Here is a 54999-nt window from a genome sequence, read left to right on the forward strand (position 1 = left end):
TATTGGACGGCCTCGATGCGGAAGCCGAAGCGCGGGAAATGCACGTGGACCGTCCCCGCGCGCTCGTCCTCGCGGCGCAGGATGATCGACTCATCCGTCACGCCGGCCAGCTCGCCCGCCACCGGGTCGACGCCGTAGTCGATGGCCGCGACCTTCACCGACTGGCCCAGCGCCAGCCCCAGCGACGCGCTGACATCCCCTTCCGGCAACGCCGCCGGCGTCGCTTCGCGAGCGATGGCGATGGCCTCCTCGGCGCTCAGGGCGCTGGACGCGCCATGGCCGAAGCCGAGCACCCGGCCCAGCCAGGCGGCCACCGCCGGGTAGTCGTCGACCAGCGGCGCGGTGACGTGGGTGGCCTTGAGGAACCACAGCGAATGGGCCAGGGCGAAGTCCGCCACCGAGGGCTCGCCGAACAGGAAGTCGCCCTCCTCGCGGGACAACTGCTGCTCCAGACGCGCCATCAGCGCCGGCCATTGCAGCTTGGCCTGTTCCAGCGGCAGGCGGCTGGCGGTGCCGCCGGAGAACAGCGCGGCGCGGTCGGCGGCGAACGCCTGCTGGGCGGCCGGCGGCAGCTTGCCCATGCGCACGGCGATGGAGGCCGGCTGGAACACCAGCGCCACGGCGTGCTGGAACACCACCGCATCGGCCCACAGGGCGAAGCTCGCCACGGTGAATTCCTGGCCTTCCGGGAACAGCGCCGGGGTGGTCTTCTCCGCCTCCAGGCGGCGGGCGATCAGCGCAGTGTCGCAGTAGATGTCGGCGCCGACCTGCAGCACCGGGGTCTTGCGATAGCCGCCGGTGAGCGCGGTCAGGTCCGGCTTGGGCATGACCCGCGGGATGTCCACCGAGCGCCACGACAGCTGCTTGAAGCCCAGCATCAGGCGGGCCTTCTCGGCGAAGGGCGAGGCATCGTAGTGGTGCAGGATCAGTTCGGACATGGCGGGACTCCGCTGATTGTTGGAATTGGAGGCCGCAGCTTAGCCGCAGCCGGTGCCGGGGCCTACCCCGGCGAGACGACTATCAGCGCTTCCTTGGCCGCCTTCTTCAGGCGCTTGATGGCGATCTCCCGGCGCAGCGCAGCGCCCTTGTCGGCGCACGCCTCGACGTAGACCAGCGCCCGCGCCGGGCTGGCGTGGAAGAAGCGTGCGCCCTTGCCGCTGCAGTGCTGCTCGAAGCGCCGCTGCGGGTCGTCGCTGATGCCGCAGTAGAGCGCCCCGCTCTCGGCACGGACCAGGTAGACGAACCAGGGTTTGGCGGGAATGGCGGTCATGACTCGGTGGCTCGCGATGGGACTGCCGAGCTTACGTCGTCAGCGGCTGGCCTGCCAGGCGCGCAGCCCGGCCATCGCCTGCTTGCGGATGGCGCCCTGCACCGGGGCCAGCCAGCCCAGCAACAGGCCCTTGGTGCCGAGCGCCTGGCGCGACCAGCGCCACAGGTCGAAGCGGTCGCGGTGCTCGACGATCCTGCCACCCTGGAAACGGAAGCTGGCCTCGATATGGTTTTCCACCATGCGCCCGGTCTGGCTGAACAGATAGGTCGCCACCCAGCGCGCGCGGCCTTGCCGGTCGTCGGCCTCCAGCACCTCGTAGGTCAGCGAGAAATCCTTGGCGCGGGCACAGAGCATGCGCCACATGTCGCCGGCGTCGCGGCCCTTGAGGTCGCGGAACACCGGGTCGGAAAACACCACGTCGTCCGCGTAGCAGGCGGCCATGGCCTCGGCGTCCTGGCGCCGGAAGGCCTGGTAGAAGCGGTCGATCAGTTCGGCGTTGGGGTGGGCCATGGGGATGCTGCTCCGGGTTGTGATGGGCAGAGTATGGCCGTGCCGGCGACAACCGGCGATTGGCGATAAAGACAACTTTGTGTCAATAATCGCCACATGATGCGCATTGCCCTCTATACCTGCCCGCAGACCGTGCTCTCCAGCCTGAGCATGGCCGACGACGCCTTCCGCCTGGCCAACCAGCTGGCCGGCGAGACGCTGTTCGAGGTGCTGCGGGTCAGCGCCGACGGCGCGCCGGTGCGCAGCGGCTACGCCGAGCTGCGGGTGGACGGTGACCTGGGCCTGGCCGAAGGTGCCGACCTGCTGCTGATCCCCGCCACCGGCAGCGCCCTGCAGCGCACTCTCGACGGCAACGCCGTCCTGCTCGCCTGGCTGGCCCGCCGCCCCACTGAGCAGGGCCTGGCCAGCCTGTGCAGCAGCGCCTGCCTGCTGGCCGCCGCCGGCGTGCTCGATGGGCGCCGCGCCACCACCCACTGGGCGCTGGCCGAGACCTTCCGCCGCCATTTCCCGCGGGTCGACCTGCGCATCGACGAGCTGTTCACCGAGGACGCCAACCGCTACTGCTCCGGCGGCGCCCAGGCCGGGCTGGACCTGTGCCTGCACCTGATCGCCCGCCACGGCGGCGACTGGCTGGCCGAGCGGGTGGCCGCCACCCTGGTGGTCGAGCGCGAGCGTGGCAGCCAGGCGCGCTTCGCCCCGCTGCTGCCGGCCGCCGGCCAGGACGACCCGCTGATCGCCCCGCTGCTGCGCTGGCTGCAACGGCACCACGCCGAGCCCATCGATCTGCCGGCCCTGGCCGCGCGCGCCCACTGCTCCACCCGCACCCTGCTGCGGCGCTTTCGCGCCGCCACCGGGCTGACCCCGCACGACTACCTGCAGCGCGTGCGCATCAGCGCCGCGCAGACCGCTCTGCGCCACCCCGGCCGCTCGCTGGAACAGGTCGCCGCCCAGGTCGGCTACGCCGACCGCGCCAGCTTCGCCAAACGCTTCAAGCAGCTCTGCGGGGAAACCCCGGGCGCCTGGCGCAAGCGCCTGCGCCAGGGTTGAAGGCACGGGCGATCCGTAGGGCGGGTGAAACCCGCGCCGTCCCTCACAACGCGGGTTGCACCCGCCCTACATGAAAAAAGGGAGCCCGTAGGCTAATGCCTGTCAGTTAAGAGAAACGCCGCGATTCCCCTGCTGGATCACGGCGTTTTTCCTTGGCTATGCCTGAGTCAGCTGTGGCGAACAGACTCGGCCTTTGTGGGAGCGGCCTTGGCCGCGATGCTTTGCTGTCAACCCCATTCGCGGACAAGTCCGCTCCCACAGGGTCAATGACGCTCGCCAACCATGGAAAATGCCTTAACTGCCAGGCATTAGCCCGTAGGCTCCCTCTGTGTACACCGGATCGCGCGCCGGGTCGGTGCGCATGGCGCACCCTACCGGGGCCCGATGCGACGCTTAATGCAGGATCTGGCCGAGGAACAGCTTGGTCCGTTCGTTCTGCGGGTTGTCGAAGAACGTGTTGGGCTCGTTCTGTTCGACGATCTCGCCCTTGTCCATGAAGATCACCCGGTTGGCCACGGTGCGGGCGAAGCCCATCTCGTGAGTCACGCAGAGCATGGTCATGCCGTCCTGGGCCAGGCCGATCATGGTGTCCAGCACCTCCTTGACCATTTCCGGGTCGAGCGCCGAGGTCGGCTCGTCGAACAGCATGATCTTCGGCTTCATGCACAGCGCGCGGGCGATCGCCACGCGCTGCTGCTGGCCGCCGGAGAGCTGGCCCGGGTACTTGTGCGCCTGCTCGGGGATGCGCACGCGCTCGAGGAAGTGCATGGCGATCTCCTCGGCCTTGCGCTTGGGCAGCTTGCGCACCCAGATCGGCGCCAGGGTGCAGTTCTCCAGCACGGTCAGGTGCGGGAACAGGTTGAAGTGCTGGAACACCATGCCCACTTCGCTGCGGATCGCCTCGATGTGCTTGAGGTCGTTGGTCAGCTCGGTGCCGTCGACGACGATGCGCCCCTGCTGGTGTTCCTCCAGGCGGTTGATGCAGCGGATGGTGGTGGACTTGCCCGAGCCGGACGGCCCGCAGAGCACGATGCGCTCGCCGGGCTGCACGTCCAGGTTGATGTCCTTGAGCACGTGGAACTGGCCGTACCACTTGTTCACGCCCTGCAGGCGGATGATCGGCTCGGCCGCGGCTTCTTTCTTAACTTCGGTCATGGTCGATGACTCCTAACGCTTGTGGCCGGTGTCCAGCTTGCGCTCCAGGTGCATGGAGTAGCGGGACATGCCGAAACAGAAGATCCAGAACACCAGGGCGGCGAACACGTAGCCCTCGGTGGCCATGCCCAGCCAGGCCGGGTCGTTGGTGGCGCGCTTGATGCTGTTGAGCAGGTCGAACAGGCCGATGATGATCACCAGGCTGGTGTCCTTGAACAGCGCGATGAAGGTGTTGACGATGCCCGGGATCACCAGCTTGAGCGCCTGCGGCAGGATCACCAGGCCCATCATCCGCCAGTAGCCCAGGCCCATGGCCGCGGCCGCCTCGTACTGCCCCTTGGGAATGGCCTGCAGGCCGCCGCGCACCACCTCGGCGATGTAGGCGGACTGGAACAGGATCACCCCGATCAGCGCGCGCAGCAGCTTGTCGAAGCTCATGCCCTCGGGCAGGAACAGCGGCAGCATCACCGAGGACATGAACAGCACGGTGATCAGCGGCACGCCGCGCCAGAACTCGATGAAGGTCACGCAGATCACCCGGATCGCCGGCATCTTCGAGCGCCGGCCCAGGGCCAGCACGATGCCCAGCGGCAGCGCGCCGGCGATGCCCACGGCGGCGATCACCAGGGTCAGCATCAGGCCGCCCCACTGGCTGGTCTGCACCTCGGACAGGCCGAAGAAGCCGCCGTGCAGCAGCCAGAAGGCGAGCAGCGGGTAGACCACCAGGAACGCCAGGCCGTAGGCCGACTTGCGCGGCATCATCGGCACGAACAGCGGCGCCGCGCCGATCACCGCCAGCCATACGGTGAGGTCGACGCGCCAGCGCAGCTCTTCCGGGTAGAAGCCGTACATGAACTGGCTGAAGCGCTCCTTGACGAACACCCAGCAGGCGCCCTCGCCCGTGCAGTCGGCACGGGTGGTGCCGGCCCAGTCGGCGCTGAAGATGGCCCAGTCGAGCACCGGCGGCACGATCTTCCAGACCAAGTAGATGGCCAGCAGGGTCAACAGGGTGTTGAACCAGCCGGAGAACAGGTTGCCCCGCAGCCAGCCCAGCACGCCCACGCTCATGCGCGGCGGCGGCAGGCTCGGACGGAATTGATGGATTTCCATGCGCCTCTCCTTACCGCTCGATCAGCGCGATGCGCTTGTTGTACCAGTTCATCAGCAGGGAAATGCTGATGCTGATCGCCAGATACACGCTCATGGTGATGGCGATGGTCTCGATGGCCTGGCCGGTCTGGTTGAGCACCGTGCCGGCGAACAGCGAGACCATGTCCGGGTAGCCGATGCCGGCCGCCAGGGACGAGTTCTTCACCAGGTTCAGGTACTGGCTGGTCAGCGGCGGGATGATCACGCGCAGGGCCTGCGGCACGATCACCAGGCGCAGGGTCTTGCCGGCCGGCAGGCCGAGCGAGCGGGCCGCCTCGGTCTGGCCGTGGTTGACCGCCTTGATGCCGGCGCGCACGGTCTCGGCGATGAACGCCGCGGTGTAGATGCTCAGCGCCATGGTCAGCGCGACCAGCTCGGGGATCACCACCCAGCCGCCGCGGAAGTTGAAGCCCTTGAGTTCCGGCACTTCCCAGTGGAACGGGCTGCCGAACACCAGCATCGCCAGCCCCGGCAGCGCCACCAGCAGCGCCAGCACGCTGAGCAGCACGGGGAAGCTCTGGCCGGTGGCCATGCGCCGCTTGTTGGCCCAGCGCGCCAGCACGACGCCGGCGACGATGGCCAGCGCCAGCGCCACCGCGAATGGCCAGAAGCCGGCGTCCATGGTGGGCGACGGCATGTTCAGGCCGCGGTTGCTGAGGAAGAAGGTATCGCCCAGGTTCAGGCTCTGCCGCGGACCGGGCAGCGGCTGGAGGATGGCGAAGTACCAGAAGAAGATCTGCAGCAGCGGCGGGATGTTGCGGAACAGCTCGATGTACACGGTGGCCAGCTTGCTGATCAGCCAGTTGGGCGACAGCCGCGCCACGCCGAGGGTGAAGCCGAGGATGGTGGCCAGGATGATGCCGATCACCGACACCAGCAGGGTGTTGAGCAGGCCGATGACGAACACCCGGCCGTAGCTGTCGCTCTCGGTGTAGTCGATCAGGTGCTGAGAGATGCCGAAGCCGGCGCTCTGCTCGAGGAAGCCGAAGCCGGAGAGAATCCCGCGTTGCTGCAGGTTGGTCTGAGTGTTGTGGAACAGGTACCAGCCGATCGCCACCACGGCGACGACGGCGATGATCTGGAAGACCCAGCCACGCACCTGCGGATCGGTCCAGACCGATGTGCGCGGGCGTGGGATGGAGGCAGGATTTTGCATGTCAGCCCTCTAGGGACCCGTCCGGGCGCCGGCCAGCCGGAACGCGAACAGTCCTAATGGAAACTCCGCGCCCGGTATGCGCGGCGCGGAGTTTGCGGAATCAGAAGCGCCATCGCCCCGCGAGGGGGCGATGGCATGGCGGTCAGCGCACCGGCGGTGCGTATTGCAGACCACCCTTGTTCCACAGGGCGTTGAGGCCACGTTCGATCTTCAGCTCGCTGCCGGCGCCGACGTTGCGGTCGAAGATTTCACCGTAGTTGCCGACTTGCTTGACGATCTTCACGGCCCAGTCCTTCGGCAGCTTCAGATCCTTGCCGAAGTCACCCTCGGCGCCCAGCAGGCGGGCGATGTCCGGGTTCTTGGTGGACTTGGCCATTTCTTCCACGTTGGCGGAAGTCACGCCCAGTTCCTCGGCGTTGAGCTGCGCGAACAGGCTCCAGCGCACGATGTCGAACCACTCCTCGTCACCCTGGCGCACGGCCGGGCCGAGGGGCTCCTTGGAGATCACTTCCGGCAGCACCACGTACTCGTCCGGCGCGGCCAGCTTGATGCGCTGGGCGTAGAGCTGGGACTGGTCGGAGGTCAGCACGTCGCAGCGGCCGGACTCCAGAGACTTGGCGCTCTCGTCGGAGGTATCGTAGGTGATCGGGGTGTACTTCAGGCCGTTGGCACGGAAGTAGTCGGACAGGTTCAGCTCGGTGGTGGTGCCGGCCTGGATGCACACGGTGGCACCGTCCAGTTCCTTGGCGCTGGAAACGCCGAGCTTCTTGTTCACCAGGAAGCCCTGACCGTCGTAGTAGGTCACGCCGGTGAAGTTCAGGCCCATGGCCGCGTCGCGGGAGCTGGTCCAGGTGGTGTTGCGCGACAGCATGTCGACTTCGCCGGACTGCAGCGCGGTGAAGCGCTCCTTGGCGGTCAGCGGGCTGTACTTGACCTTGGAGGCGTCGCCGAACACGGCGGCAGCGACGGCACGGCAGATATCCACATCGATCCCCAGGTAGTTACCCTTGGCGTCGGCGTAGGAGAAACCGGGCAAGCCATCGCTGATACCGCACTGCACGAAGCCTTTCTTCTTCACCGCATCCAGGGTCGCACCGGCATGAGCGAAACCGCTCACTCCGAGCACCGCAGCCGTGGTCAGTACTGCCAGGGTGGATTTCACCATCTTCATCAAAACCTCCAAGTGTTCTTGTTTGGTCATATCTCGGTCCTGCCGCCGTACCCTTGTGAGGCACGTTCGATCCCGCCAACATGGCGCAATCGACCGGGGTTCGAACCTGAAAGAGTCTAGATGCCGTTCCGCGGACCGGCGAATGAGCCTTTCATCTCCGTAGGTCTTACGGGAAAGAGATACAGCTTGTCCGGTTTTCCGCCTGCGGGCGGCCCCCACCGGACCGGTTTTACAAAGCAAAGCTCGTACCATCCCATTAACCGGAAGCCATCCGGCCCCGGTCAATAGAAGAAGTTCTAACCGTGCGACATCTTCTTACGTGATTCACCCACGGCAGGAAGACGTCCGAATTCCACGAACGACCTTGCGCACCAAATTGGAGCAGACATGCAAGCACCCCTGATACTCGATCCGTCACTCGCGGCAGATTCCTGCGTCATCTGGTTACACGGCCTCGGCGCCGACCGCTACGATTTCGAGCCGGTGGCCAAGATGCTGCAGCAGCACCTGACGACCACCCGCTTCGTGCTGCCCCAGGCACCGACGCGGCCGGTGACCATCAACGGCGGCTGGTCCATGCCGAGCTGGTACGACATCCTGGCGATGAACCCGGCCCGCGCGATCAGCATGGACGAGATGGAAACCTCGGCGCAGACCGTGATCGAGCTGATCGAGGCGCAGCGCGACGACGGCATCGACCCGGCGCGCATCGTGCTGGCGGGCTTTTCCCAGGGCGGTGCGGTGGTCTACCACACCGCCTTCCTGCGCTGGCAGGGGCCGCTGGGCGGGCTGATGGCGCTGTCCACCTACGCGCCGACCTTCGCCGACGACCTGCAACTGGACGAATCCCGGCGCAGCCTGCCGGTGCTGTGCCTGCACGGCACCCAGGACCAAGTGGTGCCGCTGCAGATGGGCCGCGCCGCCCACGATGCCCTCGAACGCCTGGACGTGCCGGTCACCTGGCGCGAATACCCCATGGGCCACGAAGTGATGCTCGAGGAAATCCAGGACATCGGCGCCTGGCTCAAGCAGTTGCTGAAGGCCTGACGAGCGCGTCAAAACTCCGTCCGAAGGCGCAATTCAGAGCCTGCCGAGTCAACCGACTGACGGGCCTCCAGGGCCCGTCCATCGCTTGCGACCGCTGGTCGGCGGCGCTCCGCGCCAGCATTGCGCCAGCCTCGGGGCGGGGCTTATGGTCGCATTCAGGTGTTCGCCCTATACAGGGAGTATTTTCGCGATATGCCCCTCCGCCGCCAGCCACATTCATTACCGCGATGAAAAACGCGCCCTGGCCGCAGGATCTCCGGCAGATTCGTCAGCTGCGGCTGTTCCAGAACGTCGCGGCCAACAACCTGCAGCAGCTCCTGAGCGAATTCTGCGCCTGCGACCTCGACAGCAGCGAAATCCTGCTGTCTCCCTTCAACCGCAACCAGCACCTCTACCTGTTGCTGGAAGGCGAACTCAAGGTCTACCTCGGCTCGCTGGACAACCAGCCGGTCAGCACCCTGCGCCCGGGCGACTGCGCCGGCGAGATCAGCTTCATCGACAACGAGCGGCCCTCGGCCTACGTGGTGGCTACCCAACCCTCGCGGGTCCTGCGCCTGCACCGCGAATCGCTGGTCAGCCTGTTCGGACAGTCGCCGGAGCTGATGCAGAATCTGCTGCAACTGCTCTGCGAGCGGGTGCGCCAGGGCAACCGGCTGATCCTCGACAGCGAGCAGAACGCCAACATCGACATCCTCACCGGCTGCTTCAACCGCCGCTGGCTGGAACACGTCTACGAGCGCGAGAGCACCCGCTGCGCCTTCAACGGCCAGCCGCTGTGCATGCTCATGCTCGACGTCGACCACTTCAAGGCCTACAACGACCAGCACGGCCACCTGGCCGGCGACTACGCCCTGTGCCTGGTGGCCCATACCCTGCGCAACCAGCTGCGGCCGAAGGACAGCATGGTGCGCTACGGCGGCGAGGAGTTCGTCATCCTCCTGCCCGAGCTGGACGCCGCCGACGCGCGCACCATCGGCGAGCGGCTGCGCCAGAGCCTGGAGCAGGTCGGCTCCTTCTATTCGCCGGTGGGCGTGCTGCCGGGCGTCACCATCTCCATCGGCATGGCGCAGATGCAGGAGAGGGACGGCCTGGAAACCCTCATCGCCCGCGCCGACGCGGCCCTGTACAAGGCCAAGCAGCAGGGCCGCAACTGCCTGTTCGGCTGACACGGCCCCAGCGCCGAACCACCCGGCAAAACCGCCATCCCGTCGCCTTGTCGGCAAGCGTCCTGCTAGAGTCCGGCGCATAACAACAACGATCGGATGCCCCACATGCGCAAGCTGCTGCTCATCCTGCTGATCCTCGTGCTCGTCGGCGCGGGCATCTTCTTCACCCTGCCCACCCTGCTCGACCGCCAGATGAACGGCGTGGCGACACCGGCCCCCTACCCCGCCAGCGACAAGGCCGAGAAGCTGCACCAGACCCTGTTCGTCGCCGACCTGCACGACGACGCCCTGCTCTGGCAGCGTGACCTGCTGGAACGCCACGGCTACGGCCATTCCGACCTGCCGCGGCTGCTGGAAGGGCGCGTCGGCCTGCAGGTGTTCTCCACCGTCACCAAGACGCCCCGCGGCATCAACTACGAACGCAACGGCGCCGACAGCGACAACATCACCCTGCTCGCCATGGCCCAGCGCTGGCCCCGGGCGACCTGGGACAGCCTGCTCCAGCGTGCCCTGTACCAGGCCGACAAGCTGAAGCAGGCGGCTGATGCCAGCGACGGCCAACTGGTGCTGATCAAAAGTCGCGGCGAACTGGACCGCTACCTGGAGGACTGGCGACGCGACCCGCAGAGGGTGGCCGCCATCCTGGCCACCGAGGGCCTGCACCCGATCGAGGGCAAGCTGGAAAACGTCGACCGCCTGTACGATGCCGGCTTCCGCATCGCCGGGCTGACCCACTTCTTCGATAACGAGGTGGGCGGCTCGGCCCACGGTCTGGAAAAGGGCGGGCTGACCCCGCTGGGCCGCCAGGTGATCGCCCGCCTGGAAGAGAAGCGCATGCTGGTCGACCTGGCCCATGCCTCCAAACCGCTGATCGACGATGTGCTCGCCGTCGCCACCCGGCCGGTGCTGGTCTCCCACACCGGCGTGGCCGGCACCTGCCCCGGGCCGCGCAACCTCACCGACGACCATCTGCGGCGCATCGCCGCCGGCGGTGGGGTGATCGGCATCGGCTACTGGGACGCGGCGGTCTGCGAGACCAACGTCGGCGCCATCGTCCGCGCCATCCGCTACGCCGTGGACAAGGTCGGCGTCGCCCACGTGGCCCTGGGCTCGGACTTCAACGGCACCATCCGCGCGCCGTTCGACACCACCGGCCTGGCGCAGATCACCGAGGGCCTGCAGCGCGCCGGCTTCGGCGACGCCGACATCGCCGCGATCATGGGCGGCAACGTGCGCGACCTGCTGCTGGCCAACCTGCCCGATTGAACGACGGCCCGCCCGCGCGGCACTTCGCCGTGCGGGCATCTTGCTTTACACTGGCGGCCGTTCATTCCTTGACCAATACGAGACGGCCGTGCTCAAAGCACTCAAGAAAATCTTCAGCAAGGGCGATGCCGAACAGCCCGCCAGCAGCATCCCCGCCAGCACTCCCAGCGCCCCTGCCCCCCAGGCCGGCCCGCGCCAAAACCAACCGAAGCAGGCCAGCGAGGCCAGGCCGGCCAAGGACACCAGGAAGCCCCGCGCCGACAAGCCGCGCCGCGAGCGCCCGGCCAAGCCGGTGGACACCTGGAAGCTGGAAGACTTCGTGGTCGAGCCGCAGGAAGGCAAGACCCGCTTCCACGACTTCCGCCTGGCGCCGGAGCTGATGCACGCCATCCACGACCTGGGCTTCCCCTACTGCACGCCGATCCAGGCCCAGGTGCTCGGTCACACCCTCAAGGGCAAGGACGCCATCGGCCGCGCCCAGACCGGCACCGGCAAGACCGCCGCCTTCCTGGTCTCGACCATCACCCAGCTGCTGCAGACCACACCGCCGAAAGAGCGCTACATGGGCGAGCCGCGCGCGCTGGTGATCGCGCCGACCCGTGAGCTGGTGGTGCAGATCGCCAAGGACGCCGAGGCCCTGACCAAGTACACCGGCCTCAACGTGATGAGCTTCGTCGGCGGCATGGACTTCGACAAGCAGCTCAAGCAGCTGGAGTCGCGCTACTGCGACATCCTGGTCGCCACCCCCGGCCGCCTGCTGGACTTCAACCAGCGCGGCGAGGTGCACCTGGACATGGTCGAAGTGATGGTGCTGGACGAGGCCGACCGCATGCTCGACATGGGCTTCATCCCCCAGGTGCGCCAGATCATCCGCCAGACCCCGATGAAGGGCGACCGCCAGACCCTGCTGTTCTCCGCGACCTTCACCGAGGACGTGATGAACCTGGCGCGGCAGTGGACGGTGAACCCGGCCATCGTCGAGATCGAGCCGGAAAACGTCGCCAGCGATACTGTCGAGCAGCACGTCTACGCCGTGTCCAGCAAGGACAAGTACAAGCTGCTGTACAACCTGGTGACGCAGAACGACTGGCAGCGGGTAATGGTGTTCGCCAACCGCCGCGACGAAGTGCGGCGCATCGAGGAGAAGCTGATCCGCGACGGCGTCAGCGCCGCGCAGATGTCCGGCGACGTGCCGCAGCACAAGCGGATCAAGACCCTTGAAGGCTTCCGCGAAGGCAAGATCCGCGTGATGGTCGCCACCGACGTGGCCGGCCGCGGCATCCACGTCGACGGCATCAGCCACGTGATCAACTTCACCCTGCCGGAAGTGCCGGACGACTACGTGCATCGCATCGGCCGCACCGGCCGCGCCGGCGCCAGCGGCACCTCGATCAGCTTCGCCGGCGAGGACGATGCCTTTGCCCTGCCGCCGATCGAAGAACTGCTGGGCCGCAAGATCAACTGCGAGATGCCGCCGGAAGAACTGCTCAAGCCGGTGCCGCGCAAGCACTGACGCCCTACCGTAGGGTGCGCCGCGCGCACCGATGATGCTATGCGCGCTCGGTGCGCACAGCGCACCCTACGTCGAACGCCGGACAAACCCTTCTAGCTAGCGCGATTGCACCAGACTGAGCACCTCGGCGCTCTGCAGCGGTCGCTGCGCCAGGAAGCGGGTACAGCTGACCCGCAGGAAGGAGGCGAAGTTGACCACCTCGCCACGGTACTCCATGACCTCGTCGTACAGCTTGGTGATCAACTGGTTGGTGGTCATGCCGTCGACCTCGGCGATCTCCCGCAGGATGTCCCAGAACTGGTTCTCCAGGCGCAGGGTGGTGACCACCCCGCGGATGCGCAGGGAGCGCGAGCGCGATTCGTAGAGGATCGGGTCGGCCTTCACATACAACTCGCACATCGCATTGCTCCCGAATCTGCTGCGCGTCGGCCAGGCTGTGTTGAGAAGGGGCTTGGGCTGCTCATTTACCTTTCGTAAACTCCGCGCCCTCGCCCCTTCTCGCCTTGCCTGGCCCTAGCTCGCGAGATTCTCTCTTGTTTATTTAGCCCAGGACTTTCAGGAACGCCGCCAGCCACGCCGGATGCGCCGGCCAGGCCGGGGCGGTGACCAGGTTGCCGTCCACGTGCACGCCGTCCATCGGCACTTCCACGTATTCGCCGCCAGCCAGCCGCACTTCCGGCGCACAGGCCGGGTAGGCGCTGCAGCCACGGCCCTTGAGCACGTCGGCGGCGGCCAGCAGCTGGGCGCCGTGGCAGACGGCGGCGATCGGCTTGCCGGCCTTGGCGAAGGCCTGCACCAGGGCGATCACCTCGGCGTTCAGGCGCAGGTACTCGGGGGAGCGACCGCCGGGGATCAGCAGGCCGTCGTAGTCCTCGGCGCGGGCCTTGGCAAAATCGAAGTTGAGGGCGAAGTTATGCCCCGGCTTCTCGCTGTAGGTCTGGTCGCCCTCGAAATCGTGGATGGCGGTGCGCACGGTCTGCCCGGCGCTCTTGCCGGGGCACACCGCATGCACCGTATGGCCAACCATCTGCAGGGCCTGGAACGGCACCATGGTCTCGTAGTCTTCGACGTAATCGCCGACCAGCATCAGAATCTTCTTCGCCGTCATGGCAGGGCCTCCTCGGTGGATGTGACGGCAGTCTGCGCCACTTCGCCGACCTGAGGGTAACAGCTGGCTACTACACGGGGCGCTACAAATCCCTCCATCACCCTGGAAATAGAAGCCCAGCCCGCGCAGCGGCAGGAAAAACCATCAGGCAGCTCGGAGCCCAAGCCCCCGTCAGGAGGCCGAGTGGAGGTGTCGCGCAGGGGGACGAGCCGCAGGGATGCGGCGAGAGGCTTGAAGGGCCATGGATGGCCCTTGCAAGCCGGCCCCCGGAGCGGCACCGGAGGGAGGGAAGTCCGGGCGTAGCCCGGGCCCGGATGCCGGGGGGCGCTTTCTTTTGCTTACTTTTCTTTGCGCAAACAAAGAAAAGTGAGTCGCCTGGGTGGGCGAAACCAGAAGTGTCCGAACGCTCGGTAATCGGCCAGACACCGCATCCCCGGATTTCATCCAGGCTACGGACCGGCCCAACGGTGCGCACGGCGCACCCTACGAAGCACATGCCGCCCAGCAACCAAAAGCCCCGCACGAGGCGGGGCTTCGGTCACGGCCAGCCGATCAGAGCGGTTTGCCGCGATTGCCGTGGGCGGCGACGAACTGCTGCACGGTCTTCAGGTCGTTGGCCAGCACGGTGCAGCGCTCGTCGCGCTGGAACAGGTCGACCAAGTGCGGCGGCAGCGCCGGAACCGCGTCGATGCCGGCCTTCTCCACCGCTTCCGGGAACTTGACCGGGTGGGCAGTGCCCAAGGTGACCATCGGGATAGCCAGGCTGCGCCGGCACTCGCGCGCGGCGCGCACGCCGATGGCAGTGTGCGGGTCGAGCAGCTCGCCGCACTCCTTGTACACCTCGGTGATGGTCTCGCAGGTCTGCTCATCGTTCACCGCCAGGGAATCGAACAGCTTGCGCGCCTCGGTCCAGCGGTCTTCCTCGACGCTGAAGCCGCCGCCCTGCTTGAAGGTGTCCATCAGCCCGGCGATGGCGGCGCCGTTACGGCCGTGCAGGTCGAACAGCATGCGCTCGAAGTTGGACGAAACCATGATGTCCATCGACGGCGACAGGGTCGGGTGCAGGTCGCCCTTCACATACTGGTTGCCGCTCATGAAGCGGTGCAGGATGTCGTTGCGGTTGGTCGCCACGATCAGCTGGCTGATCGGCAGGCCCATGTTGCGCGCCAGGTAGCCGGCGAAGATGTCACCGAAGTTGCCGGTCGGCACCGAGAAGGCCACGGAACGGGCCGGGCCGCCCAGCTGCAGGGCCGCGTGGAAGTAGTAGACGATCTGGGCCATGATCCGCGCCCAGTTGATCGAGTTGACCGCCACCAGGCGGGTGCCCTTGAGGAAGCCCTGGTCGGCGAAGCTGGCCTTGACCATCTCCTGGCAGTCGTCGAAGTTGCCCTCGATGGCGATGTTGTGGATGTTCTCGCCGAGGATGGTGGTCATCTGCCGGCGCTGCACCTCGGACACCCGGTTGTGTGGGTGCATGATGAAGATGTCGACGTGCTCGCAGGCCTTGCAGCCCTCGATGGCCGCCGAACCGGTGTCGCCGCTGGTGGCGCCCATGATCACCACGCGCTCGCCGCGCTTGCTCAGCACGTGGTCGAGCAGGCGACCGAGCAGTTGCAGGGCGAAGTCCTTGAACGCCAGGGTCGGACCGTGGAACAGCTCCAGCACCCACTCGTTGCCGTTCAGCTGGCGCAGCGGCGCCACGGCGTTGTGGGCGAACACGCCGTAGGTGTCTTCGAGAATCTTCTTGAAGTCGGCATCGGCGATGCTGCCGGCGACGAACGGGCGCATCACCCGGAAGGCCAGCTCGTGATACGGCAGGCCGGCCCAGGAGGCGATCTCCTCGACGGTGAAGCGCGGCAGGTTCTCCGGCACGTACAGGCCGCCATCGCTGGCCAGGCCGGCCAGCAGGACGTCTTCGAAATTGAGGGCCGGGGCCTGGCCGCGGGTGCTGATATAACGCATGACTCTCTACCTCAGACCAGTTGCTCGACGCGGATGCGCACGACGTTGCCGACCACGTCGGCCAGCCCTTCGAGGGCGGCGATGGCGTCGTCGATGCGTGCCTCGACGACACGATGGGTGACCAGGATCATCGGAACCAGGCCGTCGTGCTCCTCGGCCTCCTTCTGCATGATCGATTCGATGTTGATGCCGCGCTCGGACAGAATGCTCGCCACCTGGGCCAGCACGCCCGGGCGGTCCTTGGCCTGGATGCGCAGGTAGTAGGCGCTCTCGCACTCGGCGATCGGCAGGATCGGATGATCGGACAGCGAATCCGGCTGGAAGGCCAGGTGCGGCACGCGGTTGGTCGGGTCGGTGGTCAGCGCGCGGACCACGTCGACCAGATCGGCTACCACGGACGACGCGGTCGGCTCCATGCCGGCGCCGGCGCCGTAGAACAGGGTGCTGCCGGCGGCATCGCCGTTGACCATTACCGCGTTCATCACGCCGTTGACGTTGGCGATCAGGCGGTCGTCCGGGATCAGGGTCGGGTGCACGCGCAGCTCGATGCCGGCGTCGGTGCGGCGCGCCACGCCCAGGTGCTTGATGCGGTAGCCTAGGGCCTCGGCGTAGTTCACGTCGGCGCTGGTCAGCTTGCTGATGCCCTCGGTGTAGGCCTTGTCGAACTGCAGCGGGATGCCGAAAGCGATAGAGGCGAGGATGGTCAGCTTGTGGGCGGCGTCGATGCCTTCCACGTCGAAGGTCGGGTCGGCCTCGGCGTAGCCCAGCGCCTGGGCTTCCTTGAGCACGTCGGCGAAGGCGCGGCCCTTCTCGCGCATCTCGGAGAGGATGAAGTTGCCGGTGCCGTTGATGATGCCGGCCAGCCAGTTGATGCGATTGCCGGCCAGGCCCTCGCGGATCGCCTTGATCACCGGGATGCCACCGGCCACGGCGGCCTCGAAGGCGACGATCACGCCCTTCTCGCGCGCCTTGGCGAAGATCTCGTTGCCGTGCACGGCGATCAGCGCCTTGTTAGCGGTGACCACGTGCTTGCCGTTGTCGATGGCCTTGAGCACCAGTTCGTGGGCCAGGGTGTAGCCGCCGATTAGCTCGATGACCACGTCGATGTCCGGATTGTTCGCCACGTCGAAGATGTCGGCGGTGATGGGGGTGGCACCGGTTTCACACTTCGGGTTGGGGCGACGGGCGGCAATCTGCGCGACTTCGATTCCACGCCCGGCACGGCGGGCGATCTCCTCGGCGTTGCGTTTGAGTACGTTGAAGGTGCCGCCACCGACGGTCCCCAGCCCACAGATGCCCACTTTCACCGGTTTCACGTTGTCTTCCCCATCTGCCTACACGAAACGGCCGGGGCGAACCCCGGCCGCACACAAAAGAGCCGCACTTTACGAAGCGCCACAACCCAGGTCAATCGGGCCGACGGCCTGATTACTTGGCCTGCAGGGCAACTTCCGCCAGTTGCGGAGCCGGCTGGTAGCCCGGAATCACCTCGCCGTTGCCGAGCACGACGGTCGGCGTGCCGGTGACGCCCACCAGCTGGCCCACCTCGTACTGCTTGGCGACCGGATTGTCACAGCTCGCCGCCGGCAGATCCTCGCGGGCCTTGGCCTTGTCCATCGCGGCCTGGCGGTCCTTGGCGCACCACACGCTGACCAGCGTGTTGTAGCCGTGGCTGCCGACGCCCTGGCGCGGGAAGGCCACGTAGCGCACCTCGATGCCGCGACGGTTGAGCTCGGGCACTTCGCTGTGCAGCTTCTGGCAGTAGCCGCAGTCGGTATCGGTGAACACGGTGATATGGGCCTTGGCCGGAGTCTTGGGCGCGAACACCACCATTTCCTTCAGGGGAATGGACTCGATTTCCTTGGCCACGCCCTTGCTCTCGGCCTGGCGGGTCAGGTTGACGGCATCCTCGCCCTTGATCTGATAGAGGTTGCCTTGCATCAGGAACTGGCCATCCGCGCTGGCATAGAGCAGGCGACCGCCCTTGAGGTGCACCTGGTACAGGCCGGTCATCGGGCTCTCGGCGATGGCTTCGATGGGCATGTCGGGCTGCAGCTTGGTCAGCGTGGCGCGGATGGCCTGGTCGGGATCGGCGGCCAGCGCCACGGAAGCGGCGAGACCTAGCACGGCAACGCCCAGAACACGAAAAACGGACATGGGAAACTCCTGTGACAAGCGCGCCAGCCTACCATAGAGCGCTCTGCAAGCCGACCACGGACGTCGGGCGGAACGGCAGAGCGGACGGATTGCATGCGTAGCGACCGTTCGCCTGCGACGCCATGCGTCGCAAGAGGCTCACCCCCTCGGGTGGTGCTGGGCGTGCAGTTCCTGCAGGCGGGCGCGGGCGATGTGGGTGTAGATCTGGGTGGTGGACAGGTCGCTGTGGCCCAGCAGCATCTGGACCACGCGCAGGTCGGCGCCGTGGTTGAGCAGGTGGGTGGCGAAGGCGTGGCGCAGGGTGTGCGGCGACAGCGGCTTGGCGATGCCGGCCACCCGGGCCTGGTGCTTGATCCGGTACCAGAAGGTCTGCCGGGTCATCTGCTCGCCGCGCAGGCTGGGGAACAGCACGTCGCTGGGCTTGCCGTCGAGCAGGAAGGGCCGCGCCTCGCGCAGGTAGCGCTCGACCCAGGCGATGGCCTCCTCGCCCAGCGGCACCAGGCGCTCCTTGCTGCCCTTGCCGAACACCCGCAGCACGCCCTGGCGCAGATTGACCTGCTCCAGGGCCAGGGACACCAGCTCGGTTACCCGCAGACCGCAGGCATAGAGCACTTCGAGCATGGCGCGGTCGCGCAGGCCGATGGGGTCGTCCAGCTCCGGCGCCGCCAGCAGCGCCTCGACGTCCGCCTCGGACAGCGACTTGGGCAGCGGCCGGCCGAGCTGAGGCAGCTCCACCTGCAGGGTCGGGTCCTCGGCGATCAGCCCCTCGCGCAGCAGGTAGCGGTAGAAACCGCGCAGGCCGGAGAGCAGGCGCGCGGTGGAGCGCGCCTTGTAGCCCTGCTCCAGGCGCCAACCCAGGTGGTCGAGGATGCTCTCACGGCCGGCGTGCTGCAGCGCACCGCCGCGCTGATCCAGCCAGGCATGGAAATGGCCGAGATCGCTGCGATAGGCGGCGCGGGTATGCGGCGACAGACCCTTCTCCAGCCACAGGGCGTCGAGGAAACGGTCGATCAGGGGATGGTCGAGAACGGGCATGCGCAGCTGTATTTCGTCAGGACAGGCGCGCTAGTCTTCCATAGCCCACAGCACCACCACCAGCGACAAGGAGTCCTGATGAGCGAATCCCATATCCTGCTCGGCCTCGGCGGCATCGGCGCCGCCGCTCTCGCCAGTCAATGGCTGGCCTGGCGCATGCGTCTCCCGGCGATCCTCTTCCTGCTGCTGTGCGGCATCCTCGCCGGCCCGATCCTCGGCTGGCTGCAGCCGGAGCAGCTGTTCGGCTCCTTGCTGTTCCCCATGGTCTCGCTGTCGGTAGCGCTGATCCTGTTCGAGGGCAGCCTGACCCTGCAGCTGCAGGAACTGCGCGAGATCGGCAGCGTGGTCAGGCGCATGGTCACTTGGGGCGCCCTCAGCACCTGGGCCGTGATCGCCATCGCCACCCACTACCTGCTGGGCTTCTCCTGGGACATGGCGCTGCTGTTCGGCACCCTGACCCTGGTCACGGGGCCGACCGTGATCGCCCCCATGCTGCGGGTCATGCGCCCACGCGCCTCGGTGGGGAACATCCTGCGCTGGGAAGGCATCGTCATCGACCCCATCGGCGCCCTGCTCGCCGTGGTGGTGTTCAGCTTCATCGTCAGCCGCGACATCGGAGCCGCCTGGAGCGAGAGCCTCACTACCTTTGCCGCGGTGATCGCCTGCGGCAGTGCCTTCGGCGCGGCGGGAGGCTGGCTGTTCGGCCTCGTCCTGCGTCGCCACTGGCTGCCGGAATACCTGGAGAACCTCGGCGCCCTGGCCGCGGTACTGGCCATCTTCATCGGCGCCAACGAACTGGTGCACGAATCCGGCCTGCTCGCGGTGACCGTGATGGGCATGTGGCTGGCGAACATGCGCGGCGTGGACGTGCGCCATATCCTGCACTTCAAGGAGAACCTCAGCGTCCTGCTGATCTCCGGCCTGTTCATCATCCTCGCCGCCCGCCTGGACCTGGCCGCCCTGCTCGCCCTCGGCCCCGCCACCCTACTCCTGCTGGCGGTGATCCAGCTGATCGCCCGGCCTCTCAACGTCGCCATCAGCACCGCCGGCTCCAGCCTGAGCTGGCGCGAGCGCGCCCTGCTGGCCTGGATCGCCCCGCGCGGCATCGTCGCGGCCGCCGTCTCGGCGATCTTTGCACAGCGCCTGCAGCAGCACGGATACGAGCAGGCCCACCTGCTGGTACCGCTGACCTTCCTCGTCATCATCGGCACCGTGGTGCTGCAAAGCGCCACGGCACGGCCACTGGCGCGGATGCTGGGCGTGGCGGAGCCCGCCGCACGCGGTTTCCTGATCCTCGGCGCCAACCCGGTGGCCCGCGCCGTCGGGCGAGCGCTACAACAGCAGGGCAGCCGGGTGCTGCTGACAGACTCGAGCTGGGAGAACATCGGCGCCGCGCGCATGGATGGTCTGCCCACCTATTTCGGCAACCCCAGTTCGCAGCACGCCGACGCCCACCTGGACCTCACCGGCATCGGCCAACTGCTGGCGCTGTCGCCCTCCGCGGAACTCAACAACCTGGCCTGCGCCCGCTTCCGCCCGGATTTCGGCAAGAACAACCTCTACTACCTGCAGAGCCCGCGCGAACAGCGGCTGAGCGAGAAGCACAGGGTCAGCGACGAACATCGCGGCCGCCCGCTGGGCCTGCCCGCCCACAGCTACGGCCAGTTGGCCAGCCTGCTGGCACGCGGCGGCGAGGTGCGCAGCACGACCCTCAGCGCCAGCTTCGGCTGGGCAGACTACCGCGCGCTGCACGGCGAGCGAGCGGTCGTGCTGCTGGCCTTCGATCCGCGAGGCTGGGTGCACGTGGCCTGCGACCCGCTGCCGTTCGAACCCGGAGCCGGCTGGACGCTGCTCGCCCTGATCGAGGCCGATACCTGAGAAAGGCGCCCGAAGGCGCCTCTCTCAGGCGAAACCCGGCAGCACCGGCACCGGCTTCTTGTCGTCGCCGATGGCGACGAAGCTGAATACACCGCTGATGGCCTTCTCCCGGCCGCCGCAGTACATACCCTCGACGAACACTTCCACCTCAACCTTGAGGCTGGTGTTGCCGACCGCGATCACCCGGCCGATGAGCTCGACGATGGAACCGGCGGGGATGGCGTGCTTGAAGTCGATGCGGTCGCTGGACACGGTCACCAGCGGCAGGCGGCAGAAGCGCGTCGCGGCGATGAACGACACTTCGTCCATCCAGGCCAGCGCAGTGCCGCCGAACAGCGTGTTGTGATGATTGGTGGTCGGCGGAAACACCGCCTTGGCCACGCGGGTTTCCGACAGGTCGGTGCGACGCTGGATCTCTTGCTCTCTCGGGGTCATGCCACTACTGCTCTCGATGGGATGTGGCTGCCTGTGCTGCGTTGTACTTGTTGTCGCTCGGCAGGAATCGGGTTCGCCGGTCGGCGAGCCCCAGAAACGAAAAAAGCAGCCCGGAGGCTGCTTTCTTCTGCTCGGAAGAGCTGTCCGATCAGGACAGTTTTTCCTTGATGCGAGCCGCCTTGCCGGACAGGTCGCGGAGGTAGTACAGCTTGGCCTTGCGCACGTCGCCGCGGCGCTTGACGCTGACGCTGTCGATCAGCGGGGAGTAGGTCTGGAAGGTACGCTCGACGCCCACGCCGCTGGAGATCTTGCGCACGGTGAAGGCGCTGTTCAGGCCGCGGTTGCGCTTGCCGATGACGACGCCTTCGAAGGCCTGCAGACGGGAACGGTCGCCTTCCTTCACCTTCACCTGGACGATGACGGTGTCACCCGGGGCGAAGGCCGGGATTTCTTTGTTCATCTGCTCGGCTTCGAGCTGCTGAATGATCTTGTTGGTCATGCTGTGCTCCTAAGACAAACCACGGTTTGCCATCGATACGTTAACTATCGTCCCGCTGGTGGATGTATTCCTCCAGCAGCTTCTTCTCTTCTCCAGAAAGCGAGCGGCTATCCAGAAGATCGACTCGGCGCTCCCAGGTCCGACCAAGGGACTGTTGGAGACGCCAGCGCCGGATGTGTTCGTGGTTGCCGCTGAGCAGCACGTCCGGAACACGTTTGCCTTCGTACACCTCGGGGCGGGTGTAGTGCGGGCAATCGAGGAGGCCATCGCTGAACGAGTCCTCCTCGGCGGAATCTGCATGCCCGAGCGCGCCCGGCAGCAACCGCGTTACAGCATCGATCAGCACCATCGCCGGAAGCTCACCGCCGGAGAGGACGTAATCGCCGATCGACCATTCCTCATCGACATGCGCCTCGATGAAGCGCTCGTCGATGCCTTCGTAGCGGCCGGCGATGAGAATCAGCGCCTGCTCGCCAGCCAGTTCACGAACCCCCTGCTGAGTCAGCTGGCGGCCCTGCGGCGACAGGTAGATCACCTTCGCCGCCTCCCCCGCATCGGCCTTGGCCGCAGCCAGGGCCTCTTCCAGGGGCTTGATCTTCATCACCATGCCGGGGCCGCCGCCGAAGGGGCGATCGTCCACGGTCTGGTGGCGGTCGTCGGTGTAATCGCGCAGCTGCCGGCAGTTCAACTGCAGCAGCCCCTGCTTCACCGCACGACTGGTAATGCCGTACTGACTGATGGCGGCGAACATCTCCGGGAAGATGCTGATGACTTCGACACGCATGGCCACTCGCTCAGGCAAGAGCCAGGGGCTCAGAAGTCCGCGTCCCAGTCCACCCGCATCTCGCCGGCGGCCAGGTCGACCCGCTGCACGCACTGCTCGGTATACGGCAGCAGGCGCTCGCGATCATCCAGGCTGCCCGGACAGGGCTTGACCACCATCACATCGTTGGCGCCGGTTTCCAGCAGATGATCGAGACGCCCGAGCAGTTGCCCTTGCAGATCGATCACTTTTAGCCCTACCAGTTGGTACCAGTAGAACTCGCCTTCTTCGAGGTCGGGCAGTTGCTCGCGGGGAACACAAATGTCGAAACCCGCGAGAGTGCGTGCCACTTCGCGGTCATCGAGTCCCTTGAGCTTGGCTACCAGCACCTTGCCTTGCAGGCGGCCGCTGACCAGCTCCATCTGCCTGACCTCACCGTCACGCTTGAGCGTCCAGTGGCGGTAGTCGAGCAGATTGTCGATCGGGTCGGTGAAGGAATAGATCTTCACTTCCCCACGCACGCCGTGCACCGAAGTGATCTTGCCGAGAACAACCAGGTCCTCGGCGGGCGGCGTAGCGTTCATATCACTCAAGCTGCGGACTTGGCAGCTTCCTTCAGCAGCTGAGCAACACGCTCAGACGGCTGAGCGCCCTGGCCGAGCCAGTAGGCAGCGCGCTCCTGGTTCACGGAGAGCTTCACTTCGGCACCGGTGGCGACCGGGTTGAAGAAACCGATGCGCTCGACGAAGCGACCATCGCGCGCATTGCGGCTGTTGGTCACGGTCAGGTGGTAGAAGGGGCGCTTCTTGGAGCCGCCACGAGCAAGACGGATGGTTACCATTGAACTTCGTTCCTGTAATCGGTGCTAACTTGAGGCACACACTTTGAGGGGCCTAGGCCCGAAAGGCCGCATATTCTAAGGATTATCCGGCCGTTTGCAAATCTCTTTTTCGGCCACCCATCGGCGGCCCGTCCTCACAGCTTGGGCAGGCCGCCCGGCATCATGCCGCCGAGACCGCGCATCATCTTGGCCATGCCGCCCTTGGCGGTGAATTTCTTCATCATCTTCTGCATCTGCTTGTGCTGCTTGATCAGCCGCCCGACGTCCTGCACCTGGGTGCCGGAACCCAGCGCGATGCGGCGCTTGCGCGAGCCGCTGATCAACTCGGGATCGCGACGTTCGGCCGGGGTCATGGAACCGATGATCGCCTCCATCTGCTTGAACTGCTTCTCCGCCGTGCCCTGCGCACCGGCCATCTGCGACAGGTTGACCCCGCCGATGGACGGCAGCTTGTCCATCAGGCCGCCGAGGCCACCCATGTTCTTCATCTGCTGCAGCTGGTCGCGGAAGTCTTCGAGGTCGAAGCCCTTGCCCTTCTTCAGCTTCTTGGTGAGCTTCTCGGCCTTCTCGCGGTCGAGGGTCTGCTCGGCCTGCTCGATCAGGCTGAGCACATCGCCCATGCCGAGGATGCGCGAGGCGATGCGGTCCGGGTGGAAGGGCTCCAGCGCGTCGCTCTTCTCGCCCATGCCGATGAACTTGATCGGCTTGCCGGTGATGTGGCGCACGGACAACGCGGCACCGCCACGGGCGTCACCGTCGACCTTGGTCAGCACCACGCCGGTCAGCGGCAGGGCGTCACCGAAGGCCTTGGCGGTGTTGGCGGCGTCCTGGCCGGTCATGGCGTCGACCACGAACAGGGTCTCGGCTGGCTTGATCGCGACATGCACGGCCTGGATCTCGGCCATCATCTCTTCGTCGATCGCCAGGCGACCGGCGGTGTCGACGATGACCACGTCGATGAACTTCAGCTTGGCCTCGGCGATGGCCGCCTGGGCGATGGCCACCGGCTTCTGGCTGATGTCCGAGGGGAAGAAGGTCACGCCGACCTCGCCGGCCAGGGTCTCCAGCTGCTTGATCGCCGCCGGGCGGTAGACGTCCGCGGACACCACCATCACCGACTTCTTCTTGCGCTCCTTGAGGAAGCGCGCCAGCTTGCCGGCGGTAGTGGTCTTGCCCGCGCCCTGCAGGCCGGCCATCAGCACCACGGCCGGCGGAGTCACGGCCAGGGCGAGGTCCTCGTTGGCCGCGCCCATCAGCTCTTCCAGCTCGGCGCGGACGATCTTCACGAAGGCCTGGCCCGGGGTCAGGCTCTTCGATACCTCGGTGCCGACCGCGCGTTCCTTGACCTTGTTGACGAAATCCTTGACCACCGGCAGGGCGACGTCGGCCTCGAGCAGGGCCATGCGCACCTCGCGCAGGGTGTCCTTGATGTTGTCCTCGGTCAGCTTGGCCTTGCCGGTGACATGGCGCAGCGTCTGTGACAGGCGGTCGGTTAGGTTCTCGAACATGCACGATCCTTTGAACGGGGTACTTGCGGCAAGCCGCGGAGTATAACCAACTGGCAGGGCCGCCGACACCGCCGGCGGTCTTTCGTGAAACGCTTCTTATGTGCCACACTCACGGCCTTTCGGGCCCAGCCATACACGGATTTATGCACCCTCTGCTGCCCAGTCTCGCCGCCGCCGGCCTCTACGCCGGCGCCACCCTCTACCAGGGATTGCGCTTCGGCCGCCAGCAGGCGCCGGACAAGCGCCTGCTGGGCCTGCTCGGCGCCCTCGCCCTGGTCGCCCACGCCTTCAGCCTCACCCTGCAGCTGCTGCCGGGCGCCGGCCTTAACCTGGACTTCTTCAACGCCTCCAGCCTGATCGCCTGCGCGGTGATCGCCCTGACCCTGCTCGGCTCCGCGCGCATCCCGGTGGAGAACCTGCTGTTGCTGCTGTTCCCCCTGGGCGCGCTGACCGTGCTGCTGGCGGAGTTCGTGCCGGGCGGCACCAGCCAGCCGATCAACGAGGCGCCGGGCATCCTCGCCCACATCCTGCTGTCGATCCTGGCCTATGGCCTGCTGACCATCGCCATGTTCCAGTCGCTGCTGCTGTCGCTGCAGGACCACCAGCTCAAGCACAAGCACCCGTCCGGACTGATCCGCAACTTCCCGCCGCTGCAGACCATGGAGAGCCTGCTGTTCGGCTTCCTCTGGGCCGGCTGGCTGCTGCTGTCGCTGTCGCTGCTGTCCGGCTGGCTGTTCGTCGACAACCTGCTGGCCCAGCACCTGGCGCACAAGACCCTGCTCTCCTGCCTGGCCTGGCTGGTGTTCGCCGTGCTGCTGTGGGGCCGCCACCAGCTCGGCTGGCGCGGGCACAAGGCGATCCGCTGGACCCTCGCCGGCTTCTGCCTGCTGATGCTGGCCTATTTCGGCAGCAAGCTGGTCCGCGAATTCATCCTGCATATCTGACGCCATGAACCTCGCCCCCTACGAATGGTGGCTGCTGGCGGCGATCCTGATCGCCGGCTGCGTGCTGCTGGCCCGCGAACGCCTGCCCTCCCTCACCCGCCGCGCTGCCGGCGGGGCGCAGGTGCAGGACGCCGGCGAGCGCCGGCACCCGCCCGAGGAAGCCCGCGAACGGCGCCAGCACGCCCTGCTGCAACTGCTGGAGCTGGAGAACGTCACGGTCAACGACATCATGATCCCGCGCGGCGGGGTCATCGGCATCGACCTCGACGCCCCGCTGGCGGAGATCATCGAGCTGCTGCGCCGGGTCGATCACACCCGGCTGCCGGTGTACCGCGGCGGCATCGACCAGATCGAGGGCATCGTCCACATGCGCCGCCTGGCCGCCCTGCTGACCCGCGACCAGCTCAGCCACGAGGCGCTGCTGGCCAGCTGCGTGCCGCCCTACTTCGTGCCCGAGGGCACGCCGCTGGCCACCCAGCTGGTGAACTTCCAGAAGGAGAAGCGCCGCCTCGGCCTGGTGGTGGACGAGTACGGCGACATCCAGGGCATCGTCACCCTGGAAGACCTGCTCAACGAGATCATCGGCGACTTCAGCTACGAGGAAGACGCCGACAATCCGGAAATCCAGGCCCAGGGCGATGGCAGCCAGGTCATCGACGGCGCCGCCAGCATCCGCGAGATCAACAAGAGCCTGGGCTGGCGCCTGCCCAGCGACGGCCCCAAGACCCTCAACGGCCTGGTCACCGAGGCGCTGGAGAGCATTCCCGACAGCCCGGTGTGCCTGAAGATCGGCCCCTACCGCCTGGAAATCCTCGAAGCCAACGAGAACCGCGTGCTGAGCGTGCGCGCCTGGCGCGCCCGGCCGGGCACGCGCTACTAGCCAAATCTCGCCGGGTGCTCCGTCCGGTGCGCGCGGCGCACCCTACCTCTCAACGCAGCCCGCCGAGACGCTCGGCCAGGTGCTCGGCCCAGACGCGGTAGCCCAGGGCCGAGGGATGGTAGCCGTCGCGCGCCAGGTAGTCCGGGCTGAAGCGCAGCGCCACCGGCGCGTACTCGGCGCGCTCCTCGGCGCTGACCCGGCGCAGCGCCGCATCGAGCAGCGCCGCGCGCCGTCCCAGCAACTGCCGCAGCAGCCAGGGCAAGGCGCTGAAATGCTGGATCGGCGGCACGCCGGTGAACACCACCTTCCCGCCCCGCTCGCTCAAGGCACGACTGAGCGAACGCAGCGAATCCTCCCAGCGCGTCAGTGAACTCAGGTGGGTGGTGTCGTTGACTCCGAACACCAACAGCACCAGATCGGCCGGCTCCACCAGCGCCACCGGCAGCAGGCGCTCGCCGGCCTCGGCGGCGGTGATGCCGTTCTCGCCGCAGGCGCGCCAGGCCACCGGCCGCCCCTCGCGCAGGGCCAGCGCCAGGGCCAGTTGCCCGGCCAGCGCCGCTTCCTGCGCCTCGACACCGACCCCGGCCACGGTGGACTCGCCGACCAGCAGCAGGCGCAGGGGCTCGCCCGCCAGTTCGGCGCCGGCCAGGCCGCGCTGCTCCCCGCCCGCCGGCGGCAGGCGCAGTGCCGTGCGCCGGATGTGGATCGCCAGGGGCAATACGAGCGGCAACGCCGCCAACGCCAGCCCCCACCACAACCCGGCGCGCAGGCGGCTCACAGTTCGACCTTGACCGCCTCGGACGCGCGCACCGCCTTGGCCCGCGCCGCGTCCACGCTCTCGTCGCGGGCCAGAGCCACGCCCATGCGCCGCTGGCCGCTGACTTCCGGCTTGCCGAACAGGCGCAGCGCGGTGTCCGCCTCGGCCAGGGCGGCGCCGAGATTGGCGAAGGCCACCTGGCGCGATTCGCCCTCGACCAGGATCACCGCGGAGGCGGACGGGCCGAACTGGCGGATCGCCGGAATCGGCAGGCCGAGGATGGCCCGCGCGTGCAGGGCGAATTCAGACAGGTCCTGGGAGATCAGGGTGACCAGGCCGGTGTCGTGCGGACGCGGCGACACCTCGCTGAACCACACCTGGTCGCCCTTGACGAACAATTCCACGCCGAACAGGCCGCGCCCGCCGAGAGCCTCGGTCACCGCCAGGGCGACCCGCTCGGATTCGGCCAGGGCGGCGGCGCTCATCGCCTGCGGCTGCCACGACTCGTGGTAGTCGCCCTTGACCTGGCGGTGGCCGACCGGTGCGCAGAACGAGGTGCCGCCGATGTGACGCACGGTGAGCAGAGTGATCTCGTAGTCGAAGTCGATGAAACCCTCGACGATCACCCGCCCCTTGCCGGCGCGCCCGCCTTCCTGGGCGTAGTCCCAGGAGGCCTGCAGGTCGGCGTCGCTCTTCAGCACGCTCTGGCCCTTGCCGGACGAGCTCATGATCGGCTTGACCACACAGGGATAGCCGACCGAGCGCACCGCCTCGGCGTAGGCCTCGTAGGTGTCGGCGAAGTGGTACGGCGATGTCGGCAGGCCCAGCTCCTCGGCGGCCAGGCGGCGGATGCCCTCGCGGTTCATGGTCAGCCTGGCGGCGCGGGCGGTGGGCACCACGGTGTAGCCCTCGGCCTCCAATTCCACCAGGGTGTCGGTGGCGATGGCCTCGATCTCCGGCACGATGTAGTGCGGCTTCTCCGCCTCGATCACCGCACGCAGGGCGGCGCCGTCGAGCATGCTGGTCACATGACTGCGGTGCGCCACCTGCATGGCCGGGGCATCGGCGTAGCGGTCGACGGCGATCACTTCGCAGCCCAGGCGCTGCAGTTCGATCACCACTTCCTTGCCCAGCTCGCCGGAGCCACAGAGCAGGACGCGGGTCGCGGTGGGCGACAAGGGGGTACCTATACGGGGCATCAAGACATCCTCGAATGAAAAACGCGGTGAAGAGTGAAAGGCAGGGAGGAATCAGTGGCCGGCCAGCTGCAGCAGCTGGCCGGCGGCGCGGGCGCGCTCCAGGCAGAGCGCCAGGACCGCGCGCCGCTCGTGGTTGTCCATGCGGCCCCAGCGGGTGATCTCGGCCGCGGTGCGCTGGCAGCCGATGCAGATGTCCTGTTCGTCCAGCGCGCAGATGCTCACGCAGGGCGACTTGACCGGGCGCTCTTCGCTCACGCCTCGTCCTCGGCCAGGTCGCGGGCGTAGCGCTGGGCGTTGTGCACGTAGTGGGCGGCGCTGCCCTCGAGCATCTTCTTCTGCTGTTCGTTGAGTTCGCGCACCACCTTGCCCGGGCTGCCCATCACCAGGCTGCCGTCGGGAATCTCCTTGCCCTCGGGGATCAGGCTGTTGGCGCCGATGATGCAGTACTTGCCGATCTTCGCACCGTTGAGGATCACCGCGTTGATGCCGATCAGGCTGTAATCGTCCACCGTGCAGCCGTGCATCATCACGTTGTGGCCGACGGTGACGCCCTTGCCCAGGGTCAGCGGGAAGCCCATGTCGGTGTGCATCACGGTGCCGTCCTGCACGTTGCTGTTCTCGCCGATGTGGATCAGCTCGTTGTCGCCACGCAGCACGGCGCCGAACCAGACGTTGGCGCCCTTCTCCAGCTTCACCTTGCCGATCACGCTGGCGGTGGGCGCGATCCAGCTCTCGGGATGGGTCTCGACACGGGCATCGCCCAGGCGGTACTTCATGGGGTGTCTCCTCTCAGACCTTGATGATCCGGACCGACGGCTGCGGTGGCCTCTCCAGGTCGATGCCGGCGTCGAACGCCAGGTTGACCAGCTCGACGATCATCACCGCCGTCAGGCCCCAGATCTTGTAGTTGTCGTAGTGGTAGCAGGGCACGTACCAGCTGCGCCCCTCGTAGTCGATGCGGTGGGTGACCTCGGGCGGGCTTTCGATGAAGAAGCGCAGCGGCACCGAGAACACCGCGGCGATCTCGTCGTCGTTGGGCCGGTACTCGACGTAGTCCGGCACCACCCCGACCCAGGGCGTGACGCGGATGCCGAAGCGCGACACCAGCGGGCTGAGCGGGGCGACCATTTCCACCAGGCCGGGCGGCAGGCCGACCTCCTCCTCCGCCTCACGCAGCGCGGTGAAGGCCAGGTCGATGTCGTCCGGGTCGCGCCGCCCGCCGGGGAAGGCCACCTCGCCGCCGTGGGTGGACAGGCCGCTGGCGCGCAGGGTCAGCACCAGCTCCGGTTCGTCGCAGCGGGTCAGCGGCACCAGCACGGCCGCCTCGGGATGGCGCGGGTCGGTCTCCAGGCTGCGCGGAGTATGGCCGCGCACGCGCTGCAGGAGCTCGTCGAGCATGTCGATTCTCGGTTCTTCGTTATACCCGGCATCATGGCACGAAGGCGCGGAGTGCCCAAGACCCGCAGATCGTCAACGCGCTTGCCGCCGCTCCGGTGCAACGCCAAGATGGGCGACAATCCAGGAGAAATCGACATGAAGTTCTGCAGCCAGTGCGGCGGCCCGATGGAACAGCGCATCCCCGCGGGCGACAACCGCATACGCTTCGTCTGCACGCAGTGCCACCTCATCCACTACCAGAACCCGCGCATCGTCGCCGGCTGCCTGCCGGTGTGGGGCGAGCAGGTGCTGCTGTGCCGCCGCGCCATCGAACCGCGCCGCGGCTTCTGGACCCTGCCGGCCGGCTTCATGGAGAACGGCGAGACCATGGCCGAGGCGGCCATGCGCGAGACCGACGAAGAGGCCTGCGCACGAGTGCGCGACCTGCACCTGTACACCCTGTTCGACCTGCCGCACATCAGCCAGCTCTATGTGTTCTTCCGCGCCGAACTGGCCGACCTGGACTTCCGCGCCGGCGAGGAAAGCCTGGAGGTGCAGCTGCTCCACGAGCGGGAAATCCCCTGGAACGAGCTGGCCTTCCCCACGGTCGGACGTACTCTGGAATGTTACTTCGCCGACCGCCGCGAGCAGCACTATCCTGTGCGCAACGAGGGTCTGGCCGCCTTTCGCCCTCTCAGATAACCGTCACTCACCCGAACGGGAGCATTGCCATGGACACCAGCAACCACCACAGCCTGCGCACCTTGTTCGAGCAGCTCGGGCTGCCCTCCAGCAACGAGGAGATCGCCGCCTTCATCCGCGATCATCAGTTGTCCAATGGCGAGAAGCTGGCCAAGGCGCCGTTCTGGACCGAGGCGCAGGCCAACTTCCTCGCCGAGTCGCTCAAGCGCGATTCCGACTGGGCAATCCAGGTCGACGAACTGGCCGTGTCACTGACCCAGAAGCCCTGACAGCGACAGACGCAACAGGCTGGCCGCCGTCGCCGGATCATCCGCGTCGGTGACCAGCAGCAGGTCGTCGCCCGCCTCGTCCAGCGCGATGCCCTCTACTTTCCAGCGGCCGTCCAGCTCGGCCAACCGCCGCACCCGGCCGTCATGCCCGACCAGCCCGATCACGGCGCCCAGGCAGGCGCCGTCGTTGTAGCTGTCCGCCGTGTTCTCCGCCACCGCGCTGAACAGCCAGCGGCCATCCGCCAGCGCCGCCCCGTCGGTGAAACCCAGCGCCACGCCCGCCAGCTCGCCCAGGTCGAGCGGCTGGATGGCGCGAGGCGCGGGAACACTCCCTGCGCCATTCAGCCAATCCCGCAGCTCAGCCCAGGGGTAGCGCACGGCGGCATTGGCAGCCCAGCCCTGGTTGCCACGCTGCAACAGGAGAAATTCGTCACCGAGCAGGAAGCCGCCTTCAATGTTCAGGTCGGCAAAGTGCCGCCGCAGCGGCTGATACAGCGGAGCCAGGTCGACCTGCCGAGGCCGCGCGCCCTCTGCCAACCCCAGCAGCACGCCACGCTGGCGCTCCGGCGTCGAGCCCGAACCCAGCGCCAACAGTGCGCCCTCGGGACAGCCAGCCATTGCCGGCAGCAGGGCCAGAACCTCCAGATCCGGCTTGACGGCCTTGCGGGCGGCCTTCTCAATCGGCAGATCGCCCTCGAACAGACGCAGCAGCCGGCCGGGGCCCGGATCGCCGAGAGTGAACAGGCCCAGATGCAGCTCGTCATCGGCCACCACGTACAAATGCCGACCGACCCTGACCAGCGCGCTGGCTGCGCCGAGATGGACATGGCCCAAGGGGTGATCCAGCGGGTCGAGGGTCAGGGTGCGCAGCAGCGTAGATCGGAACATCACGGACTCCGGGATGAGATGCCTGTCGCCGACCGATGCTACCCAGCCACCATCCGACTGACGAGGATTGAACAAGCCTGGCGCTATAGGCAGACTCCGCGCTGACAACCCGATCTCAGAATCGGGGCCAACGGAAACGCCCTCGGAACATCCCATGCGCTGGTTGCTCGCCCTACTCTGCATTACCGTGGTCAGCCTCTCCCACGCCTCCGCCGCGCCCACCCTCGGCGGCAAGACGGTGGACAAGGTCCTCGTGCTCAAGTCCGAGCGCAAGCTGCACCTGATGGGGCGCGGCGAAGTGCTCAAGTCCTACCGCATCTCCCTGGGCAAGCAGCCCAAGGGCGCCAAGGTGCGCGAGGGCGACAACCGCACGCCGGAAGGCTTCTACTGGATCGACTGGCGCAAGACCAGCGACAAGTACAACCTGTCCATGCATATCTCCTACCCCAACGCCCGCGACGCGGCCAACGCGCGCAAGCAGGGCGTGCCGGCCGGCGGCATGATCATGATCCACGGCACCCCGCTGGACGACGAATACCCCGAGTGGTTCTTCGGCACCCTGGACTGGACCGAGGGCTGCATCGCCATGCAGAACGCCGACATGCGCGAAGTCTGGAAACTGGTGCAGGACGGCACGCTGATCGAAATCCGTCCCTGAGGGCACGAAAGAGACGAGCTAGGCGCCCACGGGCTTTGTGGGAGCGGCCTTGGCCGCGATGCTTTGCTGTCACCCCCATTCGCGGACAAGTCCGCTCCCACAAGGTCAATGGCGCTCGCCAACCATGGAAAATGCCTTAACTGACAGGCATTAGCCCACGGGCGCCTTTTCATGGCCATATCCACACTAGTGGTTGCACACCTTGCAGAAGCGGCTTCAGCCGCGAAATTCGCGGCCAATCGGAATGCCGCCCAGCCGCTCCCACAAAGGCAGGATGGCGCTACCAACACGTAACGGGGACACAGCCTTTTCATGCCCGCGATTTGTCGGACGATAATTGGCGCGATAAATTGTTGCGCAGATATCAATTGGAGAGCCCGCCATGAAAACGCCCCGTTCCTGCGAGGTCCTGCGCCTGGACAATCAGCTGTGCTTCGCCTTGCATTCCACCTCGCTGCTGATGACCAAGGTCTACAAGCCGCTGCTGCAGAGCATCGGCCTGACCTACCCGCAGTACCTGGCCATGCTGGTGCTGTGGGAAGGCGACGGCATCACAGTGGGCGAGATCAGCGCGCGCCTGCTCACCGACCCCGGCTCGCTGACTCCGCTGCTCAAGCGCCTGGAAGGCGAAGGCCTGATCACCCGCACCCGCAGCAGCGCCGACGAGCGCGTGGTGGAGCTGCGCCTGACCGACAAGGGCCGCGCCCTGCAGCATGAGGCCGAGCGCTTCCCCGGCTGCATCCTCGAAGCGGCCGGCCAGAGCGAGGCGCAGATCAGCGAACTCAAGGATCGCATCGTCGCCCTGCGCGACCAGTTGCAGAACGCCGTCTGACCTCGCCACCCGGCAACACCCCTCCTCCAGCTCCACCGCTGCGCTTATTCCTCACCAGGCGTAGAGCTAGCGCAAATTCATCTAACAAATAACTTGCGCACAAAATAAAACTACAATAAATTTCTTTCCACGTACTTACTTAGCGCGCAAGATTTTAGACGACAATCAAACTGGAGATCCGCTCATGCAAACCATCAGGCCCCTGTACACCGCTACCGCCACTGCCACCGGAGGCCGCGACGGCCGTGCCGTTTCCTCCGACGGTTTCCTCGACGTCAAACTGACCACCCCGCGCGAGCTGGGCGGCGCCGGCGGCGAAGCCACCAACCCCGAGCAACTGTTCGCCGCCGGTTATTCGGCCTGCTTCATCGGCGCCCTGAAATTCGTCGCCAGCCAGAAGAAGCAGGCCCTCCCGGCCGACGCCTCGATCACCGGCAAGGTCGGCATCGGCCAGATTCCCGGCGGCTTCGGCCTGGAAGTGGAACTCGGCATCAGCCTGCCGGGACTCGACCGCGCCGTGGCCGAGGAACTGATCGCCGCCGCCCACCAGGTCTGCCCGTACTCCAACGCCACCCGCGGCAACATCGACGTACGCCTGGTACTGGTCTGAATCCGACAGGCAGCAAGGAGAACCACCATGACCATCAAGACAATCGCCGCCAGCAGCCTGCTCGCCCTGGCCATCGGCAACGCCTTCGCCGCCGGCAGTCCCGGCGTGGAACACCACACCCAGGCCTTCCTCCAGGCCCTGGAGGCCAGTGGCGGCAAGCCGCTGGAGAGCCTCGACCCACAGGACGCCCGCGCCGTGCTGGTCGGCGCCCAGGCCTCGGTCGAGGTCGACCTCTCCGGGGTGAGCGTCAGCGAGAAGACCATCGAGGCCTCCGGCCAGTCGATCCCGCTGACCATCATTCGGCCCGAGGGCGTGAAAGGCGACCTGCCGGTGTTCATGTTCTTCCACGGCGGCGGCTGGGTGCTCGGCGACTACCCGACCCACGCCCGCCTGATCCGCGACCTGGTGGTGAACTCCGGCGCCGTGGCCGTCTATGTCGGCTACACCCCGTCGCCGGAAGCCAGGTACCCGGCCGCCATCGACCAGGCCTACGCCGCCACCCGATGGGTCGGCGAACACGGCAAGAAGATCGGCGTGGACAGCTCGCGCCTGGCCGTGGCCGGCAACAGCGTCGGCGGCAACATGGCTGCGGTGGTCGCGCTCAAGGCGAAGGAGGCCGGCACGCCCAGGCTGCGCTTCCAGCTGCTGCTGTGGCCGGTGACCGACGCCGATTTCGAGACCGCCTCGTACGGCCAGTTCGCCCAGGGCCACTTCCTGACCAAGCCGATGATGCAGTGGTTCTGGGACAACTACACCAGCGACCCGAAGCAGCGTGCCGAACGCTTCGCCTCGCCGCTGCGGGCCTCGGTCGAGCAGCTGCAGGGCCTGCCGCCGGCACTGGTGCAGACCGCCGAGTTCGACGTGCTGCGCGACGAGGGCGAGGCCTACGCGCGCAAGCTGGACGCCGCCGGCGTGACGGTCACTGCGGTGCGGGTCAACGGCATGATCCACGACTACGGCCTGCTCAACCCGCTGGCCCACGTGCCTGCCGTGCAAACGGCCCTGCGCCAGGCCGGCGCCGAGCTGAAGCAGCATCTGCGCTAGAGACAGGATCAGTCGTAGGGTGCGCCGTGCGCACCGGCAAGCTGTACATTTTCCCGGTGCGCGCGGCGCACCCTACGCATGCAGGCACAGACCCGAAATCGGCTCAAGAAAAAACGCCGCGACTCCCATGGGGTCGCGGCGTTTTTCTCGAGTGGAACAGCCCTGCGGCTCAGGCCAAGGCCTCTGTCATGCAGAGCAGATCAGAACTGCAGGTCGGACAATCGCCACACATCGAAGGCGGGCGTCTCGTAGGGATGGCTCTTCTTCATGGCCTTGACCGTGTCGTGGATCAGCTCGTCGGCCACCACCAGCTCCACCTTCCATTCCGCCACTTCCTCGATCCGGTCGACCTGACCGAGGAAGGGATCACTGCCGGCCAGCGGGCGGAACTGGCCCTTGCCCAGGGTCTGCCAGCAGCAGCTGTCGTAGTGTCCGATACGTCCCGCACCCGCCGCGAACACCGCGGCCTTCACTTCTTCCAGATGGCTTTCCGGCACATAGAAACAGAACTTGTACATCCAGCCCCTCCGAGCATCGACGAATACAGCGACCCGAGAGCCGCTCTGCCAAGGCAATACTGGCATTGTGCCTTATCCCTGGCGCGCGGCCTAGTTCGCAAGTCTGGATTGGAGTGTTGCAGAAACGAAACGTCCGGACTGGCCCTAGAGCCATTAGCCATAAGACCGACCGGTTTAATCACCCTGGGTGAAGCGGCGCCAGCGCTCTCGGAAGCCCTCGGCGGGCGGGCTGTGACTGCCGTCGCAATAGGGCAGGCGCCGGGACAGGCCACAACGACAGAGCAGCACCCGTTGCTGGCGTGCGGGCTGCAGGCACAGGCCCTCGGTGCAACCGGGAGGACAATCGGGCAACACGGGCGAGCGCCCGCAGCGGCACAGCAGATGGGTCTCGCCAGGGTTGACCTGGCGGACTTCGGGAAGGAGGGGCTCGTCGGCCATCACGCCGCCGCGGCAGGCCCCTCGCCCTCGCGGGAGAGGGGCGGCGCGGTCAGTCGACCCAGACGCGGGCATTGCGGAACATGCGCAGCCAGCCGCCGTCTTCCTGCCACTCGTCCGGGCGCCAGGAGTTCTGCACGGCGCGGAACACCCGCTCCGGGTGCGGCATCATGATGGTCACGCGGCCATCGCGGCTGCACAGACCGGTGATACCGCGTGGCGAGCCGTTCGGGTTGGCCGGGTAGGTCTCGGTGACCTTGCCGTGGTTGTCGATGAAGCGCAGCGCAACGGTGCCGGACAGGTCGGCCTCCAGCAGCGCCTCCTCGCTCTCGAACTCGGCATGGCCCTCGCCGTGGGCGATGGCGATCGGCATGCGCGAACCGGCCATGCCCTGGAGGAAGATCGACGCCGACTCCTGCACCTGGACCATGGCCACGCGCGCCTCGAACTGCTCCGAACGGTTGCGCACGAAGTGCGGCCAGAACTCGGTGCCGGGGATCAGCTCATGCAGGTTGCTCATCATCTGGCAGCCGTTGCACACACCGAGGGCGAAGCTGTCCTTGCGTGCGAAGAAGGCGGCGAAGCCATCGCGGGCGCGGCTGTTGAACAGCACCGACTTGGCCCAGCCCTCGCCCGCGCCGAGCACGTCGCCGTAGGAGAAGCCGCCGCAGGCCACCAGGCCCTTGAACTCGTCCAGGCTGACGCGGCCGGCGAGGATGTCGCTCATGTGCACATCGATCGCGCTGAAGCCGGCGCGGTCGAAGGCCGCGGCCATCTCCACCTGGCCGTTGACGCCCTGCTCGCGCAGGACCGCCACCTTCGGCCGTGCACCCTTCTTGATATAGGGCGCGGCGATGTCCTGGTTGACGTCGAACGACAGCTTGGTCGACAGGCCGGGGTTGTCCTCGTCGAGGATCAGGTCGAATTCCTGGTCGGCGCCGTCGGCGTTGTCGCGCAGGCGCTGGATGCGGTAGCTGGTCTCGGCCCACTGGCGCTGCAGCAGGCGACGCTCGCCGCCGAACACCGGCGCGCCGTTGAAGCTGATGGCCACGTCGCCGCCGTTGACCGGCTGGCCGATCACGGCAACGCAGTCGTCCAGGCCGGCGGCGCTGAACTGGGCGAGGATTTCCGGGGTGGCGTCCTGGCGCACCTGGACCACCGCACCCAGTTCCTCGTTGAACAGCACGGCCGCCAGCTCGGAGGCGTCGTCGGCCAGGCCATCGAGGAACAGGTTGAGGCCGCAGTGGCCGGCGAAGGCCATTTCCAGGGCGGTGGTCAGCAGGCCACCGTCGGAGCGGTCATGGTAGGCCAGGATGTGGCCGTCGGCGTTGAGCCCCTGGATCACGGCGAAGAAGGCCTTGAGGTCTTCGGCGTCGTCCACGTCCGGCACGCTCTGGCCGAGCTGGGCATAGGTCTGCGCCAGGATCGAGCCGCCCATGCGGTTCTGCCCGCGGCCGAGGTCGATCAGGATCAGGTCGGTCTCGCCCTTGTCCAGGCGCAGTTGCGGGGTCAGCGATTGGCGCACGTCCTGCACCGGGGCGAAGCCGGAGATCACCAGCGACAGCGGCGAGGTCACGCTCTTGTCGACGCCCTCGTCCTGCCAGCGGGTCTTCATGGACATGGAGTCCTTGCCCACCGGGATGGTGATGCCGAGCGCCGGGCACAGCTCCATGCCGACCGCTTTCACGGTGTCGTACAGGCGCGCGTCCTCGCCCGGGTGGCCGGCGGCGGCCATCCAGTTGGCGGACAGCTTGATGTCGGAGAGTTTCTCGATGCGCGCGGCGGCCAGGTTGGTGATGGTTTCGCCCACCGCCATACGGCCCGACGCTGGAGCATCCAGCAGGGCCAGCGGAGTGCGCTCGCCCATGGCCATGGCCTCGCCGGTGTAGACGTCGAAGCTGGTGGCAGTCACGGCGCAGTCGGCCACCGGCACCTGCCACGGACCGACCATCTGGTCGCGGGCGACCAGGCCGGTGATGGTGCGGTCGCCGATGGTGATCAGGAAGCTCTTGCTGGCCACGGCCGGGTGGCGCAGCACACGGCTCACGGCTTCGGTGATATCGACGCCGGAGGCGGAGAAGTCATCGCCCTGCTCCGCCTCGCGGGCCACACTGCGGTGCATGCGCGGCGGCTTGCCGAGCAGCACTTCCAGGGGCATGTCCACCGGCTTGTTGCCGAAGTGGCTGTCGGAGACGGTCAGGTGCGGCTCGGCGATGGCCTCGCCGACCACCGCGAACGGGCAGCGCTCGCGCTCGCAGATGGCCTTGAAGCGCTCGAAGTCGGCGGCGTCGACCGACATCACGTAGCGCTCCTGGGACTCGTTGCACCAGATTTCCAGCGGGGCCATGCCCGGCTCGTCATTCGGCACCGCACGCAGCTCGAAGCGACCACCACGGCCGCCGTCGTTGATCAGCTCCGGCAGGGCGTTGGAGATACCACCGGCGCCGACGTCGTGGATGAACTTGATCGGGTTGTCGGCGCCCAGCTGCCAGCAGCGGTCGATCACTTCCTGGCAGCGACGCTCCATTTCCGGGTTGTCGCGCTGCACCGAGGCGAAGTCCAAGTCGGCGGAGCTGGCGCCGGTGGCCATGGAGGACGCGGCGCCGCCGCCCAGGCCGATCAGCATGGCCGGACCGCCGAGCACGATCAGCTTGGCGCCGACCGAGATTTCGCCCTTCTGCACGTGGTCTTCACGGATGTTGCCGAGACCGCCGGCCAGCATGATCGGCTTGTGGTAGCCACGCACTTCCTCGCCACGCGGGCTCTGCACGGCCTGCTCGAAGGTGCGGAAGTAGCCGTTCAGCGCGGGGCGGCCGAATTCGTTGTTGAACGCGGCGCCGCCCAGCGGGCCCTCGATCATGATGTCCAGCGCGGTGACGATGCGCTCGGGCTTGCCGTAGGGCTTCTCCCAGGGCTGCTCGAAACCGGGGATGTTCAGGTTGGACACGGTGAAGCCGGTCAGGCCGGCCTTGGGCTTGGCGCCGCGGCCGGTCGCGCCCTCGTCGCGGATCTCGCCGCCGGAGCCGGTGGAGGCGCCGGGGAACGGGGCGATGGCGGTCGGGTGATTGTGGGTCTCCACCTTCATCAGGATGTGCACCGGCTCAACGGTGGCGCCGTACTCACGGGTGGCCGGATCGGGGAAGAAGCGTCCGGCCTGGTGGCCGACGATCACCGAGGCGTTGTCCTTGTAGGCGGACAGCACGCCCTCGCGGTGCAGCTCGTAGGTGTTCTTGATCATGCCGAACAGGGACTTGTCCTGGCTCTGGCCGTCGATGTCCCAGCTGGCGTTGAAAATCTTGTGGCGGCAGTGCTCGGAGTTGGCCTGGGCGAACATCATCAGTTCGACGTCGTGCGGGTTGCGGCCCAGCTCGGTGAAGCTCTTCACCAGGTAGTCGATCTCATCCTCGGCCAGGGCCAGGCCCAGCGCGACGTTGGCCTGCTCCAGCGCGGCGCGGCCGCCGCCGAGCACGTCCACGGCGGTCAGCGGCTTGGGCTCGGCGTGGCTGAACAGGCCGGCGGCCTCTTCCAAGGCGCTCAGGACGAGCTGGGTCATGCGGTCGTGCAGCAGGGCGGCGACGGCCTGGCTGTCGGCCTCGCTCAGCTCGCCGGCGACGTAGTAGGCGATGCCGCGCTCCAGGCGCTCGATCTTGGCCAGGCCGCAGTTGCGGGCGATGTCCGTGGCCTTGCTCGACCAGGGCGAGATGGTGCCGAAGCGCGGGATGACCAGGAACAGCCTGCCAGCGGGCTCCTGCACCGGCACGCTCGGGCCGTACTTCAGCAGCCGGGCCAGCACCTGCTCTTCGTCGGCGGTGAGCACACCGGTCACTTCGGCGAAGTGCGCGAACTCGGCGTACAGCCCGGTCACGGCGGGGACCTTGGCGGTCAGTTGCGAAAGCAGTTTGCCGTGGCGGAAGGCGGAGAGAGCGGGCGCGCCGCGCAGGATCAACATCGTGAACAGCCTCTGGGAAGGGGTGTGCTTGGAGGCCGTGCATTCTAGCCTAAAGCGCCGCTCGACGGCACACCCATGCCGCACTAGCAAAGCGCCGGAAATCTGTCGAGATATGGCGCCCACCGGGCTTTGCGTATACTGCGCCGATGTTTGCCCACATCGCGTTGCGCATTCGCTCGACCGCCTCCCTGTTGGCGACCGTTATCCTTCTGATGCTCGCGGGCTGCGACGGCTCCGTCGCCAAGCAGCCCAGCACCCTCGAGCGCGTGCAGGAGGAGGGTGTGCTGCGCGTGATCACCCGCAACAGCCCCACCACCTACTTCCAGGACCGCAGCGGCGAGACCGGCTTCGAGTACGAGCTGGCCAAGCGCTTCGCCGACAGCCTGGGCGTCGAGCTGAAGGTGGAGACCGCCGACAACCTGGACGACCTGTTCATCCGCCTCAACCAGCCGGGCGGCCCGGTGCTGGCCGCCGCCGGCCTGGTCTCCAGCAGCGGCCGCCGGACCCAGGCCAACTTCTCCCGCCCCTACCTCGACGTCACCCCGCAGGTGGTCTACCGCGACGGCCAGCGCCGCCCCACCCGCCCCGAGGACCTGGTCGGCCGGCGCATCCTGGTGCTCAAGGGCAGCAGCCACGCCGAGCAACTGGCCGAACTGAAGAAGACCCTGCCGGAGCTGCAGTACGAGGAATCCATCGACGTCGAGGTGGTGGACCTGCTGCGCATGGTCGACGAGGGCCAGGTGGACCTGACCCTGGTCGACTCCAACGAACTGGCGATGAACCAGGTCTACTTCCCCAACGTGCGCGTCGCCTTCGACTTGGGCGAGGCGCGCAGCCTGGGCTGGGCGGTGGCCGCCGGCGAGGACGACAGCCTGCTGCGCGAGGTCGACCACTTCCTCGCCCTGGTCCAGGAGAACGGCAGCCTGCAGCGCCTCAAGGAACGCTACTACGGCCACGTCGACGTGCTCGGCTACGTCGGCGCCTACACCTTCGCCAAGCACCTGCAACAGCGCCTGCCGCGCTACGAGCAGCACTTCAAGCAGGCCGCCGAGAAGCACAAGGTGGACTGGCGCCTGCTGGCCGCCATCGGCTACCAGGAATCCCTCTGGACCGCCGACGCCACCTCCAAGACCGGCGTGCGCGGGCTGATGATGCTGACCCAGAGCACCGCCCAGGCGATGGGCGTGGTCAACCGGCTCGACCCCAGGCAGAGCATCGCCGGCGGCGCCAAGTACTTCACCCTGGTGCACAGCGGCCTCACCGAAGACATGAGCGAGCCGGACCGCACCTGGTTCGCCCTGGCCGCCTACAACATCGGCATCGCCCACCTGGCGGACGCCCGCAAGCTGGCCCAGGCCGAGGGTCTGGACCCGAACAAGTGGCTGGACGTGCAGAAGATGCTTCCGCGCCTGTCGCAGAAGCGCTGGTACAGCAAGACCCGCTACGGCTACGCCCGCGGCGGCGAGACCGTGCATTTCGTGCGCAACGTGCGCCGTTACTACGACATCCTCAACTGGGTGACCCAGCCCCAGCTCGAAGGCACCCGGGTCGCGGAGAGCGGCCTGCACGTGCCGGGCGTGGACAAGACCAAGCCCAAGGAAGAGCAGAACCCGCTCTGACTAGAGCACTTTCTGGTTGCTCTTGGCGCAATGACTGATGGCCTGCCGGGCGGCGGGCAGGGCGCGGTAGGCGCCCATGCAGGCGGCCATGGTGTCCATCCGGCGCACGGTCATGCTCGACTGTTCGTCGACGCTGATCAGGTAGGGGTGGTCGTAGCGCGCGCGGTCGAACCAGAGCTGGATGTCCTGGGTGCCGGTGACGCAGCGGTACTGCATCTGCACGCTGAATCCCTGCATCCTGTCGCGACGCAGGATGTGATGGTACTTCAGCCAGTCGCCGTCGCGCTGGCCCTGCCGGACCGCCTCGCGGCAGGCGTCGAGGCTGGTGATGTCCGCTTCGTGGAGGAAGATGCTCTGCGCCAGGTTGGAGTCGTTCAGGCCGGCCGTGGCCAGGAGATAGACCTTCTCTTCGGCCGCCTGGGCCTGGAGGCCGAACAGCATCAGCGACAACAACACTCCCTGTTTCACAGGCGAATCTCCGAAATGTCCGAGGTGCGCGCAGCCTAGCAGCGAGCCGCTTCGCTGCAAAGCGTGGCTATGCCCGGCGCGCCTTGAAGAAGGCGCTGAGCATCTCACTGCACTCCTCGGCCAGCAGGCCGCCCTCGATCAGCACCCGGTGGTTGAGGAAGGTCTGCTCGAAGAACTGCCCGCGGCTCACCGCCACCCCGGCCTTGGGCTCGGTGGTGCCGTAGACCACCCGGGCGATGCGCGAGTGCACGATCAGCCCGGCGCACATGCTGCACGGCTCCAGGGTCACGTACAGGGTGCTGCCGGGCAGGCGGTAGTTCTGCGCGGCCAGGGCGGCCATGCGGATCGCCACCATCTCGGCATGGGCGCTGGGGTCATGGGTGCCGATCGGGCAGTTGTAGCCGCGCCCCACCACCTCGCCGTCCTGCACCAGCACCGCGCCCACCGGCACCTCGCCGAGCGCGGCGCCCTGGCGGGCCAGTTCCAGGGCCTCGCGCATGAAGCGCTCGTCCTGGCTGCGGTCGATGATTCGCGGCTGGCGCATCACACCACCTCGATGGCGGCCATCAGGCCGGTCTCCATGTGGTCGATCACATGGCAATGGAACATCCACACCCCCGGATTATCGGCGACGAAGGCGATGCGCGCCGTCTCGTTCTTGCCCAGCAGGTAGGTATCGGTGAAGTACGGCACGATGTCGCGGCGGTCCGAGTCCAGCACCTTGAAGGCCATGCCGTGCAGGTGGATCGGGTGCTGGTACTGGGCCATGTTGCGCAGCACGAAGATGTAGTGGCCGTCCTTCTTCAGGCTGGCAATGGGCCGATCGGCGCAGGTCTTGTCGTTGATGTCCCAGGCCTGGCCGTTGATCTGCCAGTACTTGTAGCTGCCGCCCTTGGACACATCGCCGGACAGCGCCGCCGCCCACTCGAAGTTGAAGCGCAGGGTCTCGGCGTGGGCCAGGTCGGGCTCCGGCAGCGGGTTGGCCGGCAGCGCCGGCGGCCAGTCGCCGGCAGCGTCGGTGCTGGCCACGCCCTTGATCGTCGCCAGGCGCAGCGGACCGTTGCGCAGCGGCAGTTCCTGCCCCGCCGCCGGTACCTTCAGCGCCAGGTCGATGCGCATGCCCGGGCCCAGCCAGTATTCCTTGCCCAGCGGGCGCGGCGCGACCGGATTGCCGTCCAGGGCATAGATGCGCGCCTCGCCACCCGGCAGGTTGAGGCGGTAGGTGATGGTGCTGTCGACATTGATCAGGCGCAGGCGCACCACCTGCCCGGCCGGCAGCTCCAGGGTCGGCAGCGGCTGGCCGTTGATGGTCGACAGGCGCCCGCGGGTGCCTTCGCGGGCGGCCAGGCGCGGCACCAGGAAGTCGGTGAAGGCGCCCTGCTCGTCGACGTGCCAGGTCTTCAGGCACAGGGTGCGCTCGTGGCGGAAGCCGGTCGGTTCGCGCTCCTCGACGATCAGCGGGCCGACCAGGCCGCGGCCGAGCTGCTCGGTGCTGGCGGTGTGCGGGTGGTACCAGTAGCTGCCGGCGTCCGGGCAGAGGAAGTCGTAGTCGAAGTACTCGCCGGGCTTGACCGGCAGTTGCGACACATAGGGCACGCCGTCCATCTCCAGCGGCAGGCGGATGCCGTGCCAGTGGATGGTGGTGTCCACTTCCAGCTGGTTGATGAAGCGTACGCGCAGGCGCTCGCCCTGGCGGCAGCGCAGCTCCAGGCCGGGCGCCTGGCCGCCGTAGGCCCAGGCCGGCGTCTTGTGGCCGGGCACCAGCTCCACGTCGAGCGGCGCGGCGATCAGTTCGTAGTCGTGGGTCGCGACGTTCTCCGGGCGGCCCAGCCAGTAGCGCACGCCACCGGCGCCGAGGCCGACCACGCCGAGGCCGGCCAGGCCAGCGAGCACTTGTCTGCGGGTGAAGCTCATGATTCAGGCTCCTGAAGCGGTAACGGCACGGGCGCTAATCAGGTGTCGGGCGCGCCTCTGCGGGCACTGCCCCGGCGCGCACGATAGCGCGTCGGGCGGATCGCGGCGGCGGACAATTCGTCGCACCGTTTGTCAGGCCCCGCGCCGTGCATAGGCGCGGGTGGTCAGCAGATACACCGGCACCCCGGACACCAGCACGATCAGCGCCGCGTAGGGTGCCGCCCCGGCATACTCCAGGTTGCCGGTGTGCGACCACACGGCGGTGGCCAGGGTGTCCAGGCCGGTCGGGCCGAGGATCAGGGTGGCGGTCAGCTCCTTCATGCAGTCGAGGAACACCAGCACGAAGCCGGCACCAATCGCCGGGAAGATGATCGGCAGAGTGACCTTGAGAAAGGTCGCCAGCGGCGTCTGGCCGAGGGTACGCGAGGCCTCCTCCAGCTGCGGCGAGGCCTTCTCCAGCGCCACGCGGATCGAGCCCTGGGCCATCGGCATGAACAGCAGCGCATAGCACACCAGCAGCAACAGGCTGGTCTGGTACAGCGCCGGCACGTAGCCGAGGGCGAAGAACACCAGCGACAGGGCGATCACCAGCCCCGGCAGGGCGTGCAGCAGGTACGGCAGGCGATCGGCCAGCCAGGCCATGCGCCCGTGGTAGCGCACCACCACCAGGCACACCGGCAGCGCCAGCAGGCAGCTCAGCAGCGCGCCGCCGAAGGACAGCGACAGCGACGACCAGAGGGTGGAGAGGATGTCCGCCACCGGGAAGCTGGCCGAGCTGCCCTCGGCGATCCAGAAGCCGAGCATGGTCAGCGGCGTGCCGCAGCCCACCGCCACCAGCGCCAGCAGCAGCGCCTGCAACGGCCAGCCCCAGGCGCCCAGGCGCACCCGCGCGGCCTGCCGCGCCACGCCCTGGCCGGTACGCGCGTAGCCGCGCCCACGCAGGCGGAACTCGCCCCACAGCATGATCAGGCACATGCCCAGCAGCAGCGCCGAGAGCATGGCCGCGTTGGTGTTGGAGAACTCCAGCTCGAACTGCTGGTAGATCGCCGTGGTGAAGGTCTGGTAGCGCATGATCGACGGCGCGCCGAACTCCACCAGCATGTGCACCGCCACCAGCAGGCTGGTGGCCATCAGCACCGGGCGCACTAGCGGCAGGGTCACCTTCCAGAAAATCTGCCGGCGGTTGTAGCCGAGCATGCGCGCCGACTCTTCCAAGGCCGGATCGAGGCTGCGCAGGGTGGCAGCCACCGGCAGATACACCAGCGGATATTTCGACAGCACCATCACCAACACCGTGCCGCCCAGGCCCTCGAACATCGGGCCGATGGAAATCCAGGTGAAGCCGGCGACGAAGGACGGTATGGCGAACGGCAGGCACAGCAGCACGTTCCACTGCCGGCGCCAGCGCAGGTCGCTGCGCTCCACCAGCCAGGCCAGCGCCATGCCGATCACCGCGCAGCCCACGGTGACCAGCGCCATCAGTTTCAGGGTGTTGGCCAGCAGGCCGAACACGAAGGGCCGCCAGAGCAGGTGCCAGGCCTCGTGCCAGCCGGCCTGGGCAGTGCGCGCCACCACGTAGAACAGTGGCAGCGCGGCCACCAGCAGCAGCGCCAATACCGGCAGCTGCAGCCACAGGGGCGGCGCCTTGCGACGCCGGCCGCCGATGTGAGCCGGAGCCGGCAGCTCCTGCTCGAGCACATCCACCTGCATGTCAGTTCATCCCGGCTTCGCGCTGCAGGTCCAGGGCGTCCTCGGCCAGGCCGATCTCGGCGGCGGTGATGGCCGGCGGCTTGAGCTGGTCGAACGGCTTGAGCAGCGGGTCGGCGGCCACGGCCTTGTTCACCGGGTATTCCGGCGACTTGCTCAGCACCACCTTCTGGCCCTCCTCGCTGATCATGAAGGCAAGGAACTGCTGGGCCTCCTTCGGGTGCTTGGTGGACTTCACCACCGCCGCGCCGGAGACGCTGGCCAGGCCGCCGGCGTCGCCGTCGGCGAAGTAGTGCAGCTTGGACTTCAGCTCGCCCTTCTCGCGCTTGAGCGCCATCCAGTAGTAGCTGTTGATCAGCGCCGCGCCGACCTCGCCGTTCTCCACCGCCTTCATGGCGATCACGTTGTTGGTGTAGGTGGAGCCGAACGCCTTGAGCCCGACCAGCCACTCCTCGGCGGCCTCGCGGCCATTGAGGCGGATCACCGCGGCGGTCTGGCCGACGAACTCGCCGCTGCTGGGCACGAAGGCGATCTTGCCGTCCCACTCGGGCTCGGCCACTTCCAGAACGCTCTTCGGCAGCTCGGCCTCGCTGACCAGCTCGGGGTTGTAGGCCAACACGCGCACGCGGGTGGTGATGCCCAGCCAGCGGCCCTGGTCATCCGACAGCTTGGGGTCGATCTGCGCGAGGGTCGCCGGGTCGACCTGGGCCAGCAGGCCCTGGCTCGCCAGCTTGACCAGCGGCGGCGCCTCCTCGGTGTAGATGATGTCGGCCGGCGAGCGCTCGCCCTCCTCGGCGATCTGGTTGGCCAGCTGGCCGCCGCCGCCCTTGCGGATCAGCACCTTGATGCCGGTCTTCTTCTCGAAGGCCGCCGCCACCGCCTTGCCGGTGGCCTCGTGCTGGCCGTTGTAGAGCGTCAGGGTCACCGGATCGTCGGCGCGCGCGCCGCTGGCGAACAGCAGGCCGCAGGACAGAACACCGGCGCCGATCGCGCGCGCCAGCCCGGTTACTCGATGTGCCGACATAAGCCACTTCCCTCTGAAACAAAAAGTTACCAGCGGGATTATACGGGCCAACTGCATCTGATTCTCAAGAAATGGCTGCGACAGATCGCGCAGCCCCGCTCAGCGGCTGAGCGCGAGCTTGAGGCCGAAACCGACCAGGCACAGGCCGGCCAGGCGCTCCAGCGCCTTGCCCAGCTGCGGCCGGGCGCGCATGCGCTCGACCAGGTGATGGGTCAGCAGGGTCATCGCCAGCCCGTAGAGGAAGGTCAGCGCCGCCACGGTCAGCGCCATCACGGCGAAGGTCAGCAGGCCCTGGTGCCGCGCCGGGTCGATGAACAGCGGGAAGAAGGCCATGTAGAAGACGATGGCCTTGGGGTTGAACAGGGTGATCACCGCGGTCTGGCGCAGGTAGTGGCCGGCGCTGATATTCACGGCCGGCGCGCTGCCCGGCCTGGCCAGCAGCATGCGCGCGCCGAGCCACACCAGGTAGGCTGCGCCCAGCCACTGCACGGCGTGGAAGGCGGTCGGATAGGCCGCCAGCAGCGCGGCGACCCCGGCCACCGCCAGCCACATCAGCCCCTGGTCGCCGAGGATGATGCCGAGGGTCGAGGCCAGCCCGCCGCGCACGCCACCCTTGCCGGTGGAGGTGATCAGCGCCAGGTTGCCCGGCCCCGGAATCATCAGCAGCACCACGAAGGCGATGACGAAGGCGCCGTAATCGGTGATCCCGAACATTGCATGTCTCCTGTTGCGTAGCGGATGGCGAAAGGCGAGCTATTCCTCGAAGCGGCTCGTGTCGTCGCGGTCGTGCTCGTAGCGTCTCGCCAGCGCGAATGGCGGCAGCCAGGACTCGCGGCGGACGGTCCAGCTCTCGTAGGTCGGCACGAACCGGTCGGGTTCGTCCAGGGTGCCCAGATGCACCTCGACCTCGTCCCCGCTGCGCGAGAAGACCGACGAACCACAGCGCGGGCAGAAGCACCGCCCGGCATAGTCGCGCGTCTCGCCCTCGATCACCACCGCCGCCTGGGGAAAGATCGCCGAGGCGTGGAACAGGGCGCCGTGGTGCTTGCGGCAGTCGAGGCAGTGGCAGAGGCCGACCCGGTAGGGCCGCCCCGACGCCACGAGGCGGACGTCGCCGCACAGGCAACCACCGGTGAACCGTTCCATGCTGCGTCTCCTCTCGAACAGAAGGTCTACGACCCGCCTCGCCCGCCGTGGGCGCCGGCCAGCCATGAAAGGGCATTATTGCCTCTGCCGCGGCCCTGCACCACGGAAGCCCGGCAGACTCCGGCTGCCCGGAATCAGTCCGGCATGCCGCTCGGGGACTCCCGCGCCAGCCGCTCGCGCTGCTCGATGAGGAAATCCATCAGCGCCCGGACCTTGGCCGGCATCTGGGCACGCGACGGGACGTAGAGGTAGAAGCCGGGAAACGGCCGGCACCAGGGCGCCAGCACCCGCACCAGCCGTCCCTCCGCCAGGTGCTGGCGAACGCAGATATCCAGGTACTTGATCAGGCCCACGCCCTGCAACGCGGCATTGAGCATGTTCTCGTCGTCGTTGAACACGGCGTTGCCCTTGGGCTCGAACACCATGGTGCGGCCCTCGGCATCGGGCGAGGTGAAGGACCAGCGGTCGATCGTGCCACTGGACGTGAAGCGGTAGGCCAGGCAGTTGTGGCGCATCAGGTCGGCCGGTGTCTCGGGCAGCCCGTGCCGCTCGAAATACGCCGGAGAACCCACGATGGCCATCTCGATGGGCGGCGTGACGGGCACCGCTACCATGTGCTCGTCCAGGCTCTCGCCCAGGCGGATGCCGGCATCCAGGCCGTCGGCCACAATGTTCGAGAAGCCGTCGTTCATCACCAGTTCCAGGCGCAACTTCGGGTAGCGCGCGAGAAACTCGCCCATGCGCGGCTCGATCAACAGCCGGGCGGCGATACGCGACGTGTTCATTCGGATCGATCCCGATGGCTCCGCATGCGCCTCGCCCAACTCGCCCAGCGCCCGCTCGATGGCCGTCAGCGCGGGCTGCAGGACATCCAGCAGACGCTGGCCCTCCTCCGTCAACGACATGTCCCGCGTGGTGCGGTTGAGCAGCCGCACGTCCAGGCGCTGCTCCAGCCCCTTCAGGTGCTGTGAGAGAGCGGCGCGGGTGACCTCCATCTCCGTCGCGGCCTTGGTGAAGCTGCGGTGGCGGGCGATGTGGGCAAACCAGGTCAGAGCCGAAACGAGAGAAGGTTCGATAGGCATATTGTTTAGTTTATCTAACCACTGATGTCTTTCAAAGGCCGTTTATCAATTCCAAACCCAGGCCTAACATCGAATCCTGTCCACGCCACACACCCGTGCGTGACCGTTCATCGCCAATGGAGCACTTCTCATGCCCAACGTCACTTTCAAGAACCTCAACGGCCAGGGCATCACCATGGCCGCGGCGATCAACTTCCCCGCCGGCTTCGACGACACCAGGAAGTACCCGGCTGTCGTCGTCTCGCACCCAGGCGGCGGCGTGAAGGAGCAGACTGCCGGCCTGTACGCGAAAAAGCTGGCCGAGAACGGCCTGATCGCCATCGCCTTCGACCGTTCCTACCAGGGTGAAAGCAGCGGCGAGCCGCGCCAGCTGGAGAACCCCTACATCAGCACCGAAGACGTCAGCGCCGTGATCGACTACCTGACCACACTGCCCTACGTGGACGCGGACAGAATAGGCGCCATGGGCATCTGCGCCGGCGCCGGCTACAGCGCCAACGCGGCGATCAACGAGCCGGATCAAGGCGCTGGGCATGGTCAGCGCGGTGAACATCGGCCAGATGTTCCGCAACGGCTGGGATGGTTCCGTCAAGGACGCCGATGCGCTGCCCTACATCGCGGCAGGTTCGCAGGCGCGCACGGCCGATGCCGGCAGCAATGAACTGGCCACCATGCCGCTGGCCCCGCTGAAGGAAGAAGACGCGCCCAACGCCGAGTTGCGCGGTGCCTGGGAGTACTACCACACCCCGCGCTGCGAGCATCCCAATGCGCCCGGCTTCACCCTGGCGCGCTGCCTCACGCAGATCATCACCTACGACGCCTACAACAAGGCCGAGGCCTTCCTGACCCAGCCGATTCTGGCCGTGGCCGGCAGCAACGCCGGCAGCAAGTGGATGAGCGACGACCTGATCGCCCGCGCCGCCAGCACCGACAAGACCCTGCACCGCGTCGAAGGCGCCGACCACATGGACCTGTACGACGTGCCCAGGTACGTCGATGAAGCCGTTTCGCAGCTGGCGCCGTTCTTCCAGGCCAGACTGAAGTAAGCCCGTCACGAGGGCGCGGACAGCGCCCCTCTTCATCTCGCGCGGATCACCGCACACGGAGCCAACCATGAACGACATCCAAACCGTCACCTATCGGAACCTGGGCTGGGAAACGGCCGCGGACATCTACTTCCCGCCCGGTTTTGACGATGGCAAGCAGTACCCCGCCATCGTCAGCACCCATCCCATCGGCAGTTGCAAGGAGCAGACCGCCGGCAACATCTACGCCAAGGGCCTGGCCGAGCAAGGCTTCATCGTGCTGGTGCATGACGCCAGCTTCCAGGGCGCCAGCGGCGGCACGCCGCGCTTCATCGAAGACCCGTCGATCCGCGTGTCCGACATCCGCTTCGCCGTCGACTACCTGCAATCGCTGCCCTACGTGGATGCCGGGCGCATCGGCGCCATCGGCGTGTGCGGCGGCGGTGCCTACACCATCCATGCCGGCATCACCGACCAGCGCATCAAAGCGCTGGTGTCGATCACCGGGGTGAACTACGGCCGCTTGATCCGCGAGGGCTTTGCCCAGTTCAAACCGCTCGAGCTGGCCAGGAACATCGCCGACATGCGCACGGCCCAGGCACAGGGTGCCGAACGCGAGGTGGCCGACCTGCTGCCCGAATCCGTCGCTAGCGCCAGGCAGGCCGGCATCACCGACATCGACGTGCTCGAAGCCACCGAGTACTACAAGACCGCGCGCGGCCAGCAGCCCAATGGCGCCACCAGCCAGCTGATGTCGTTCAGCGGCGCGGCCATGGGCTGGGACGCCTTCACCAACGCCGAGGTGCTGCTGACCCAGCCGCTGCTGGTGGTGATCGGCGACAAGCCCGGCGGCTTCGGCGCCTACCGCGATGGCTGGGAGATCTACAGCCGCGCCGCCTCGGCGAACAAGCAGATCCTGGTGGCCGAGGGCTGGTCGCACTACGACCTGTACGACAAGCCGGAACCCGTGGCCATCGCCATGGCCAAGGTGGTGCCGTTCTTCAAGGACAACCTCTGACGTCCATCCAGCGGGCCCTAGGTGCCCGCTGCCACACCGAGAACACTCGCATGAAAAACCTCCTCATCCTCGGCGCCAGCGGCCAGATCGCGCGCTGGGTCGTCGAGACGCTGGCCGGCGCCCCGGGCATCAGCCAGACCCTGCTGCTGCGCGACCCGAAAAAACTGACGGGCCAGGAACCCGCCAACGCCAAGGTGGTGATCGGCAACGTGTTGGACAAGAAGCTGCTCAGGGACGCCATGGCCGGCCAGGATATCGTCTACGCCAACCTGATCGGCGACGATCTGGACAGGCAGGCCCAGGCCGTCATCGCCGCCATGCAGGCCGCTGGCGTGAAGCGCCTGGTGTTCGTGCTGTCGCTGGGTATCTATGACGAGGTCCCGGGCCGGTTCGGCGAATGGAACCGCGCCCTCATCGGCGAGGACCTCAAGCCCTACCGCCGCGCGGCGGACGCCATCGAAGCCTCCGGCCTGCACTACACCCTCCTGCGCCCGGCCTGGCTGACGGACGAAGACGAGGTGGACTACGAGATCACCGCCAGGGACGAGTCGTTCAGGGGCACCGTGGTCTCGCGCAGGAGCGTGGGCGAGCTGATCGCCAAGGTCATCGCCAATCCGGAGCTGCACGTGGGCGGGAACCTGGGTGTGAACAAACCGAACAGCGACGGCGACAAGCCGTACTTCATGTAAGGCGGCGCCGACGATGCTCAAGTGGATCGCCATCGCAGTCGCAACACTGCTCGGGGCGGTGGCGCTGGTGCCGCTCGCCGTCACCTGGATCGAAAGCCGCCAGGCCCGCCAGCTGGACGCCAGGCAGCCCTACACCCCAACCGCCACCACGCCGGCATCGCGCATCGCCGTGGTGTACTTCTCGCGCTCGGGCAACACCGCGCTGGCCGCGCGCCACCTGGCCCGGCGGCTCGATGCACAACTGTTCCCGCTCGAAGCGCCCGACTACCCGCTCGGCGTGAGCGGCCTGGCCCATGCGCTGAGGGATGCCAACGCGCTGAAAAGCGAACCCGGGGCACTGCCCGACATCACGCCGCGCACCCTCGACCTGACACCGTTCGACAGCGTCTGGCTCGGCTCGCCCGTGTGGCTGTACAGCCCTGCGCCGCCGATCTGGGCCTTCGTCGAGCACAACCGCTTCGATGGCCAGCGCGTGGTGCTGTTCAACACCTTCAACAGCCAGTTCGGCGGCGATCACATCGCCAAACTCCGGGCCAAGGTCATGGCACGCGGCGCACGCTCGTTCGAGCATCGCCATGTGCTGCGCGGGCGCATGACCCGGCAGCTCACGCCGGACGCGATGATCCAGGCCATCGACGACCATTGGTTCGGCGCGCCGGCCAACCCTTGAGCGGCCCCTTGCCTTCGCCAACGGCCAGAAACGACAAAGGCGCCTCGCGGCGCCTTTGTCGTTAGGATCACTCCCACTCGATAGTGGCAGGCGGCTTGCTCGACACGTCGTAGGTGACGCGGGAGATACCGGAGATCTCGTTGATGATGCGGTTGGAGACCTTCTCCAGCAGCTCGTAGGGCAGGTGCGCCCAGCGGGCGGTCATGAAGTCGATGGTTTCCACGGCGCGCAGGGCGACGACCCAGGCGTATCGACGGCCATCGCCGACCACGCCGACCGATTTCACCGGCTGGAACACCACGAAGGCCTGGCTGGTCTTGTGGTACCAGTCGAAGTTGCGCAGTTCCTCGATGAAGATGTGGTCGGCCAGGCGCAGCAGGTCGGCGTATTCCTTCCTCACCTCGCCGAGGATGCGCACGCCCAGGCCCGGGCCCGGGAAGGGGTGGCGGTAGACCATGTCGTAGGGCAGGCCCAGTTCCAGGCCGATCTTGCGCACTTCGTCCTTGAACAGCTCGCGCAGTGGCTCGACCAGAGAGAACTGCATGTCCTCCGGCAGGCCGCCGACGTTGTGGTGGCTCTTGATCACGTGGGCCTTGCCGGTCTTGGCGCCGGCCGACTCGATCACGTCCGGGTAGATGGTGCCCTGGGCCAGGAACTTCACGTCCTGCAGCCGGGTGGCTTCCTCGTCGAACACCTCGATGAAGGTGCGGCCGATGATCTTGCGCTTCTCTTCCGGGTCGGCGACGCCGGCCAGGCGGCCGAGGAACTTGTCCTCGGCGTTGGCGCGGATCACCTTGACGCCCATGTTCTCGGCGAACATGGCCATCACCTGGTCGCCTTCCTGGTGGCGCAGCAGGCCGTTGTCGACGAACACGCAGGTCAGCTGGTCGCCGATGGCCTTGTGCAGCAGGGCCGCCACCACCGAGGAGTCGACGCCGCCGGACAGGCCCAGCAGCACCTTGCTCGAGCCCACCTGGGCGCGCACGGTGGCGATGGCGTCCTCGACGATGTTGGCCGGGGTCCACAGGGCCTCGCAGCCGCAGATGTTGAGGATGAAGCGGGAGAGGATGCGACCGCCCTGCTTGGTGTGGGTCACTTCCGGGTGGAACTGCACGCCGTAGTAGGCGCGGCTGTCGTCGGCCATGGCGGCGATCGGGCAGCTCGGGGTGCTGGCCAGGATGTGGAAACCGGCCGGCAGCGCGGTGACCTTGTCGCCGTGGCTCATCCACACGTCGAGGCCGAGCACGCCGTCGGTGTCCACGTGGTCCTCGATGCCGTCGAGCAGGCGGGCCTTGCCGACCACGTCGACGCGGGCGTAGCCGAACTCGCGCAGGTCGGAGCCTTCCACCTTGCCGCCGAGCTGCTCGGCCATGGTCTGCATGCCGTAGCAGATACCGAACAACGGCACATTCAGCTCGAACACCGCCTGCGGCGCACGCGGGCTGTCGGCCTCGTGCACCGACTCCGGGCCGCCGGCGAGGATGATGCCGCGCGGGGCGAAGGCACGGATGTCGGCGTCGGTCATGTCGAACGGGTGGATCTCGCAGTACACGCCGATCTCGCGCACACGGCGGGCGATCAGCTGGGTGTACTGGGAGCCGAAGTCGAGGATGAGGATGCGGTGGGCGTGAATGTCAGGGTGAGACATGTGCGGGCTCTCGATGTCGGGGAGGAGCGGCAAGCTACAAGCTTCAAGCCGCAAGAGGAGCGGGCTTCACTTGTAGCTTGCGGCTTGAGGCTTGCCGCTAGTCGGCTGAGCTACGCTCAGCCGACGCGGTAGTTCGGGGCTTCTTTGGTGATCTGCACGTCGTGCACGTGGGACTCGGCCATGCCGGCGCCGGTGATGCGCACGAACTCCGGCTTGGTGCGCATCTCGTCGACGGTGGCGCAACCGGTGTAGCCCATGGAGGCGCGCAGGCCGCCCATCAGCTGGTGGACGATGGCGCTCATCGCGCCCTTGTACGGCACGCGACCCTCGATGCCTTCCGGCACCAGCTTCTCGGCGCCGGCCGAGGAGTCCTGGAAGTAGCGGTCGGAGGAACCCTGGGCCTGGGCCATGGCGCCCAGCGAGCCCATGCCGCGGTAGGCCTTGTAGGAGCGGCCCTGGAACAGCTCGACCTCGCCCGGGGCTTCCTCGGTGCCGGCCAGCATGGAGCCGATCATCACCGCGGAGGCGCCGGCGACGATGGCCTTGGACAGGTCGCCGGAGAAGCGGATGCCACCATCGGCGACCAGCGGCACGCCGGTGCCGGCCAGGGCTGCGGCGACGTTGGCCACCGCACTGATCTGCGGCACACCAACGCCGGCGACGATACGGGTGGTGCAGATGGAGCCCGGGCCGATGCCGACCTTGACGCCGTCGGCGCCGGCCTCGACCAGCGCCTTGGCGGCCTCGCCGGTGGCGATGTTGCCGCCGATCACCTGGACGTCCGGGAAGTTCTGCTTGACCCAGCGCACACGGTCGATCACGCCCTTGGAGTGGCCGTGGGCGGTGTCGACGATGATCACGTCGACGCCGGCGGCGACCAGCGCGGCGACCCGGTCGCCGGTGTCGGCGCCGGTGCCGACCGCGGCGCCGACGCGCAGGCGGCCCTGGTCGTCCTTGCTGGCCAGCGGGTAGGCCTTGGCCTTCTCGATGTCGTTGACGGTCATCATGCCCTTGAGGCGGTACTGGTCATCGACGATCAGCACGCGCTCGATGCGGTGCTTGTGCAGCAGCTTGCGCACGGCGTCCTTGTCCTCGCCTTCCTTGACGGTGACCAGGCGCTCCTTCGGCGTCATCACGTCGCGCACCCGGGCGCTCATGTTGGTCTCGAAGCGCACGTCGCGGGAGGTGACGATGCCGATCAGGTCGCCGTTGTACAGCACCGGCACGCCGGAGATGTTGTGCTGGCGGGTCAGGTCGAACAGGTCGCCCACGCTGGCGTCGGCGTCGATGG

General features: G+C 67.3%; 57 protein-coding genes and 1 pseudogene (1 of these 58 only partly in view). 20 read left to right on the forward strand and 38 right to left on the reverse strand.

All coding sequences use genetic code 11. The annotated features are described in order from the left end of the window. From N5D30_RS13860 to N5D30_RS13870, 3 genes are all read right to left on the reverse strand, one after another. On the reverse strand, nucleotides 1-938 hold a 938-nt coding region (locus tag N5D30_RS13860), incomplete at its 3' end, for a glutathione S-transferase family protein (protein WP_279909486.1). Between the two features lie 62 nt (nucleotides 939-1000). Next, nucleotides 1001-1270 carry a GIY-YIG nuclease family protein gene (locus N5D30_RS13865; RefSeq protein ID WP_279904659.1) on the reverse strand — a complete coding sequence of 90 codons (270 nt, stop codon included), beginning with the start codon at nucleotides 1268-1270 and terminating at the stop codon, nucleotides 1001-1003. A 39-nt stretch (nucleotides 1271-1309) separates the two neighbouring features. Next, the gene (locus N5D30_RS13870) at nucleotides 1310-1780 is read right to left on the reverse strand and encodes a nuclear transport factor 2 family protein (RefSeq protein WP_279909488.1); all 471 of its coding nucleotides are present in this window, start codon (nucleotides 1778-1780) and stop codon (nucleotides 1310-1312) included. Between the two features lie 96 nt (nucleotides 1781-1876). Here N5D30_RS13870 and N5D30_RS13875 point away from each other — a divergent pair, with 96 nt between their 5' ends. Further along, the gene (locus N5D30_RS13875; RefSeq protein WP_279909489.1) at nucleotides 1877-2827 is read left to right on the forward strand and encodes a helix-turn-helix domain-containing protein; all 951 of its coding nucleotides are present in this window, start codon (nucleotides 1877-1879) and stop codon (nucleotides 2825-2827) included. 393 nt (nucleotides 2828-3220) lie between these two features. On the opposite strand, the gene N5D30_RS13880 is transcribed toward N5D30_RS13875, so the two are convergent. From N5D30_RS13880 to N5D30_RS13895, 4 genes are all read right to left on the reverse strand, one after another. Then, nucleotides 3221-3982: an amino acid ABC transporter ATP-binding protein gene (locus N5D30_RS13880; RefSeq protein ID WP_220815428.1), complete on the reverse strand. Its 762-nt coding sequence runs from the start codon at nucleotides 3980-3982 to the stop codon at nucleotides 3221-3223. 12 nt (nucleotides 3983-3994) lie between these two features. Beyond that, a complete protein-coding gene (locus N5D30_RS13885; protein WP_279903097.1) occupies nucleotides 3995-5092 on the reverse strand; it encodes an amino acid ABC transporter permease in 1098 nt (365 codons plus the stop codon). Nucleotides 5093-5102: 10 nt separating this feature from the next. Continuing rightward, the gene (locus N5D30_RS13890) at nucleotides 5103-6287 is read right to left on the reverse strand and encodes an amino acid ABC transporter permease (protein ID WP_279903098.1); all 1185 of its coding nucleotides are present in this window, start codon (nucleotides 6285-6287) and stop codon (nucleotides 5103-5105) included. A 142-nt stretch (nucleotides 6288-6429) separates the two neighbouring features. Beyond that, complete coding sequence (locus N5D30_RS13895; RefSeq protein ID WP_220815560.1) at nucleotides 6430-7458, reverse strand: amino acid ABC transporter substrate-binding protein; 1029 nt, start codon at nucleotides 7456-7458, stop codon at nucleotides 6430-6432. A 387-nt stretch (nucleotides 7459-7845) separates the two neighbouring features. Here N5D30_RS13895 and N5D30_RS13900 point away from each other — a divergent pair, with 387 nt between their 5' ends. The 4 genes from N5D30_RS13900 (at nucleotide 7846) to rhlB (ending at nucleotide 12450) form a co-directional block, all read left to right on the forward strand. Next, entirely contained in the window at nucleotides 7846-8505 is a 660-nt protein-coding gene (locus tag N5D30_RS13900; protein ID WP_279909491.1) for an alpha/beta hydrolase, read from the forward strand. 227 nt (nucleotides 8506-8732) lie between these two features. After that, nucleotides 8733-9671, forward strand: coding sequence for a GGDEF domain-containing protein (locus N5D30_RS13905; protein WP_220815432.1), 939 nt, complete (start codon nucleotides 8733-8735; stop codon nucleotides 9669-9671). Nucleotides 9672-9776: 105 nt separating this feature from the next. Further along, a complete protein-coding gene (locus tag N5D30_RS13910; RefSeq protein WP_279909493.1) occupies nucleotides 9777-10937 on the forward strand; it encodes a membrane dipeptidase in 1161 nt (386 codons plus the stop codon). A gap of 88 nt (nucleotides 10938-11025) precedes the next feature. Further along, complete coding sequence (gene rhlB, locus N5D30_RS13915; protein WP_279909494.1) at nucleotides 11026-12450, forward strand: ATP-dependent RNA helicase RhlB; 1425 nt, start codon at nucleotides 11026-11028, stop codon at nucleotides 12448-12450. A gap of 96 nt (nucleotides 12451-12546) precedes the next feature. Here the strand turns inward: rhlB and N5D30_RS13920 are convergent, their stop codons facing one another. The 6 genes from N5D30_RS13920 to xerD form a co-directional block, all read right to left on the reverse strand. Next, on the reverse strand, nucleotides 12547-12849 hold the full coding sequence (locus tag N5D30_RS13920) for a ribbon-helix-helix domain-containing protein (protein ID WP_279909495.1): 303 nt from the start codon (nucleotides 12847-12849) through the stop codon (nucleotides 12547-12549). 142 nt (nucleotides 12850-12991) lie between these two features. After that, nucleotides 12992-13558, reverse strand: a complete 567-nt coding sequence (locus tag N5D30_RS13925) for a DJ-1/PfpI family protein (protein ID WP_279909496.1) — start codon at nucleotides 13556-13558, stop codon at nucleotides 12992-12994. A gap of 552 nt (nucleotides 13559-14110) precedes the next feature. Continuing rightward, the gene (gene thrC / locus N5D30_RS13930; RefSeq protein WP_279909497.1) at nucleotides 14111-15520 is read right to left on the reverse strand and encodes a threonine synthase; all 1410 of its coding nucleotides are present in this window, start codon (nucleotides 15518-15520) and stop codon (nucleotides 14111-14113) included. An 11-nt stretch (nucleotides 15521-15531) separates the two neighbouring features. Continuing rightward, entirely contained in the window at nucleotides 15532-16836 is a 1305-nt protein-coding gene (locus N5D30_RS13935; protein WP_220815438.1) for a homoserine dehydrogenase, read from the reverse strand. A 112-nt stretch (nucleotides 16837-16948) separates the two neighbouring features. Beyond that, nucleotides 16949-17677 carry a thioredoxin fold domain-containing protein gene (locus tag N5D30_RS13940; protein ID WP_220815439.1) on the reverse strand — a complete coding sequence of 243 codons (729 nt, stop codon included), beginning with the start codon at nucleotides 17675-17677 and terminating at the stop codon, nucleotides 16949-16951. Nucleotides 17678-17815: 138 nt separating this feature from the next. Beyond that, complete coding sequence (xerD, locus tag N5D30_RS13945; protein ID WP_279909498.1) at nucleotides 17816-18712, reverse strand: site-specific tyrosine recombinase XerD; 897 nt, start codon at nucleotides 18710-18712, stop codon at nucleotides 17816-17818. Between the two features lie 78 nt (nucleotides 18713-18790). On the opposite strand from xerD, the gene N5D30_RS13950 reads away from it, so the two are divergent. Then, nucleotides 18791-20590 carry a sodium:proton antiporter gene (locus N5D30_RS13950; protein ID WP_279909499.1) on the forward strand — a complete coding sequence of 600 codons (1800 nt, stop codon included), beginning with the start codon at nucleotides 18791-18793 and terminating at the stop codon, nucleotides 20588-20590. A 24-nt stretch (nucleotides 20591-20614) separates the two neighbouring features. Here N5D30_RS13950 and N5D30_RS13955 read toward each other — a convergent pair whose 3' ends face one another. From N5D30_RS13955 to ffh, 6 genes are all read right to left on the reverse strand, one after another. Then, on the reverse strand, nucleotides 20615-21025 hold the full coding sequence (locus N5D30_RS13955; protein ID WP_220815442.1) for an acyl-CoA thioesterase: 411 nt from the start codon (nucleotides 21023-21025) through the stop codon (nucleotides 20615-20617). 148 nt (nucleotides 21026-21173) lie between these two features. After that, a complete protein-coding gene (gene rplS, locus N5D30_RS13960; protein ID WP_220815443.1) occupies nucleotides 21174-21524 on the reverse strand; it encodes a 50S ribosomal protein L19 in 351 nt (116 codons plus the stop codon). A 40-nt stretch (nucleotides 21525-21564) separates the two neighbouring features. Then, nucleotides 21565-22326 carry a tRNA (guanosine(37)-N1)-methyltransferase TrmD gene (trmD, locus tag N5D30_RS13965; protein WP_279909500.1) on the reverse strand — a complete coding sequence of 254 codons (762 nt, stop codon included), beginning with the start codon at nucleotides 22324-22326 and terminating at the stop codon, nucleotides 21565-21567. 11 nt (nucleotides 22327-22337) lie between these two features. After that, entirely contained in the window at nucleotides 22338-22871 is a 534-nt protein-coding gene (gene rimM / locus N5D30_RS13970; protein ID WP_220815445.1) for a ribosome maturation factor RimM, read from the reverse strand. A gap of 5 nt (nucleotides 22872-22876) precedes the next feature. Beyond that, nucleotides 22877-23128, reverse strand: coding sequence for a 30S ribosomal protein S16 (rpsP, locus tag N5D30_RS13975; RefSeq protein WP_220815446.1), 252 nt, complete (start codon nucleotides 23126-23128; stop codon nucleotides 22877-22879). 134 nt (nucleotides 23129-23262) lie between these two features. Further along, nucleotides 23263-24636 (reverse strand): signal recognition particle protein, encoded by a 1374-nt coding sequence (gene ffh, locus N5D30_RS13980; RefSeq protein ID WP_279909501.1) that lies wholly within the window; start codon nucleotides 24634-24636, stop codon nucleotides 23263-23265. A 143-nt stretch (nucleotides 24637-24779) separates the two neighbouring features. Between ffh and ccsA the strand changes: the two genes are divergently transcribed. Both ccsA and N5D30_RS13990 read left to right on the forward strand, forming a co-directional pair. Further along, nucleotides 24780-25580, forward strand: a complete 801-nt coding sequence (gene ccsA, locus N5D30_RS13985; protein ID WP_279909502.1) for a cytochrome c biogenesis protein CcsA — start codon at nucleotides 24780-24782, stop codon at nucleotides 25578-25580. Between the two features lie 172 nt (nucleotides 25581-25752). Next, nucleotides 25753-26460, forward strand: a pseudogene (locus tag N5D30_RS13990) (transporter associated domain-containing protein); the annotation flags it as partial. Nucleotides 26461-26509: 49 nt separating this feature from the next. Here N5D30_RS13990 and N5D30_RS13995 read toward each other — a convergent pair. Genes N5D30_RS13995 through N5D30_RS14015 form a run of 5 tightly spaced genes read right to left on the reverse strand, consistent with a single transcriptional unit; the run spans nucleotide 26510 to nucleotide 29814 of the window. Further along, on the reverse strand, nucleotides 26510-27238 hold the full coding sequence (locus N5D30_RS13995) for an SGNH/GDSL hydrolase family protein (RefSeq protein WP_279909503.1): 729 nt from the start codon (nucleotides 27236-27238) through the stop codon (nucleotides 26510-26512). Next, nucleotides 27235-28416 carry a formate-dependent phosphoribosylglycinamide formyltransferase gene (gene purT, locus N5D30_RS14000; RefSeq protein WP_279909505.1) on the reverse strand — a complete coding sequence of 394 codons (1182 nt, stop codon included), beginning with the start codon at nucleotides 28414-28416 and terminating at the stop codon, nucleotides 27235-27237. Before purT ends, N5D30_RS13995 begins: the two co-directional genes overlap by 4 nt. Before the next feature lie 51 nt (nucleotides 28417-28467). Then, nucleotides 28468-28671 (reverse strand): DUF1289 domain-containing protein, encoded by a 204-nt coding sequence (locus N5D30_RS14005; protein ID WP_279909506.1) that lies wholly within the window; start codon nucleotides 28669-28671, stop codon nucleotides 28468-28470. Then, nucleotides 28668-29192, reverse strand: coding sequence for a gamma carbonic anhydrase family protein (locus tag N5D30_RS14010; RefSeq protein WP_279909507.1), 525 nt, complete (start codon nucleotides 29190-29192; stop codon nucleotides 28668-28670). Before N5D30_RS14010 ends, N5D30_RS14005 begins: the two co-directional genes overlap by 4 nt. Nucleotides 29193-29205: 13 nt before the next feature. Continuing rightward, the gene (locus N5D30_RS14015; RefSeq protein ID WP_220815454.1) at nucleotides 29206-29814 is read right to left on the reverse strand and encodes a CoA pyrophosphatase; all 609 of its coding nucleotides are present in this window, start codon (nucleotides 29812-29814) and stop codon (nucleotides 29206-29208) included. Nucleotides 29815-29949: 135 nt separating this feature from the next. On the opposite strand from N5D30_RS14015, the gene N5D30_RS14020 reads away from it, so the two are divergent. Continuing rightward, the gene (locus tag N5D30_RS14020) at nucleotides 29950-30495 is read left to right on the forward strand and encodes an NUDIX hydrolase (RefSeq protein WP_279909508.1); all 546 of its coding nucleotides are present in this window, start codon (nucleotides 29950-29952) and stop codon (nucleotides 30493-30495) included. Nucleotides 30496-30524: 29 nt separating this feature from the next. Then, entirely contained in the window at nucleotides 30525-30764 is a 240-nt protein-coding gene (locus N5D30_RS14025; protein WP_192318279.1) for a DUF2789 domain-containing protein, read from the forward strand. Here N5D30_RS14025 and N5D30_RS14030 read toward each other — a convergent pair. Further along, nucleotides 30744-31652, reverse strand: a complete 909-nt coding sequence (locus tag N5D30_RS14030) for a hypothetical protein (protein ID WP_279909509.1) — start codon at nucleotides 31650-31652, stop codon at nucleotides 30744-30746. The genes N5D30_RS14025 and N5D30_RS14030 overlap by 21 nt on opposite strands. A gap of 154 nt (nucleotides 31653-31806) precedes the next feature. On the opposite strand from N5D30_RS14030, the gene N5D30_RS14035 reads away from it, so the two are divergent. From N5D30_RS14035 to N5D30_RS14050, 4 genes are all read left to right on the forward strand, one after another. Then, nucleotides 31807-32310 (forward strand): L,D-transpeptidase family protein, encoded by a 504-nt coding sequence (locus tag N5D30_RS14035; protein ID WP_279909510.1) that lies wholly within the window; start codon nucleotides 31807-31809, stop codon nucleotides 32308-32310. Between the two features lie 382 nt (nucleotides 32311-32692). Then, nucleotides 32693-33142 (forward strand): MarR family transcriptional regulator, encoded by a 450-nt coding sequence (locus tag N5D30_RS14040; RefSeq protein ID WP_279903119.1) that lies wholly within the window; start codon nucleotides 32693-32695, stop codon nucleotides 33140-33142. A gap of 184 nt (nucleotides 33143-33326) precedes the next feature. Then, a complete protein-coding gene (locus N5D30_RS14045) occupies nucleotides 33327-33752 on the forward strand; it encodes an organic hydroperoxide resistance protein (protein ID WP_279909511.1) in 426 nt (141 codons plus the stop codon). Nucleotides 33753-33779: 27 nt separating this feature from the next. Next, nucleotides 33780-34796, forward strand: a complete 1017-nt coding sequence (locus N5D30_RS14050) for an alpha/beta hydrolase (RefSeq protein ID WP_279909515.1) — start codon at nucleotides 33780-33782, stop codon at nucleotides 34794-34796. A 200-nt stretch (nucleotides 34797-34996) separates the two neighbouring features. Here the strand turns inward: N5D30_RS14050 and N5D30_RS14055 are convergent, their stop codons facing one another. From N5D30_RS14055 to purL, 3 genes are all read right to left on the reverse strand, one after another. After that, nucleotides 34997-35314, reverse strand: a complete 318-nt coding sequence (locus tag N5D30_RS14055) for a YqfO family protein (protein WP_220815461.1) — start codon at nucleotides 35312-35314, stop codon at nucleotides 34997-34999. Between the two features lie 174 nt (nucleotides 35315-35488). After that, nucleotides 35489-35752 (reverse strand): CDGSH iron-sulfur domain-containing protein, encoded by a 264-nt coding sequence (locus tag N5D30_RS14060; RefSeq protein WP_279909516.1) that lies wholly within the window; start codon nucleotides 35750-35752, stop codon nucleotides 35489-35491. Between the two features lie 49 nt (nucleotides 35753-35801). Further along, a complete protein-coding gene (gene purL, locus N5D30_RS14065; protein ID WP_279909517.1) occupies nucleotides 35802-39698 on the reverse strand; it encodes a phosphoribosylformylglycinamidine synthase in 3897 nt (1298 codons plus the stop codon). 146 nt (nucleotides 39699-39844) lie between these two features. Here purL and mltF point away from each other — a divergent pair, with 146 nt between their 5' ends. Then, entirely contained in the window at nucleotides 39845-41317 is a 1473-nt protein-coding gene (gene mltF / locus N5D30_RS14070; RefSeq protein ID WP_279903125.1) for a membrane-bound lytic murein transglycosylase MltF, read from the forward strand. Here mltF and N5D30_RS14075 read toward each other — a convergent pair whose 3' ends face one another. The 8 genes from N5D30_RS14075 to N5D30_RS14110 form a co-directional block, all read right to left on the reverse strand. Then, nucleotides 41318-41758, reverse strand: coding sequence for a hypothetical protein (locus N5D30_RS14075; RefSeq protein ID WP_347881202.1), 441 nt, complete (start codon nucleotides 41756-41758; stop codon nucleotides 41318-41320). A gap of 94 nt (nucleotides 41759-41852) precedes the next feature. Continuing rightward, nucleotides 41853-42329, reverse strand: coding sequence for a tRNA adenosine(34) deaminase TadA (gene tadA, locus N5D30_RS14080; protein WP_279909518.1), 477 nt, complete (start codon nucleotides 42327-42329; stop codon nucleotides 41853-41855). Then, entirely contained in the window at nucleotides 42329-43699 is a 1371-nt protein-coding gene (locus tag N5D30_RS14085) for a multicopper oxidase family protein (RefSeq protein WP_279909519.1), read from the reverse strand. The genes tadA and N5D30_RS14085 overlap by 1 nt, the downstream gene beginning before the upstream one ends. Before the next feature lie 132 nt (nucleotides 43700-43831). Continuing rightward, entirely contained in the window at nucleotides 43832-45409 is a 1578-nt protein-coding gene (locus N5D30_RS14090) for an iron ABC transporter permease (RefSeq protein ID WP_279909520.1), read from the reverse strand. 1 nt (nucleotide 45410) lies between these two features. Continuing rightward, on the reverse strand, nucleotides 45411-46430 hold the full coding sequence (locus tag N5D30_RS14095; protein WP_279909521.1) for an extracellular solute-binding protein: 1020 nt from the start codon (nucleotides 46428-46430) through the stop codon (nucleotides 45411-45413). Between the two features lie 99 nt (nucleotides 46431-46529). Next, the gene (locus N5D30_RS14100; protein WP_279909522.1) at nucleotides 46530-47144 is read right to left on the reverse strand and encodes a LysE family transporter; all 615 of its coding nucleotides are present in this window, start codon (nucleotides 47142-47144) and stop codon (nucleotides 46530-46532) included. A 39-nt stretch (nucleotides 47145-47183) separates the two neighbouring features. After that, entirely contained in the window at nucleotides 47184-47576 is a 393-nt protein-coding gene (locus tag N5D30_RS14105; RefSeq protein ID WP_279909523.1) for a GFA family protein, read from the reverse strand. 134 nt (nucleotides 47577-47710) lie between these two features. Beyond that, nucleotides 47711-48658, reverse strand: a complete 948-nt coding sequence (locus tag N5D30_RS14110; protein ID WP_279909524.1) for a LysR family transcriptional regulator — start codon at nucleotides 48656-48658, stop codon at nucleotides 47711-47713. Nucleotides 48659-48788: 130 nt separating this feature from the next. Here N5D30_RS14110 and N5D30_RS14115 point away from each other — a divergent pair, with 130 nt between their 5' ends. The 5 genes from N5D30_RS14115 (at nucleotide 48789) to N5D30_RS14135 (ending at nucleotide 52060) form a co-directional block, all read left to right on the forward strand. Beyond that, complete coding sequence (locus N5D30_RS14115; RefSeq protein WP_279909525.1) at nucleotides 48789-49319, forward strand: alpha/beta hydrolase; 531 nt, start codon at nucleotides 48789-48791, stop codon at nucleotides 49317-49319. A 10-nt stretch (nucleotides 49320-49329) separates the two neighbouring features. After that, the gene (locus N5D30_RS14120) at nucleotides 49330-49704 is read left to right on the forward strand and encodes an alpha/beta hydrolase (protein WP_279909526.1); all 375 of its coding nucleotides are present in this window, start codon (nucleotides 49330-49332) and stop codon (nucleotides 49702-49704) included. A gap of 67 nt (nucleotides 49705-49771) precedes the next feature. Next, the gene (locus N5D30_RS14125; protein ID WP_279909528.1) at nucleotides 49772-50701 is read left to right on the forward strand and encodes an alpha/beta hydrolase; all 930 of its coding nucleotides are present in this window, start codon (nucleotides 49772-49774) and stop codon (nucleotides 50699-50701) included. 50 nt (nucleotides 50702-50751) lie between these two features. After that, nucleotides 50752-51390, forward strand: coding sequence for an SDR family oxidoreductase (locus N5D30_RS14130; protein WP_279909529.1), 639 nt, complete (start codon nucleotides 50752-50754; stop codon nucleotides 51388-51390). Between the two features lie 13 nt (nucleotides 51391-51403). After that, on the forward strand, nucleotides 51404-52060 hold the full coding sequence (locus tag N5D30_RS14135; RefSeq protein ID WP_279909530.1) for a flavodoxin: 657 nt from the start codon (nucleotides 51404-51406) through the stop codon (nucleotides 52058-52060). 67 nt (nucleotides 52061-52127) lie between these two features. On the opposite strand, the gene guaA is transcribed toward N5D30_RS14135, so the two are convergent. Together guaA and guaB are read right to left on the reverse strand one after the other, a co-directional pair. Then, nucleotides 52128-53708: a glutamine-hydrolyzing GMP synthase gene (gene guaA, locus N5D30_RS14140; protein WP_279909531.1), complete on the reverse strand. Its 1581-nt coding sequence runs from the start codon at nucleotides 53706-53708 to the stop codon at nucleotides 52128-52130. Between the two features lie 116 nt (nucleotides 53709-53824). Continuing rightward, on the reverse strand, nucleotides 53825-54999 hold the 3' portion of the coding sequence (guaB, locus tag N5D30_RS14145) for an IMP dehydrogenase (protein WP_279903143.1). 295 nt of this gene lie beyond the right edge of the window; only the last 1175 of its 1470 coding nucleotides appear in the window; its start codon lies beyond the right edge, outside the window; its stop codon occupies nucleotides 53825-53827.

It is taken from the genome of Pseudomonas sp. GD03875, from assembly GCF_029840585.1.
In the GTDB taxonomy this organism is placed as follows: domain Bacteria; phylum Pseudomonadota; class Gammaproteobacteria; order Pseudomonadales; family Pseudomonadaceae; genus Aquipseudomonas; species Aquipseudomonas paralcaligenes.

Excerpts from the sequence above, each read along its gene's own strand:
- N5D30_RS14135 (WP_279909530.1), top strand. The coding sequence starts at position 51,404 with ATGCTCAAGTGGATCGCCATCGCAGTCGCAACACTGCTCGGGGCGGTG.
- ffh (WP_279909501.1), bottom strand. The coding sequence starts at position 24,636 with ATGTTCGAGAACCTAACCGACCGCCTGTCACAGACGCTGCGCCATGTC.
- N5D30_RS14045 (WP_279909511.1), top strand. The coding sequence starts at position 33,327 with ATGCAAACCATCAGGCCCCTGTACACCGCTACCGCCACTGCCACCGGA.
- N5D30_RS13875 (WP_279909489.1), top strand. The coding sequence starts at position 1,877 with ATGATGCGCATTGCCCTCTATACCTGCCCGCAGACCGTGCTCTCCAGC.
- N5D30_RS14120 (WP_279909526.1), top strand. The coding sequence starts at position 49,330 with ATGCCGCTGGCCCCGCTGAAGGAAGAAGACGCGCCCAACGCCGAGTTG.
- mltF (WP_279903125.1), top strand. The coding sequence starts at position 39,845 with ATGTTTGCCCACATCGCGTTGCGCATTCGCTCGACCGCCTCCCTGTTG.
- N5D30_RS14110 (WP_279909524.1), bottom strand. The coding sequence starts at position 48,658 with ATGCCTATCGAACCTTCTCTCGTTTCGGCTCTGACCTGGTTTGCCCAC.
- N5D30_RS14015 (WP_220815454.1), bottom strand. The coding sequence starts at position 29,814 with ATGCTCGACGAGCTCCTGCAGCGCGTGCGCGGCCATACTCCGCGCAGC.
- N5D30_RS14050 (WP_279909515.1), top strand. The coding sequence starts at position 33,780 with ATGACCATCAAGACAATCGCCGCCAGCAGCCTGCTCGCCCTGGCCATC.
- N5D30_RS14030 (WP_279909509.1), bottom strand. The coding sequence starts at position 31,652 with ATGTTCCGATCTACGCTGCTGCGCACCCTGACCCTCGACCCGCTGGAT.
- N5D30_RS14125 (WP_279909528.1), top strand. The coding sequence starts at position 49,772 with ATGAACGACATCCAAACCGTCACCTATCGGAACCTGGGCTGGGAAACG.
- N5D30_RS14095 (WP_279909521.1), bottom strand. The coding sequence starts at position 46,430 with ATGTCGGCACATCGAGTAACCGGGCTGGCGCGCGCGATCGGCGCCGGT.
- xerD (WP_279909498.1), bottom strand. The coding sequence starts at position 18,712 with ATGCCCGTTCTCGACCATCCCCTGATCGACCGTTTCCTCGACGCCCTG.
- N5D30_RS13885 (WP_279903097.1), bottom strand. The coding sequence starts at position 5,092 with ATGGAAATCCATCAATTCCGTCCGAGCCTGCCGCCGCCGCGCATGAGC.
- N5D30_RS13870 (WP_279909488.1), bottom strand. The coding sequence starts at position 1,780 with ATGGCCCACCCCAACGCCGAACTGATCGACCGCTTCTACCAGGCCTTC.
- N5D30_RS14085 (WP_279909519.1), bottom strand. The coding sequence starts at position 43,699 with ATGAGCTTCACCCGCAGACAAGTGCTCGCTGGCCTGGCCGGCCTCGGC.
- N5D30_RS14100 (WP_279909522.1), bottom strand. The coding sequence starts at position 47,144 with ATGTTCGGGATCACCGATTACGGCGCCTTCGTCATCGCCTTCGTGGTG.
- ccsA (WP_279909502.1), top strand. The coding sequence starts at position 24,780 with ATGCACCCTCTGCTGCCCAGTCTCGCCGCCGCCGGCCTCTACGCCGGC.
- N5D30_RS14105 (WP_279909523.1), bottom strand. The coding sequence starts at position 47,576 with ATGGAACGGTTCACCGGTGGTTGCCTGTGCGGCGACGTCCGCCTCGTG.
- N5D30_RS13890 (WP_279903098.1), bottom strand. The coding sequence starts at position 6,287 with ATGCAAAATCCTGCCTCCATCCCACGCCCGCGCACATCGGTCTGGACC.
- N5D30_RS14075 (WP_347881202.1), bottom strand. The coding sequence starts at position 41,758 with ATGCTGTTCGGCCTCCAGGCCCAGGCGGCCGAAGAGAAGGTCTATCTC.
- N5D30_RS14025 (WP_192318279.1), top strand. The coding sequence starts at position 30,525 with ATGGACACCAGCAACCACCACAGCCTGCGCACCTTGTTCGAGCAGCTC.
- N5D30_RS13940 (WP_220815439.1), bottom strand. The coding sequence starts at position 17,677 with ATGTCCGTTTTTCGTGTTCTGGGCGTTGCCGTGCTAGGTCTCGCCGCT.
- rimM (WP_220815445.1), bottom strand. The coding sequence starts at position 22,871 with ATGAACGCTACGCCGCCCGCCGAGGACCTGGTTGTTCTCGGCAAGATC.
- N5D30_RS14055 (WP_220815461.1), bottom strand. The coding sequence starts at position 35,314 with ATGTACAAGTTCTGTTTCTATGTGCCGGAAAGCCATCTGGAAGAAGTG.
- N5D30_RS13895 (WP_220815560.1), bottom strand. The coding sequence starts at position 7,458 with ATGAAGATGGTGAAATCCACCCTGGCAGTACTGACCACGGCTGCGGTG.
- N5D30_RS13900 (WP_279909491.1), top strand. The coding sequence starts at position 7,846 with ATGCAAGCACCCCTGATACTCGATCCGTCACTCGCGGCAGATTCCTGC.
- thrC (WP_279909497.1), bottom strand. The coding sequence starts at position 15,520 with ATGCGTTATATCAGCACCCGCGGCCAGGCCCCGGCCCTCAATTTCGAA.
- purT (WP_279909505.1), bottom strand. The coding sequence starts at position 28,416 with ATGCCCCGTATAGGTACCCCCTTGTCGCCCACCGCGACCCGCGTCCTG.
- rplS (WP_220815443.1), bottom strand. The coding sequence starts at position 21,524 with ATGACCAACAAGATCATTCAGCAGCTCGAAGCCGAGCAGATGAACAAA.
- N5D30_RS14040 (WP_279903119.1), top strand. The coding sequence starts at position 32,693 with ATGAAAACGCCCCGTTCCTGCGAGGTCCTGCGCCTGGACAATCAGCTG.
- N5D30_RS13905 (WP_220815432.1), top strand. The coding sequence starts at position 8,733 with ATGAAAAACGCGCCCTGGCCGCAGGATCTCCGGCAGATTCGTCAGCTG.
- N5D30_RS13920 (WP_279909495.1), bottom strand. The coding sequence starts at position 12,849 with ATGTGCGAGTTGTATGTGAAGGCCGACCCGATCCTCTACGAATCGCGC.
- N5D30_RS13950 (WP_279909499.1), top strand. The coding sequence starts at position 18,791 with ATGAGCGAATCCCATATCCTGCTCGGCCTCGGCGGCATCGGCGCCGCC.
- tadA (WP_279909518.1), bottom strand. The coding sequence starts at position 42,329 with ATGCGCCAGCCGCGAATCATCGACCGCAGCCAGGACGAGCGCTTCATG.
- N5D30_RS14115 (WP_279909525.1), top strand. The coding sequence starts at position 48,789 with ATGCCCAACGTCACTTTCAAGAACCTCAACGGCCAGGGCATCACCATG.
- N5D30_RS13880 (WP_220815428.1), bottom strand. The coding sequence starts at position 3,982 with ATGACCGAAGTTAAGAAAGAAGCCGCGGCCGAGCCGATCATCCGCCTG.
- N5D30_RS13955 (WP_220815442.1), bottom strand. The coding sequence starts at position 21,025 with ATGACCCCGAGAGAGCAAGAGATCCAGCGTCGCACCGACCTGTCGGAA.
- N5D30_RS14090 (WP_279909520.1), bottom strand. The coding sequence starts at position 45,409 with ATGCAGGTGGATGTGCTCGAGCAGGAGCTGCCGGCTCCGGCTCACATC.
- N5D30_RS13865 (WP_279904659.1), bottom strand. The coding sequence starts at position 1,270 with ATGACCGCCATTCCCGCCAAACCCTGGTTCGTCTACCTGGTCCGTGCC.
- N5D30_RS14060 (WP_279909516.1), bottom strand. The coding sequence starts at position 35,752 with ATGGCCGACGAGCCCCTCCTTCCCGAAGTCCGCCAGGTCAACCCTGGC.
- rpsP (WP_220815446.1), bottom strand. The coding sequence starts at position 23,128 with ATGGTAACCATCCGTCTTGCTCGTGGCGGCTCCAAGAAGCGCCCCTTC.
- N5D30_RS14130 (WP_279909529.1), top strand. The coding sequence starts at position 50,752 with ATGAAAAACCTCCTCATCCTCGGCGCCAGCGGCCAGATCGCGCGCTGG.
- guaA (WP_279909531.1), bottom strand. The coding sequence starts at position 53,708 with ATGTCTCACCCTGACATTCACGCCCACCGCATCCTCATCCTCGACTTC.
- N5D30_RS13910 (WP_279909493.1), top strand. The coding sequence starts at position 9,777 with ATGCGCAAGCTGCTGCTCATCCTGCTGATCCTCGTGCTCGTCGGCGCG.
- N5D30_RS14035 (WP_279909510.1), top strand. The coding sequence starts at position 31,807 with ATGCGCTGGTTGCTCGCCCTACTCTGCATTACCGTGGTCAGCCTCTCC.
- N5D30_RS13925 (WP_279909496.1), bottom strand. The coding sequence starts at position 13,558 with ATGACGGCGAAGAAGATTCTGATGCTGGTCGGCGATTACGTCGAAGAC.
- purL (WP_279909517.1), bottom strand. The coding sequence starts at position 39,698 with ATGTTGATCCTGCGCGGCGCGCCCGCTCTCTCCGCCTTCCGCCACGGC.
- N5D30_RS14020 (WP_279909508.1), top strand. The coding sequence starts at position 29,950 with ATGAAGTTCTGCAGCCAGTGCGGCGGCCCGATGGAACAGCGCATCCCC.
- N5D30_RS14010 (WP_279909507.1), bottom strand. The coding sequence starts at position 29,192 with ATGAAGTACCGCCTGGGCGATGCCCGTGTCGAGACCCATCCCGAGAGC.